The organism is Bradyrhizobium sp. BTAi1 (assembly GCF_000015165.1).
GTDB lineage: Bacteria > Pseudomonadota > Alphaproteobacteria > Rhizobiales > Xanthobacteraceae > Bradyrhizobium > Bradyrhizobium denitrificans.
This window is the reverse complement of the sequence record NC_009485.1, coordinates 1197649-1253681: the sequence shown is the minus strand read 5'-3', so window position 1 is coordinate 1253681 and position 56033 is coordinate 1197649. Positions and strand designations below refer to the sequence as shown.

Genomic DNA, 56033 nt, shown 5'->3' with positions numbered 1-56033 from the left:
GATGAACGACCGCGCCTCCGGCAGTGAGCGGGTGATGTCGCTGGCCTCGTTGGTCGGGTGCACGCCTGAAATCAACAGCCGCCTGCCATAGCCGCCGGCGAGCAGTTCCACGGCGTCCGACACCCGCGACGAGCCGCCGGTCAGAACCACGATTCCGTCCGCCTTGCGCTCGGGCTTGATCTCGGCGCCGCGCAATTGCGACAGGAAGCCGATGAAGCCGACGGCCGCGACGAAAAAGCCGATCGCAAGCGTAGCCACGACGCCCGCGAACGTCCGGCCCACCATCACGATGAGCGGCAGCCTGCGGCTGCTATCGTCGATTTCCGGCCCCATGCGTTGCCCGGCGAATCCTTGCCTCCTGGCGCGCGGCCCCATGCCGTCGCACGATCCCGTCGTTCAAGTCCGGGAGCTCAGGCAGGTTTCGCCGGCCCCCCGATCACGTTCGCTCGCCCTCGATCATGGCAGGCGCTCTGTATCGAGTCCGTGACCGAACTCACCCCTGCCGAAACTTGACCCGACGCAGACGATTTTAGGCGTTTTTCAGGCCAAGTGAAATCCGCAACGCGACGGTTGGGGACAGAAGCGGCCATCAGTCGATGCTCGCCAGCGTCGCGAACAGGGTCCGGCGCGCGGCCCAGCCGGTGACGGCCGCGATCACCACGGCCTGCAGGGCGATCACGACATAGCCGAGCGGGCGCAGAGAGAACGTGCCGAGCAGCGCCGCGAATTGATCGCCCACCGGCGTGCCGGAGAACCAATTCGCGATCGACTCCGAGAACCCGAAGCCGAGCATCGCCAGCCCGCCGCCGATCACCCCGCCCTCCAGCCCGAGCTGGAGGAAATGCCGCAGGAAGTGATTGGCGATATAGCGGTCGCCGGCGCCGACAAAATGCAGGACCTCGACGATCGGCCGGTTCGCGGCCATGGCGCCGCGGGTCGCAAACGACACCGAGATGATGGTGGCGACGATCACCAGCACGAGAATGCCGAAGCCCGCGAACAGGGTCGCTCCGGTCATCGAACGCATGCGCTCGATCCAGGCGCGGTGATCGTCCACGCTGGCCGTCGGAGCGACCTGGCTGACGCGATTGCGCAACGCGGCGAGATCAAAGCTGGTGCCAGGTTGCACCCGCGCGATGATGACGCGGGGGACCGGGAGTTCGTCGAACGACAGGCCGCTGCCGAGCCACGGTTCCAGGAGCTTGCTCGATTCGTCCTTGGTGAACGGCCGCACCTCGACGATGCCGGACTGCGCCCGCATCGCCTCCGTCACCAGCGCGATGTCGCGCTCCAGGTCGCGGCCGGTCTTCGGCCGAACCTGGACGGTGATCTCGCTCGCCACCTCCGACTGCCACTCTGCTGCGGATTCGCTGACCAGCAGCACGGCACCGGTCGTGATCGAAGCCAGGAACGTCATGATCGCGACCACCGCCACGAGCGCGCGGCCGGCGATAGACGCCCGCGGCACGATCGGTGACACGATGCGGGCTTGCGCCGGCAGTTGCGGGCGGTCGTCGCCCAGGTCGACCAGAAGGCCGCGATCGTCCACGCTACTCATAGATGTGCAGCCGTCCCTGATGCAGCACCAGCCGCCGGGCCTCGTATTGGTCCATGAGCGTGATGTCGTGGGTTGCGATGATCACCGCTGTCCCCGAGCGGTTGAGCTCAATGAACAGGCGCAACAACCGCCGGCCCAGCGTCGGATCGACATTGCCGGTCGGCTCGTCGGCGAGCAGGAGTTGCGGCCGCGAGATGACGGCGCGCGCAATGGCCGCGCGCTGCTTCTCGCCGCCCGACAGGATCGGGGGCAGCGCATCCATCCGTTCGCCCAGCCCGACCCATTTCAAGAGGTCGATCACTTCTTTCCGGTAGCTCGACTCGTCGCGCCCCATGACCCGGAACGGCAATGCGACGTTCTCATAGGTCGTCATATGATCGAGCAGCCGGAAGTCCTGCAGCACGATTCCGATCCGCTTGCGCAGATCGGCGATCTCGTCCTTGCTGAGCAGGGAGATGTCGTAGCCGAACAGGTTGACGAGCCCGCGGGTGGGACGCAGCGACAGGAACAGCAGCTTCAGCAGCGAGGTCTTGCCTGCGCCCGAGGGGCCCGTGAGAAACTGGAATGAATGAGCCGGAATCTGGAACGTGAGGTCGCGGAGGATCTCCGGCCCCAGTCCATAGCGCAATCCGACATTTTCGAACCGAACCAAAGCATCAGCTCCGTTCGACAGTGTGCACGGCCCACCCGCCAACAATAAGTCCGGCGGTACGATGACCCGATTGAGCGCCCGTTATGGTTTCCGGTTCGTTAATGGTTTCCATGTACCATTGCGGAGATTGAGTTCCGAAGTTCGTCAACATGGCGGTTCTTGTAGCACGAACTGTCGGAAACAAAGCGGCAATGGCCGCCGGAGATAAAGGCGCGATGTTCATCGTTTGCCCCCATTGTACAACGTCTTACGCCATCGATCTGGCAACCCTGGGTATGGCCGGCCGTAGCGTACGCTGCGCGCGTTGCAAGGAGGTATGGCTGGCGAGGCCCGAGGACGCCGTCGAGGCTCCGGCCCCGGTTCCGGCCATGGCCGACGCCGCCAGCGCGGCTGCTCCCCCGCCCGACCCGGCCGACGAATGGGAGGCGCTGGCGCGTGAGGAGGAGGACGGACAGCCGCCGCAGGTGGACAGTCCGCCCTTGGCTGCCGGCTGGCCGGAAGATGCCGCCGAACAGGCGCAGGCCGAGACAGAGGATGCAGAGCCGGAGACGCAAGGCAAGGCCTCCCGCCTGGCCCGATTTGGCAAGCTCATCAGGCGTCCCACGCTGCCGAATTTCCCCGGCAAGAGGATTTTCGGCCTGCCGGCGCTGACCGCTGCGATGGCGGCGCTCTGCATCGCGCTGGCGGTCTGGCGCGCCGACGTGGTGCGGTTGCTGCCGCAGACGGCGTCGTTCTACAAGCTCGCCGGGCTCGAGGTGAACCTGCGCGGCCTCTCCTTCAAGGACGTGAAGGTGGCGACCGAAACCGTGGACGGCAAGCCGGTGCTGGTGATCGAGGGGGCGATTGTGAGCGTCACCAAGAAGGCGGTCGACCTGCCGCGTCTCCGCTTCAGCGTGCGGGACGCCCAGGGCACCGAGATCTACGCCTGGAATACGCTGCTCGAACAGAGCGCGCTGAAGCCTGGCGAGCGCACGACGTTCAAATCGCGCCTGGCCTCGCCCCCTCCCGAAGGCCGCAATATCGATATACGATTCTTCAACCGGCGCGATCTGGCCGCCGGCAGTGCATGATGGTTCCGGTCTCGCGGGTCTCGCGCGGGACCCATGAGACGGAGATGAAACGACATGTCGCGCGTGCTGATCGCCGACGACGAAGAATCGATGCGGACGCTGGTCGCGCGCGCCATCGCCATGGATGGACATGAGATCGTGACGGCGCAGGACGGGGCCGAGGCGCTCGACATCCTCACGCGCGAGAACGGCGCCTTCGACCTGCTGCTGACCGACATCCAGATGCCCATCATGGATGGCATCGCGCTGGCGCTGTCGGCCGCGCGCGACTATCCCGACCTGGTCATCCTGCTGATGACGGGCTTTGCGCATCAGCGCGAACGCGCTTCCAACCTGCAGGCGATCGCCCATGACGTGATCACCAAGCCGTTTTCGGTCGCCGACATCCGTACCGCGGTCGCCGACGCCCTGGCGTCGAAGGCGGCCAAGGCGTAGCACATGCGCATCGCGCGCCGGAGGCGACGCTTTGGACGGCTCTGGCATGGCGGATCTGCTGACAGCTGCGATCCTCGCTGACGCGCCAATCTCCGCTGTCGTCCCGGCGAAAGCCGCGATCGATAAACACCCATGGTGATCGGGAGGCGCTGCCGGTCCACCATCCTGCGCCATCCCATCTCCCCGTGGTGATGGGTCCCGGCTTGGCGCCCCCCACTGTGCTTGCGCGCGTTGACGGCTTGCCCGGGAAGACATGGGCGTTTGAGGCACGCGCGACGACCCCAGCTGCCGCTTCGCGCCCCTCGCATGGTCGTCGAACGCATATAACCCTCTCGCCTCCGTCATAGCGAGCGCGGCAAAGCAGTCCAGAGTTGTGAGCGGGATTCTGGATTGCTTCGCCGCGCTCGCAATGACGCCTGAGCTGCCATCTCGTTTCCCAACTCATCCAGTGGATATGCGCCCGCATTCCCGCGGCATGTCCATGCCCGAGCTCTGCTAATCTGCGTCGCCCTCACAAGAGTCGAAGGGCGCAGGGAATGCCGGGCGAAGGCCTCGTCCATGGCCCGCCTGCGGAAAGACATGCAGGCGGCAGGTACCACAGGTTCAGCCGACAATCCGGCATTCCCTGCGCGACGGGTTTACGGCTGCTTCGCGATCTCCCCGGTGCGCCGCCCGGCGACACAAGGCCTCACGCTGCGACAAACTGGCTCGACGGGCAGTTGGCGCAAAGCTGTCATGAGCGAACTGCCCGTCGGGCGTATGACCACGCGCTCCGCACTCTGTGTCGCCCCGGGCAAGTCCGGCACGCGCAGCGTTGACGAGCGCCGACCTCAGACACATGCGCCGCGGCAAATGGGGCTGGGCGACATCGAACGGCCATCCTGCCTCGAACATCTCCCGGTGGTTATGAGTCCGGAATCTGCGCGCTTGTCCGGGACGATACCCTCGTTTCACGCACTGAGCGCGCGCATCTCGGCGTAGAGATCGGACTTGCCCTCGAAGCCGATGCCGGGGAGGTCTGGCATGGTGATGTGGCCGTCGATCACCTTGACGCTGTCGGCGAAGCCGCCATAGGGCTGGAACAGGTCCGGGTAGCTCTCATTGCCGCCGAGGCCGAGGCCGGCGGCGATGTTGAGCGACATCTGGTGACCGCCATGCGGGATGCAGCGGGATGGCGACCAGCCATAGGTCCTGAGCACGTCGAGCGTGCGCAGATATTCGCAAAGGCCATAGGACAGCGCGCAGTCGAACTGCAGCCAGTCGCGATCAGGGCGCATGCCGCCATAGCGGATCAGGTTGCGCGCGTCCTGATGGCTGAACAGGTTCTCGCCGGTCGCCATCGGCCCGGGATAGAAGTCGGCGAGCGTCGCCTGCAGATGATAGTCGAGCGGATCGCCGGCCTCTTCGTACCAGAACAGCGGATAGTCGCGCAGCATCTTGGCGTAGGCGATCGCAGTCTCCAGGTCGAAGCGGCCATTCGCATCGACCGCGAGCTGATTGTTCGGACCGATCTCGACGAGCACGGCCTCGATGCGCTGGCGATCCTCGTCGATCGGCGCTCCGCCGATCTTCATCTTCACGACAGTGTAGCCGCGCTCGAGATAGCCGCGCATCTCGCGGCGCAAGGCCGAGAGGTCCTTGCCCGGATAATAATAGCCACCGGCGGCGTAGACGAATACGCGGGGATCAGCTTTGCGGTTATGGCGCTCGGCGAGCAGACGGAACAGCGGCTTGTCGGCGATCTTCGCCACCGCGTCCCAGATCGCCATGTCGAGCGTGCCGACCGCGACCGAGCGCTCGCCATGACCGCCCGGCTTCTCGTTCATCATCATCGCCGCCCAGGCCTTGTCGGGGTCGATGTTGTCTTTCGTTGCATCAAGCAGCGAGGCCGGATCGGCCTCCAGCAGGCGCGCACGAAACCGCTCGCGGATCAGGCCGCCCTGGCCATAGCGGCCATTGGAGTTGAAGCCGTAGCCGACGACGGGGCCGCCGTTGCGCTCGACATTGGTGATGACCGCGACCAGGCTCGACGTCATCTTGGTGAAGTCGATATAGGCGTTGCGGATCGGCGATGAGATCGGCTTCGTCACCTCGCGGACGTCGACGATACGAACGGTCATGGTCATTCTCCTGGTCGTGGTCGCACGCGCCGCGTCAGAGGGAGGCACCTGCGCAGATGGTGATGGTCTGTCCGGTGATCGCGCTCGCCTCCGGGGACAGCAGAAAGGCGGTGAGCGCGGCGACCTCGGCGGGATCGACGAAGCGGCCCATCGGCGGCAGCACCGGCGCGGTGCCGGCGCGGCTGGGATCGCGCAGGAACGGCGTGTCGGTGGCGGCGGGGGCGATCACGTTCACGGTGATCCGGCGCGGCGCGAGCTCGATCGCCCAGGACCGCGCAAGGCCGGTGAGTGCGGCTTTGGTGGCCGCATATTGGCTGCGGCCGGCAGCGCCATTGGCGGTGCGGCTGCCGATCAGCACGATGCGTCCGCCCTCGCCCATATCAGGCGCCAGCGCATTGGCCAGCGCCTCCGCGGCACCGACATGGACTTGCCACATGCCCTCGCCGCTGTCAGGCATGAGCTCGCCGAGCCGGCCGACACGCATGTAGCCGGCGGCATGAACGAGCGCGGTCACCGTGCCGAGGTCCGCAAGCTGCGCGATCAGCGCGTGCGGCTCCGCCAGATCAGCCTGCTGGCCGACGAAGCCGGCATGCGTCCAGTCCGGCAGCGCGCGGTCGATGCCCGTCACATGCCAGCCGCCCGCGAGCAGGCGCTCGGCAATGGCACGGCCGATGCCGGAGCTGGTGCCGGTCACCACCGCGTGGCGCGCGGAACGACGTTCGTGATCCCCTGCCGTCATCCCTTGTACGCAGCCGCCTCGGCCTTGACCTTCACCGCATCGAAATTGTTGATCCTGTCGATCAGCTCGTTGGTGTAGAGCGCAGCATAGTCCTTGATGTCCAGCCCGTTCATCGCCGCTTCGGTGCGGAACTCCTGCTCGTTGATCGCGCCCATCTGGGTGTTGGCATAAGGCGGCGCGTAGAGCTTGATGCGCCGACTGATCGACTGCAGCACAGCCTTGACGGCTTCGTCCTCGCTGGCGCCACGCGGCGCCGTCTCCGGGTACATCTTGAGAAACGCCCTGGCGCCGGCAGCGGGATTGGCGAGCAGGAACTGCGATGCCTTGCACACCGAACGGCCGAAGCCGATCAAGAGATTCCTGTCCTTCTCGAAAGTCTGAGGCATCGCCATGAGGAACTGGCCGCCGACCATCGGGATCGTGGTCGGGCGCTGCAGGTAGCTCATCTCGATGCCGGCGGCCTCGATCTGGCCAAAGCCAGTATCGAAATAGGCGAGTGCATCGATGACGCCACGCTGCAGCGCGACGCCGGCCGGCGTGCCGTTGCCGACCGCCACCCAGCTCACATCCTTGTCCGGATCGAGGCCGAGCGCCTTCAGCACGTTCCTGGTGACCGGATATTCGGTGGCGCCGAAATCGGACACGCCGATCTTCCTGCCCCTCAGATCCGTGTAGCTCTTGAGTGCCGAGCCGGGCGGCACGGCAATGTCCCATTTGTAGGGGTACGTGTACTGATAGAACAGTTTCGCGCCGCTCCATTCGCCCTTGGCGAGCAGCGGCAGCGCCGTCGACGGCACGCCGACGCCGATTGTGACGGAGCCGCGATCGGTCGCGACCTGGACGTTGGCGTTGGTGCCGAGCGCCTGCACGTCGAGCGAAAAGCCCTCCTGCGCGTTGTAGCCGAGCGCCTCGCCGATCACGCAATTGATGACGGTGGCGTTGAGCGCCTTCAGCCCGACGCCGAAGCGAGTCTTCTTCGCGTCCGCTGCCATCAGGCCGGCCGGTGCGCCACTCATCAACAACGCCGCACCGGCGCTGCCCGTCAGGAATGACCTGCGCGAAATCATGTTCGTTCCTCCCGGTTTTTATTTCTTTCGATTGGCGCCCCAATGCACGACCTTGGCCTCGCACCAGCGCACGATGCCGTGCAGCACGATGCCGAGCACGCCGAGAATGATCAGCGCGGCGAACACGCCGGCGACGTCCGACACCGCCTGCGCCTGGGTGATCACGACGCCCATGCCGCGCTGCGCGCCGAGGAATTCGGCGACGATCGCACCGAGCAGCGCATAGACGACGGCCATGTCGAGCCCGGCGAAGATGAAGGGCGCGGCGTTGGGCAGCTTGACGATGCGGTAGGTCTCGAGCCGCGACGCCGACAGCGAGCGCATCAGATCGAGGCGCTCCGGCTCGACCGCGCGCAGCCCCGTGAAACTGTTGATCAATACCGGGAAGAACGACAGCAGCGCCGAGATCGCGATCTTGGAGCCGTCGCCGAAACCGAACCAGATCACGATCAGCGGCGCGATCGCCACCTTGGGAAGGCTCTGCAGCGCGAACGCATAGGGCATCACGAGACGCTCGATCGCCTCGACCTCGGCCATCAGCGAGCCGATCACGAGGCCGAGCCCGACGCCGATGGCGCAGCCGACCGCGGCATTGCTGAGCGTGCTCCACAGCGGCAGATAATAGCCGAGCGGACTGGCGGGGCTGACGGCCAATCCGGACCACAATGCGCGGACCACCGCTTCGGGCTTCGGCAGGATGTAGGATGGGATGTTCAGCAGCTTGACCGCGGCGATCCAGCTCAGGATCAGCACGGCAAGACCGATCCAGGCGATCGGCGAACCGAGACCGAGACGGCGGCTAGGCTTTGTCGGCTTCGGGGTCATGGCGGGCGCGGCGATGTTGGCAAGGTCAGTCATGGCCGTGCTCCTGCGCGTTCAGGAGTCCGCGAACCTCCTTGGCCAGCCGCGCATAGTCCGGGTGCAGGACGATGTCGTCGAAGGTCCTGGGCCGCGGGATCGGGACGTGCAGATCAGCGAGGATGCGGCCGGGGCGCGCCGACATCACGATGACGCGGTCAGCGAGGAAGATGGCTTCCGAAATCGAGTGGGTGATCAGCAGGATGGTCTTGCGGTTCTCCTGCCAGATGCGCTGCAGCTCGAGGTTCAGGCGCTCGCGCGTCAGCGCATCGAGCGCACCGAACGGCTCGTCCATCAAGAGGATCTCGGGATCGCGCGCCAGCGCGCGGCAGATGCCGGCGCGCTGCTGCATGCCGCCGGACAGCTCGTAGGGATATTTGTCGCCGAACTCGCCGAGGCCGGTCACGGCGAGCAGGCGCTCGATGCGGTCGGCCGCGGGCGCATGCTTGCCGCCGACACGCAGCGGCAGCCGCACATTGTCGCGCACCGTCATCCACGGCAGCAGATTGGCCGCCTGGAACACCACGCCGACCTTGCGCGAGGGACCTGCAACCGCCTCGCCGTCGAGCAGCAGGCGGCCGTCGCTATAACCATCCAGCCCCGCGAGCAGCCGCAGCAAGGTGCTCTTGCCGCAGCCGGAGGGACCGACGACGCAGACGAACTCGCCTGGCTTGATGTCGAGCGAGATCCGGCTCAGCGCATGCACCGCCGCGCCCGAGGCCGAGACGTAGGTCTTGGACAGCTGGTCGATCGCGATCAGCACGTCATCCGGCGCGGCAGATGGGCGCCGGGGCGTATTGTCGACATCCATCATCAGCATGAGCGTCGTCCCTGGATTTGTTTTGCTTGTCGTTCGTCATCGCAGGCAGCCGGGCCCGGACGCCTTGTCGTCAAAAGCTCAGGCCGCAGCCTGCACCGTCAGTCCGGCCGCGGCGACTGCGGCGCGGATCGCCGCCATCTCCTCGGCGCTCGGCGCATGCGTCGGCGGGCGCACCGTGGCGTCGCGGATGACGCCGGCGACTTGCATCGCCGCCTTCATCCGGCCATGCGCCTCGCCGGTCGGCTCGCCCGCGCCGTAAACGGCATCCTTCAGCGGATCGATCATGCTCTGCAGCTTCATCGCGAGCTTGAGATCGCCGGCGACGACCGCGGCAAACAGATCGTGGATCAGATCGGGGATCAGCGAGGCGAAGCCGACCAGCGCGCCGTCGACGCCCTGCACCATCGAGGCCAGCAGATATTCGTCGTGGCAGGTGAGCAGCGCCTTGTGCGGCGCCGCAGCGCGGATCGCCTTGAGGTCGCGGGCGTATTTATTCATCTCGCGGGTGCCGATCTTGAACGCCTGCACATGGTCGAGGCGGGCGAGCTCGGCAAGCAGCTCCGAGGAGAACGAGGCGCGGGTCCAGGCCGGATAGACGTGCACAATCAGCGGCAGCTTCGTCGCCTCGCCGATCGCGCTGAAATAGTCGAGGCAATGCTCGCGCTTGAAGCCGAAGCGCAGCCAGTGATGCGGCGGCATGATGTCGAGCGCGGCGGCACCGGCCTCCTTGGCCATCAGCGCGTGCTCGATGCCGTCCTTGATGCCCTCGCAGACGACGGAAGAAATCGTCGGGCAGATGCCAGTGAGCGCCTTGGCGACGATGCGCGTGACCTCGGCGCGCTCCTTGGCGGTGAGGCTGAACACCTCGCCGGTGTGGCCGTTGGTCATGATGCCGACGATGCCGCGGCGCTTGCCGAGCCAGGCGGCGTAGCGCGACAGCTCGGCCTCGTCGATCGAATGGTCGGCATCGAAGGGGACGGCGATCGCCGGTATGATCCCCTTGAAGTTGGTCATGACGCTCATCGCGGGCTCCTCATTGTTCGGATGGTCATCGGTTCGAGACGGTCGCGACGGCGCCGCCCATCGCTTCGAGCGCGCGCGACAGCTGGGCCGCAGCGCGGAGCAAAGGCGCCACGCCCATGCGCTCGAACGCCTCGGCCGATATGCGCATGGTCGGCGCGGCGACGCTGATGGCGGCGAGCGGCACGCCGTCACGATCGATCACGGGCGCGGCGAGCACGCACAGCCCCGGCGCATTCTCCTGATTGGACAGTGCGTAGCCGGCGGCCTTCACCTGACGCAGGCGCTGCAGCAGCGCGTCGAGATCGGTGATCGTGGTCTCGGTCCGCTTGATGCGCGGCTGCGCCTCGAGCACGGCGACCTGCGTCTCCACCGGCAGCAGCGACAGAAGCGCCTGACCGACGGCAGTGGAATAGACCGGCGCGCGGCTGCCGATGCGGACGTCAACCCCGAGCCGGACAAGGCCGGCCTGGATGCGCTCGACATAGACGATGTCGCTGCCGTCGAGCACCGCGAGCGAGGCCGCCTCGTTCATCTCACCAACCAGGCTGCGCAGGATCGGACGCGCCTGATCGCGCAGCTCTGAGCGTGCGATCGCGTTGAAGCCGAGGTCGAGACATTTCAGCGTCAGGCGGAAGCGTCTGGTGTCACCGACCTTCTCGACATAGCCGAGCATCACCAGCGTGTTGAGCAGGCGGAAGGTGGTGCCCTTGTCGAGCGCGGCGCGGCGCGCGACGTCGGCGAGCACGAGCTCCGGCTCCTCGCTGGTGAACGCGTTGAGCACGTGAAAACCCTTGGCCAGCGACTGCACGACGCTTTTGCCAGCCTTGCTGTCCTCGTCCACGGGACGCTCCGACGTTTCCTAAGGGGACCCGCCTTGACGGCGAGCATTCTGATTTGCTAAAGTTCGGATTGCGAACTTAAGTTCGTATATCTAAGCGTCCAGAGCTTCCGCTGTCAAGCCGGCGAAGACGGCTTGCGCGCGCGTGATCGGACGGCTTGAAATCCGCCCACGTCGCATGATCTCTCCCCCAATGGCCGCGCCGTGCGGCTCGTTGCAGGAGTCGCCCCGCGTGAGCGTCGCATTCACCAAGGAAGAGAGCGCCGAGACGGCGGCCGAAACGCAGCTGCCCGACCGGCCGGTGTCGCCGCATCCGAACCTGGTGACCGAAGCGGGCCTGAAGGCGCTCGAGGATCAGCTGCACCAGGCGCAGGCGGCCCATGAGGCGGCGCAGGCCATCGAGGACGTCAACGAGCGCCGCCGCGAATCCGCGCTGCCGTTGCGGGATGCGCGCTATTTCGCAACACGGCTGCGGACCGCGCAGGTGATGCCGCAACCGAGCTCGACCGAGACGATCGCGTTCGGCAGCACCGTGACGTTCGAGCGTGGCGACGGCCGCGTGCAAACCTATCGTATCGTCGGCGAGGACGAGGCCGATCCGAAGCGCGGCATGATTTCCTATGTTTCGCCGGTGGCGCGGCTGTTGATGGGCAAGTCGGTCGGCGACGTCGTCGAAATGTCCGGCCAGACGATCGAGATCACCGCGATCGCGTGATGCGGCCGGTAATGGCGGCGAGAGATCATGCGGACGATCGGGATCATCTCCGACACTCACGGTCTGTTGCGGCCAGAGGCGGAGCAGCGTCTGGCCGGTGTCGCCCACATCATTCACGCTGGCGATATCGGCCGCGCGGAGCTGATCGCGCGGCTTGGCCGGATCGCACCGGTCACCGCGATCCGCGGCAACATCGACACGTCGGACTGGGCAAAGGCGTATCCTGAGACCCGGACGGTGCAGCTGGAAGGCCGCTCCTTCCACGTCGTGCACGACGTCCATGACCTTGAGATCGATCCCGCAACGTCGGGCATCGATGTCGTCATCTCCGGCCATTCGCATCGCGCGCGGGTCGAGACACGCGACGGCGTGCTCTATCTGAATCCGGGCAGCGCCGGACCGCGCCGCTTCAAGCTGCCGATCACGCTGGCGATCCTGGAGGTCTCCGCGGGCGGCCTGTCACCCGTCATTCACGACCTCGGCAGCGGCTGAGACACATGAAAAGGGCGCCCGCAGGCGCCCTTCCCAACGGCCTAGGATGTGCTTGTCAGAAGCAATCATCCAGCGCCATGCCGGGGTCGCTGAACGACGGCCGGCCGGTCTCGACGTGGCCTGCGACGCGGCGATAGAAGCTGTCGTCGCTGTCGCTGGTGACGACGAAATCGTACCACAGTCCCGACTTGCGCAGATGCCAGTACAGCTCCTTCGGGCGCCCCGGCCCGGACACTTTGAGCTCCCACTCCGTGGCGGCACCGCCATGGCTGGGTCCGGGGAAGAAGCTCGGCGCACCGAAGCCGAAGCCCGGCGCATCGAAGTCGGGAGCCGGACGGAAGCCGGGCACCGCGCCGAAGCCCACCGGATGGAAGCCGGGCTGCGGACCGAAGCCGGGGCATTGCGGCTCCAGCGCAGCCGAGATTGCAGCGGTGACCGCGCGCAGCGGCCCGTAGATCTCGTTGGACTGCACCGTGAAGTGCAGGTGACCATGGCCGTCGTTGCGCAGTTGCATGTGCAGGCCGCCATCATGGACGTTGTAGCCGACGAAGATCTCGGGATTGGCGGCGTGCGCCTGCTTCACCTTGCCGAGGTCGCCCTTGAAATGACGGTGGAAGCCGTTCGGGCCGAGCACCCAGAGATCATACAGCCCATCATTGCCGACGCTCCATTCGTCGTCGAGCATCTTGCCGGCCTCGACCGTGTAGCGCCGCGGAATGAGGTCGAGATGCAGCTTGTCGTAGACGTGGAACACCGCTCCGGCGAAGCCGGTGTTGGCGAACAAGAGCTTCACCTTGCCGCCGGCCGGATCGACCTTCGACGTGGCGTGCAGGATGTAGGGCAGCGGGCGCGAATAGCGCACGCCGGTTTCCTGGAACAGCGGCTGCGGCGTGGCGGGCGCGACCGGCGCCGGCAAGGTCTTCTGATGCGCGTCCGACTCCTGCCAATTGCTCTGGTCGGGCAGTTCCGGGAAGCACGGATCGTTGGGGCTGGCGAAGTCGAACGCCGAGGTGAGATCGCCGGACACGGCGCGATGCCACGGGCTGATGGCCTCGACCTTGATGCCGAAGCGCTTCTCCAGGAAGCGGCCGACCGAGGTGTGGTCGAACACCTGCGAGTTGACCCAGCCGCCCTTGCTCCACGGCGACACCACATACATCGGCACGCGCGCCGACAGGCCCCAGGGCCGGATGTTGCCGCTGATCGTATCCGCCGCCGTCAGGACGTTGCCGACGGTGTTGGAGAAATACTCGCCGTCGAGCGGCAAGGTCGCCTTGCCCATCAGCTTGCCGCTCGCGTCGTAGGACGGCACCGCCGGCGCCGGCAGATGATCGAAGAAGCCGTCATTCTCGTCGAAGGTGAGGAAGAAGACGGTCTGGCTCCAGACCTCGGGATTGGCCGTCAGCGCTTCCAGCACCTGGTCGGTGAAATTGCCGGCACGGGTCGGGCTGCCGCCGCCGGGATGCTCGGAATTGGCCTGGGTCGGCAGGATCCACGACACTTGCGGCAGGGTGCCGGCCATCACGTCGGCCTTGAGGCGATCGAGATAGTCCGGACCGCCGGTCAGGCCGTGCACGTAGTTCGGATCGCCGGGCTGGGCGTGGCGGAAACTGGAGAAGGCGAGGCAGCCATGCATCGCGCCGGTCCAGTTGTCGTTCATGTCCTGATAGATGTGCCAGCGGACGCCGGCCTTGTTCAAGAGATCCGGCAGCGTGTCCCAGTTGAAGTCGCTGCCGACATATTTGTAAGTAGCCTGCGGCTGCGGCTGGCCGGCCACCCAATTATGCGGATTCGGCCAGCAACGCAGATTGTTGGGCTCGGCGTCGTTCGTGGTGCAGTTGATGCCCTGAGCGCGCAGCGCCGGGTTGAAGTTGGAGCCGGACCAGAACACGATGCGGTTCGGGTCGGTGCCGGTGGTGATCGAGGCGTGATAGGCGTCGCAGATCGTGAACGCCTCGGCGAGCGCGAACTGGAACGGAATGTCGTCGCGGCCGAAATAGCCCATCGCATAGGGCGTCTTGTACTTCGCCCAATAGCCCATCTTGCCCTGGTTCCAGGCGGCCTGGCTGTCGCCGAAGGAATGCGGCGTGCCGTAGCCGACCAGCGCGTTGGAGGTGGCGGAGTCGCGGTGATAGGGCGGAATCTCGCGGGTGCCGTCGGACTGGAACCACACCGGCTTGCCGCTCTCGAGCGGAATCGGGAAACGATCACCAAAGCCGCGCACACCGCGCAGCGTGCCGAAATAGTGGTCGAAGGAGCGGTTCTCCTGCATCAGGATCACCACATGCTTGACATCCTGGATGGTGCCGGTCCGGCGCCGCGCCGGAATGGCCAATGCCTGACGGATACTGGCGAAGGCAGCCGCCGCCGTGGCGCCTGCGAGAAAATCGCGACGTGTTGTCATGTCGTTTCGGCCCTATGAAATCCCTGGGACAACGGATTCTGGACGACGGGAATGACCGCCCTCCGTTCGAGAACAGCCGAGGTGTAGCAGTGTGACTTGACGTTGCTGTGAAAAATTTATTTAGAAAATGATTCTGGATGAGATTTTCTCAGTCTCCGATAGAACAATGGTGGCATGGAGAGCGAGGCGAGAATGGTGGGGTCGACATTCAATTCAGCACCATCGGTGAACGGCATCCTGTCGCGCATCCGCGAGTTGCTGCCCGAGCTGCCGCCGAAGGCGAGGCAGATCGCCGAGCTGATCGCCGCGCAACCCGAGCCGTTCGTCCACAAGTCGATCACCGAGGTCGCCGAAGCCTGCGATGTCAGCGAGGGCACGATCGTCTCGTTCTGCCGCCGCGTCGGGGTGCGCGGCTTCCAGGAGCTCAAGATCATGCTGGCGCGTGACCTGATCGAGCCGGTCCGCCTGATCCAGGAAGACCTGCATCGGGGCGACGATCCGGCGACGGTGACGGACCACATCTTCGCCGCCCATGCCGCCTCGCTGCAGGAGACGCGCCGCCTGCTGTCGATGGAGGCGCTGGCGGAGGCGACCAGGCTGCTGCGCGAGGCGCAGCGGATCGAGATCTATGGCATCGGCAGCTCGGCGCCGATCGCGCAGGACCTGTCCTATCGGCTGCTGCAGCTCGGGCTCGCGGCCAATGCCATCGTCGATTCCCATGTGCAGGCGGTCAGCGCCGGGATGACCGGGCCCGGTGTCGCGACGGTCACCGTGTCGCATTCCGGCAGCACGGTCGAGACCGTGCTGGCGACGCGGCTGGCGCAGGCCGCCGGCGCTCGGACCATCGGCATCACCCGGCTCGGCAAGTCGCCGCTCGCGGCGCATTGCGAGGTGCTGCTTTATACGGTCGCGAACGAGACCCGCTACCGGCCGGAGGCGATGAGCAGCCGCGTCGCGCAGCTCGCGATCATCGACACGCTGGTCAGCTGCTGCGCCCTGACCGACACCGAGCGCTCGGTCGGGCGGCTGCAGCATGCCGCGCGGATCCTGTCCGAGAAGCGCTACTGACGCCGGCGCAGACCTCCGGCCGCGCGCCGGAGACGGCCTCAATAATCCTTCAGCAGCCGCTCGATGTAATCGAGCTCGACCTGCGGCCGCGACGGATCGGCGAGACGGCGGCGCAACTCCTCGAGAATGCGGCGGACGCGCTGGACGTCGATCTCGCCGGGAATCTTCTGCGAGAAATCGTCGATGTCGCGGGTGTTCGGCAGCGGCCGGCCGAGCGGATCCGTCGGGCTGTTGGCCTGCCGGCCGCGGCCGTCGCGCGCGCCCTGGCCCGGCTGGTCGCCGTCGCCCTGCTGCATCGCATCGGCCAGGCTCTGCGCGCCCTTGCGCAGCGCGTCCAGCGCCTTGCCCTGCGATTCCACCGCGCCATCGGCATTGTTGTCGCCGAGCTGGCTGCCGGCATCGCCCATCGCGCCATCGGCCTCGTCGAGGCCGTCGCCGGCATCCCCCTGGTCGCCTTGATCGCCCGGCTCGCCTTGCTGACCCGGCTGTCCCTTCTGGCCTTGCTGCCCCTTCTGGCCCTTTTCGCCCTTCTGGCCCATGCCGCGCTTGGCGAGCTGCTCCTGCAGCTGCTTGAGGCGGTCGCGCAGCGCCTGCTGATCCTGCTGCAGGTCGCCCATGCTCTGGTCCTGGTCGCCCTGCTGCTGTTTGCCGCGGTTGCGGTCGCGCCGCGAATCCTGGCCCTGCTTGAAGGTCTTGTCGCGGAGCTGCTGCTGCTTGCGGATCATGTCGCCGAGCTCGTTGAGCGCCTGCTCCATGTCGTTGTCGCCGCCCTGGTTGGGCTGCGCCATCTGCAGATTCTCCAGCATCTGCTGCAGCTGTTCGAGCAGCTCGCGCGCGCCCTCTTTGTCGCCCTGCCGCGACAGCCGCTCCATGCGGTCGATCATGTTCTGCAGGTCCTGCTGGCGCAGCATCTTGGTGTTCTGATCGAGCGGCCGCTGCGCCATCTGCGGATTGTTGCGCAGCTGCTCGGCGAGCTGGCGCATGTAATTGTCCATCGCCCGGCGCAGATCCTCGGCGAGCTTCTTGATCTCCTCGTCGCTGGCGCCACGCTCCAAGGCCTGCTTGAGCGCGTCCTGCGCGGCGCGCAGCGCCTTGTCGACATCGGAGATGTTGCCGTCCTCGATGGTGACCGCGAGCGCCCACAGGCTGGCCACGACCTCGCGCAGCGCGTCGTCGGTGCGCGCCGCCTCGAGCTGGCGCGTCACCGAGCGCAGGCCGAGATACTGGCCGGGCTCCGGCGTGAACAGCTCCGGCGCGATCGCCAGCGCGTCGAGCGCCGTGAACACCTCACTGTTGCGGTTGGCGTCGAGCGCCAGGACACGGCGCTGCTCGATCAGCGCCCGCGCCAACGGCTTGGTGAACAGCCGCTCCGGCAGCTTGGTCTCGAACGGCTCGCTCTTGCCCTCATTGCCGGCCTCGTCCTTGGCCGTCAGCGTGATCGCGACGTCGGCGCCGGCATAGGGATCCTCGCTGAGATCCTTGACGGTCTGGCCGACCCCGTTGCGGGTGCGGGCATTCGGCAGCACCAGCGGAAACTCCGGCGGCTGGAACAGCGGCCGCGCTGCCGCCGCATTCGCCGTGCTGTCGGGCGCCTTGCCCTCGGACGCCTTGCCGTCGGCCGGCTTGCTCTCGGCGGGACGCGCGACGATCTGGGCCCGCGCTTCGGTGACGCCGTAATCATCCTCGAGCTTGTAGGACAGTTTCAACGAGCCGCGCGCCTGCCGCTCGGGGTCCTTGGCCATGCTGATCACCGGCGGCCGGTCCGGCGTCGCCGCGAACACCCATTGCGGCTGGCCCGAGGGCGCGCGCACATGGGCGGTGCCGTCGGCCTTGATCGTGAAATGCCGTTCGGTCGCGCCCTTCGGCGCGGCCTCGCCGGCCGCGATCTCGCCGGGCGCGGCCTCGGCGACGCCGCCGCTGGTCACCACGTCGAGATTGCCGCCGCTGGAGCGGATGATGAGCGTGCTGCCGGCCGGCACCACGATCGGACCGTTGGCCGGCACCGCGCCTTCCTTGTTGGCGGCGGAGAGAATGATCGGCGGCTTGGCGGTGTAGAGCGGCGGCTTGATCCAGGCATCGACCCGGATCGTGACCGGCGTCATCACGCCGTTCCAATCGAACGCCGAGGCGATGCGGATCCGGCGTTCATCGCCGGCGGCAAAATAGGTCGCGACCAGCAGCACGATGACCAGCGCGCGCACCGCCCAGGGGTCGTGCAGTGACAGCCGCGGCCGCGGCGTGCCGGCGCGGATGCGCTTGACCGAGGCGAGCGTGCGCTCGCGCTGCGCCTGCCACAGCGCCTGGGCGATCGGATCCCGGCTCGACAGCGTGTCGCTGAGCGCCGTGGCGGGACGGTGGGCGATGCCGGAGCCGCGATCGAGCCGCGTCAGGCCCTCGTCGCGGGTCGGCCAGCGATAGCGCAGCATCGGCAGCGCCGCGCCGACCAGAAGCAGCAGAAACAGCACGATGCCGACGGCGCGGGCGGCGAATGGCAGGCCGAGCCAGAGGCCGGCCCAGGACACGATCAGGAACAGGCCGATCACCGTGAGCAGCCGCGCCAGATGCGGCCAGCCACGCTCCCAGGCGATAGCGAGACGGGCCCGCTTGAGCGCCTGCGTCAGCTTGAGCCGCGCAAGGCCATCGTTGGCCAGCCCATCGGGGGTGCTGCTTGCCGGCCGCGCCGGCTCGGGGGTCTCGCCGCTCAACGATGTCTCCAGGTTGCCCGGACCTAGACGCTAACACAAAGGCGCCGGTGAGGCACCCGTTCCCCAGCCACTTTCATGCCATCCCAGGCCGTCCACACGGGAGTGTGACCGAACGGGTTCCCGGAAAGCTACGGGGGGCGCGCTGGCGGGCCTCATGGTTCGAGACGCGCCGCAAGCGGCGCTCCTCACCATGAGGGTTTGGCCGTGAAGTCGGCGCGGCCCGTCGGCCGTGACTACCTGCCCCTGGTGACGAGCGCGCCGGCTTCGATCTGCATGTGTCACGTTCGGGGTCCAACCTTCGCTCCTCACCCTGAGGAGCCCGCCGCAGGCGGGCATCTCGAAGGGCGAGGCCCAACTGCCGATCACGCGGTTCTTTATTTGTGAGAACCTGCGCGAATGGGTGAGACCGACGTCGCCACCGGAACCGCGCCTGCAGCTTCGATCTCGCATGCACATCCGTTCTCGCGGCGTGGTCTCGCCCGAGCTTTGCGAACAGGTCTCTCCCTCCGGAAACAAGAGGGCGCAGGGAAGGTCGGGAGCTGGCCTCTCCCATGGCCCGCCTGCAGAAAGAAAAGCAGGCGGCAGTCACCACAGGTTCGGCCGACACTTCCGGCCTTCCCTGCGCGATGGTATTACGAATTATACGCGCTCTTCCCGGGGAACGGCTGTCTTGCCCCCGTCGCAGCCGACTCGTCATCGGCCGCTTGGCATCAGCACCGCGATGCCAGAACCACGCGACTTCCTCGTCGCACCGGGATCGTTCGTCCGCGCGAGCAAGCCCACGCTGCGCCCCAATGCGCCCACCGCATCCCGCACCCGACGTCCGTGACGATCGCGAAGCGCCCCCTCAGCGGGACGGGATGCGGGGAGTAGAGCACGATTTCGGATAAAGCGCAATTACTATTTTATTTGAGCGGTCGGATGGGCAAGTTGGGCTTGAAAAGGTTTGTAATTTGGCCGTTCAACCCTGCGCGCAGCCAACAGACTGGGCCCGGACGGATGGCTAGCAAGACCACTTTTGACCCTTCGGACCTACAAAACGGTGCGCCCCACATCGAGCCGGACAGTTCAGCGCACAATAACCAGACCTCCTGGCGCCTCTGCCTAACCGACGGCGTGCGCTTGGATGGTTCGTTCCGGCAATATCTCCGTCACATTAAATAGTTTATTCGTGTTTCGTAGTATAAGGTAACCATCTTACCATGGTTTCATGATCTCAGAGACATCTGATGGGAAATGCAAAAAATTCCGGTCCCGAGGAGACTCTTCAGATCACGATCCCGGTCGTGACCAAAAAGAGTTTGCGGATGAGATCTGCCGTAAGCGGCGACACCATGCGTGTCATCGTTCTGAAGGCGCTTTCAAAGGCCGGCATTCGCGTGCCAGACGACGAATTGCTCGATCGTAGAAAGCCAAAGTAGAGGCAACGCCGTCGTGGGGACAGTAGGAAAGATCGGGCGCAAGCCAAAGAAATCGAAATCGGACGACAAGCTGAAAGTGTCGGCCTGCGACCTGTTCGCAGGTGCCGGCGGTTTTTCATTGGGAGCTCATCTCGCTGGCATCAACGTCGCGGCAGCCATTGAGTGGGACAAGTATGCTTGTCAAACCTATCGAGCGAATCTGATCGATACGGGACTTGCGTCGACTCACCTCTTTGAAGAAGATATTTCGAAGCTCGCCCCTAACAGGGTAAAACTTGTTGCTGGCTTCCATGAAAGACCATGCGACATTTTGCTGGGCGGGCCACCATGCCAGGGTTTTTCGGCGCACCGATTGAATGACGCGGGCGTTGATGATCCCCGAAACACCCTCCTCTTGCGGTACTTCGAATACGTTCGGGTCCTGCGACCGGTTTTCTTTCTAGTTGAAAACGTTCCGGGGTTGTTGTGGCCCAAACACAAGAAATTTCTAAATGCCTTCTACGAATTGGCGGATCGAGCCGACTATGGCGTACTCGAACCGAAAGTGATCAATGCCAGGGACTTCGGCGTTCCGCAAAATCGGCGAAGAGTATTCATCCTCGGCTTTGATCGAAGGCGCGTTGATGAGATGAACACGTGGCCACCGAAAGCAACTCACGTATCTCCGGACGCACTAGGAGAGTTGCCTCACTGGGTGGCCGCTTCAGTGGCTTTCAAGCGGGCTTTGGCTGGCGACCCCAACAATATCCACATGAAGCACTGTCCGGAGCTGGTCGAAACGTTCGCACGCACGCCGGCCAACGGGGGCTCGAGACGTCAATCGGGACGGATTCTTCCATGCCATGAGGACCATTCCGGCCATTCCGATGTTTATGGCCGGATAGATCCTTCAATCCCAGGTCCCACCATGACCACCGCTTGCATCAACCCGTCGAAGGGGCGGTTCGTTCATCCAACGCAGCATCATGGGATTACTTTGCGCCAAGCTGCACGCCTTCAGTCTTTTCCGGATTGGTTTAATTTCGAAGGAGGCATCATGGCCGGCGGAAAGCAGGTCGGCAATGCCGTCCCTGTGGACCTCGCCAAAGCACTCTTGGAACCATTGCGAGATGCAGTCATCAAGCTGCGCAAGGCGGAAAAGCGGATGGACGCAGCATGATCCAAGCGGTTCCATTTCAGACACGCGCACGCACGATCGACCACCTTGGACGGGGCCAAATCGCCGACGCTCCGACCGCAGTCAGCGAACTTTGGAAGAATGCCTACGATGCCTACGCGAAAAACGTAGCTCTCCATATTTTTGGTGGAAGCCCGGAAGTAGCAGCTGTTTTCGATGACGGAATCGGAATGAGCCGCGAGGATGTAATACAACGCTGGCTCGTAATCGGAACAGAGAGCAAGTTTGACAATGCGGATACGACGCCACCCGAGACGTTCGGTCTGCCGCCTCGCCCGCGACAAGGCGAGAAGGGCATTGGGCGTCTCTCCGTTGCCTTTCTTGCACCAGGAACCATCCTCATCACTAAGCGGGCCAACTCCGAATTCGTTGTTGTCGTAGTCGACTGGCGTCTGTTCGAAAATCCCTTTGTCGCGTTGGACGATATCCAGCTTCCCGTCGAAACCTTTCCGAACGCCGACGCATTGGCAAATGGACTACCCACACTCTTGGATACACTTAAGTCCAATCTCGGAAATGCGTCCGACGACCGCGGCAAGCGACTCGCCGATAGCTGGGGACGATTTTCTGATTACGAGAAGGAGAAAGGCTTTTCTTCAACCCTTGAGGCGATCAAGTCGTCATGGGTCAAAATGCCGTTGACAAAGCGGCATCTGGAGGAGTGGCCAGTCTTTTTGGATCTGGTCGACCACGGCACCGCAATGTTCATGATCTCGCTCAACAACGAGTTGGGCGTCTGGGTGCGCCCAGCCGAAACGGGTGAGGAAGTTGAAGCAGTCAAGCGGCGCCTCAAGCAAACACTTACCGCATTTACCGACCCTTACTCGGAAGCGCCTCCACAGTTCGACTATGAAGTCTACCTTCATCGCGGCAACGGCGACGAAAGAGTGATAGGAGCCTCCGAAGTCTTCGGCATCGACGCGCTTCACGATCTTGAGCACTACATTGACGGCCGCTTTGACGAAAAAGGTACATTTACGGGACAGGTCGTTGCATTTGGAAAAGACCTTGGTACGCGGACATTCACACCGGCTCGCGCGCTTCCGACTAAGGGGCGCGATCGTTTAGGACCCTTTACGTTTGCAATTGGGACTTTTGAATTTGACGAGCGCAGGTCTACTCACGACGAGAACCAGCATGCGCATCTTATGGAACAAGCCAAAAACTCTTCCGGTATCTTTGTCTATCGCGACCTCTTGCGCGTCATGCCCTATGGACGTCCGGACGCAGATTTTCTGCAGCTAGAAGAACGCCGAAGCATGCATGCCGGACGCGAATTCTGGGCGCATCGACGAAGCTTTGGCCGTATTGGCTTTACGCGAGCAGATAACCCGGCCCTTAAAGACAAGGCCGGTCGCGAAGGACTGGTCGACAATCGTGCCTTCCGCGAAATGTGCCTTCTGGTTATTGACTTTTTGATGGATGCCGCACGCAAGTATTACGGAACGGATGCGCCTCTCCGAGAAGAGCTGTTGCCGGGCATTATGGAACGCAAAGCGCTTCAGAAAGAAGCTGCTGATAAAGCGCGAGCGCGACGCCGTAGGGGCATGAGGCAGTTTCTGAGGGAGCAATCCTCACCTTTGGAGGATGCTCTCCAACGAGCCGAATCGTTGATGGCGCTTGCAAAGGACACTCTGACGAAGAACGATAAGGTGCAGGCAACCGTCTTGGCGGCCCGGGTGCGCGACATTCGCGCTCTCGGCGAGACCCTGCGGCCACCGACGCCGCCTTCAAGGCTTGGTGATCTTGAGGTCGAATGGCGCACCTATCGTGATAATTATAACGCGTTTCTCGGCAAACTCAAGACGGTCGCAGGACTTGCTGCCGAAGTTGAAACTGCAATGGAGGCAGAAAAGCCAAAAGACGTTTTGGCGTCGCACTACGGTGAGCAACGTGAGATTCTAGTCAATCAGCTCAAAGATTTTTCGGTCTCAATCGACGAGCGACTAAAGCGGCTTCGGTTAAAATGGCAAGACCAACAAAAGGCCGACGAAGCTGAAATAGAGAATCGCATAGGTTACTTGCTTGAAACCAAAGTGAACGCTGCCAATCTTTTGGCGATGTTGAATCTGATCGACACGAACCGAGCTGAATTGTCCGACGTCTTCGCCGCACGATATCAATCATTCATCGGTGCGCTCGATCAATTGATCGAAGGTATCGATCTGCAAGGCGCGGTCGACATTGTTAACGAACGGCAAGAGGAACTTGAAGAGCAGCTTCGGGATATTCGCGCCGTCGCGCAGATTGGGATAACCGTTGAAATCATCGGTCATGAGTTCGAGACGCTGGAATCTGAAGTCAGACGTAACCTGGGAAAACTTCCGTCAGACGTTCGCGAGACCGCGTCATACAAGCAGGCACTTCGCTCGCATCAGGCTCTCGCTGATCGACTCCGGTTTCTCGCGCCCTTGAAGATCGGTGGATATCGTACGCGCGAAACGATATCCGGACAACAGATTGCCGATTACATTTCGGAATTCTTCTCCAAGATGTTCCTGGATCAGCGGATCGATTTTCTGGCTACTGCGGCGTTCAGAAGAATCTCGATTGTGGACATTCCGTCTCGGATCTTCCCGGTTTTCATCAACCTCATCAATAATTCAGTTTATTGGGTCAGCCAGTCGGCGGAGCGCTACATTCGTCTCGATTTCAAGAACGGCCTCACCGTCGTTGCTGATAGCGGCAAAGGCGTCGATCCCGAAGATGTTCCTCGGCTATTCAACATCTTCTTCACCCGTCGCCGTTCGGGTCGGGGCGTCGGCCTCTATCTCAGTCGCGCAAACCTTGCCGTCGCGGGGCATAAGATCAGATATGCAACCAACGCCGATCCCCACATACTCGAGGGCGCGAATTTCATAATTGACTTTAAAGGTGTGCGAACCGATGCCTGACGCTGCATACGAGGCCGTCGTCATAGAAACGTTCGAGAAGAAACCTCTTCGGACCGTGCTAATGATCGACGACGAATTTCCTACTTTTTCCGATCTTGCCGCGGGCGAAAGTAGAGATAATGCGAAGAGGTTTCGCCAGAAGCTTCTTGCGACCGCGATGTATGAAGGATTTAAGCGATCCAACATGATCTGCGATATTGAAAACGGTATTGTGGCAGACCAATCAGAACGGTTGCGGAAGAGCGATCTTGTTGTTCTGGACTATCACCTCGGCCCAGGTGAAAACAACAGCGAGCAGTCCATCAGACTCTTGAGAGACCTAGCTCATTCTAAGCACTTCAACACAGTCGTTGTTTACACCAACGAGCCCAAGCTCGATGACGTTTGGCTCGAAATCATCTCGTGTATCCGCGGCGGATGGTCGCGTCTTCCGGCAAGCCTAACCGATCAACCGGCAGCCGAATGGGAGCGCCTAGTCGAGAAAGAGCTGGTTCCCGAAAGCCACAAAGAGGCTTTGATGCAGTTCGTGGCAAGAGGGAGGATGGGTGATATCGAGCCATCTATTAAGTCCGTTCTCACTGGAGAATTGGAGGAACGGGAGATTGCGACTGACATTCTCGACATCGTTCTTGAGGCGTTGCTTCATCACCAACTGGGAGCGATTGCGCGCGATTACTCTAAGCTGCCGTCTATAGGAGCTACCGGCGGGTTCGCCGGAGGTGTTCGTTGGATTCAATCACAGAATGCATTCATCGCGATTCTTCAAAAGGTCGATTTACCTGAAGACAGATCCGCGCCTGTTGATGAGAAAGATCCAGTCGGCATCATGGCCGGACTGCGAAAAGCGCTGCTCGCATGGCAGCCAAATTTAGTCCAGATCTTAGTCTCTGAAATCCAGAACGTTCTTGAGTTAGACGCACTAGCCACGGCCGATGGTCAATTGCAGAAGTCGGACACTCAAACTGCGCTCTGGTATTACTTGTTGCAATCACTGGGAACGCTCGACCTGGAGAGACCACCTGATGTTAGTGCGCCGATAATCTCAATCATAGATAAAGTTTTGGACGGCATCCGGCAGAGGCTGATTTCGGACGAAGAACTGTTGCGCCATGCGAGCGATGCACTGATCGGAAGCTTGAGAGAAACGGGTTGGACGTCGACCGATTGGCCAACTCCATCGAAACGTCTGTTCGAGGGAGCCAGGAAATTGGCTAGAGCAGATGGCCTCGTCGATCTTCAACAGACAATATTTAGATTGAACACTTTTTTCTCAACGGAGGACTTTGCCCGAGCACATCTAACGACAGGCGCAATATTCAGAAGCGTAGCTACGGATACCTATTGGGTGGTTTCTTCACCCGCCTGCGATTTGGAGGACCGTCAGCCGGGTGCTTATCAAGCATGGGCGCGCTCCATCGATCCTCTGACAGCAGTCGTGGCACTCCGATTGGAGCGGTATCCAAGAGTAGACAGGGCCCTTAAAGATGCGACAACGGGGAAGTACATTTTCCTGGAACAATCTGCCGGAGACCAAAAAGCTTTTAAGATCGTAGATGATGCGGGCGTCCCATCGTATGAGTTCTTTTTCGCCCACAACAGAGGTAGAATTACGCGAAACGGCGCACGGAAAGTCTTTACAGCTAATCGCTTATTCGTAAACGAAGAATCGCCGACCGGGATACTCTCTGCTGAGGAGTTTGAAATTGTTCAACAGCTTAGGGATTTGAATGCCAGCCGGACCCTTCTTGTCGCCGGACAACATTTGTCGCGCATAGGTGTAGATTTCATCAAAATGCCTGCATGATGGATCGGCTTACTTCGTCTCAGCGCAGCGCGGTGATGGCGCGCATCCAGGGGAAGGATACAACGCCTGAAATGCGCGTAAGAACGATCGCCCACGCGATGGGACTTCGTTTTCGTCTGCATCGCGGTGATTTGAAGGGGACACCTGATCTGGTGTTCCCTAAGCACAAGACGGCGTTGTTCGTTCACGGATGCTTCTGGCATCGGCATCCGGGCTGTAAGCGTGCGTCCATGCCTCAAACTCGCGAAGAGTTCTGGCGCAAAAAGCTAGCGCAAAACGTAGCGCGAGATGCGGAAGCGACATTACAGCTTAGCTCGGAAGGTTGGCGTGTTCAAATCATATGGGAATGTGAAACCAAAGACCCGGCCCAGATCCGAAAACGTCTTGAGAAGATGTTCAAAGCGTCCATCGGAAGACGACGCAAAAAGGACAGAAAGTAGAGAAGCCGCATTTCGCAATTGCCCGGCGAGAATTCCGCTGGGCGCATGGGGCCGAACAACGAGCCACGACCGCTGTTCCAGCAATCGCCGCTACGACGGTGTCCGAGACTACGCGAAGGGTTAGGGGTTCGAGATTTGCGAAGCGCGGCAAACAGCTGCCCCCCTCACAGCCAAGGCGCCGGCGTATCCATCGCGATCAGCTGCTCCACCTCGATCCGCGGACGGATCACCGCGGCCTGGTCGCCCTTGACCAGCACCTCGGGCACCAAAGCGCGGGTGTTGTAGGTGCAGGCCTGGACGGCGCCGTAGGCGCCTGATGTCATGATGGCGAGGAGGTCGCCGGGCGCAGGTTCGGGCAGCGTGCGGTCGAGCGCGAGGTAGTCGCCGCTCTCGCAGACCGGGCCGACGACGTCGGCTGTGAACGACGGCGCACCCGGCGCGGGCTGGACCACCGGCAGGATGTCGTGATGGGCCTCGTAGAGCGTCGGGCGGATCAGGTCGTTCATCGCGGCGTCGATGATGACGAAGTTCTTGGCCTCGCCGTGCTTCACATAGATCACATTGGCGACGAGGATGCCGGCATTGCCGACGATCATCCGTCCCGGCTCGAACATCAGGGTGCAGCCGAGATTGTGGCTGACGCGCTTGACCATCGCGGCATAGGCGGGATTACGGTGACACTGCACAAAACTGGAGGCACGCGGGGGACGAGATCCGGAGCGCCGACGAGATCGAGAGCGCCGCAGTGTCAAACGCATCTCACGCGGACGCCAGTTGCGAGATGACGAGGTCGAGCAGCGCCCGCAGCCGGGCGAGCCGGCGCAGATCGCGGTGATAGCCGACATAGGTGTCCCGCCCCGGCGGCTGCTCGCCGATGTCGACAGGCCGCAGGCCCGGCGTCGCGTCGCCGAGCGGCCGCGGCAGCACGGCGAGCCCCGCGCCTTGCGCTGATAGCATGGCCTGAACGTCGCGGTTGTTGCTGCGCATCGCGACCTCGGCCTTCGGCAGTCGCTTCGCCAGCCAGCGCGCATCGGGCATGTCGGCGAAAGCCGTGTCCATGGTGACGACCCTGATCCCCTGGCCATCGCCCTCGACGGCCTGCGGGCCGTCGAGCGGGCCATACACGGCATAGGGGATGTGCAGGAGCCGGCGCGAGATCACCTCCGGCTCGTCGAACGCGCGGATGCGAAACACGAGATCGGCCTCGCGGCGGGGAAGGCTGTAGAGCCGCGCGTCGGTCAAGAGCTCGACACAGACGCGCGGGTGCAACCGGCCGAATTCGGCCAGAACCGGCGTCAGCATCAGGCGGCCGAACCAGTCCGACGACGAGATCCGGAGAAAACCGTCGAGCTGCGCCTGCGCGCCCGCCAGGCGCCGCTCGAACGCGAGCGCCTCCTCCTCCATCCGCTCGGCGTGGGCCAACACCGCCGTGCCCTCGTGGGTCAGCACGAAGCCTTCGGCCGTGCGCTGAAACAGCGTCTGGCTCACGGCCGCTTCGAGCGCCGCCAGGCGGCGTCCCATGGTCGGCTGAGACAGGCCGAGCCGGCGCGCGGCCGCGCCGAGCGTGCCCTCGCGCGCGATGGCGAGGAAGATCCGCAGGTCGCTCCACTCCATGCGAGGCCTTTCGACGACGGGGGCGACGGACACGAGACGCCCATTCAAAACTGAATGGATTACATACGAACTCGATGATGTCCATTCATGGCACGACGGCCGATGATGCCTCCATCACAACAGGAGGTCGCCATGACCATCTCGATGAAGGCTGCCATTCTCCACGAAACCGGCGCGCCGCTCCGCGTCACCGCGATCAGCCGCCCCGCGCCGGGACGCGGCGAGGTCCTCGTCCGCATCGCCGCGGCCGGCACCAACCCGCTCGATACCAAGATCCATGCCGGCCAGGCCGCGCATGCCAGGCAACCGGCTCCCGCCATCCTCGGCCTGGACATGGCCGGCACGGTCGAAGCCACGGGCGAAGGCGTCACCCGGTTTCGTCCGGGCGACGAGGTCTACGGCATGGTCGGCGGAGTCGGCGGCCACCCGGGAACGCTGGCCGAATATGTCAGCGCCGACGCGGATCTGCTCGCGGCCAAGCCGGCGAACCTCAGCATGCGCGAGGCGGCCGTCCTGCCGCTGGTGACGATCACGGCCTGGGAAGGCCTGGTCGATCGCGTCGGCATCCGGCCGGGACAGACGCTGCTCGTCCTGGGCGGCGCCGGCGGTGTCGGTCACATCGTCGTCCAGCTCGGCCTCGCCTTCGGCGCAACGGTTTTCGCAACGGGACGTCCAGAGAGCCGGCCGGTGATCGAGCGCCTGGGCGCTGTTTTCATCGACCGCAACGAACCGATCGCCGACGCCGTCGCGCGCATCACGGCGGGCCGCGGCTTCGACATCGTCTACGACACGGTCGGCGCGCTCGACACCGCCTTCGCCGCGGTCGCGCGGTTCGGCCATGTCACCTCGTCGCTGGGCTGGGGCACCCATCCGCTGGCGCCGCTGTCGTTCAAGGGCGGCACCTATTCCGGCGTCTTCACACTGCTGCCGCTGCTCGACGGCAAGGGACGGCGGCATCACGGCGAGATCCTCGCCCAGGCCGCACAGCTGGTGGAATCCGGCAAGCTCACGCCGCTGCTCGACTCGCGCCGGTTCGCCCTCGAGGACGTCGGTGCGGCCTATGACGCGCTCAAGACGGGCGGCACCGGCAAGATCGCCATCGACATCGCGGCGGCATGAGCCGGCGCGACCCCCGAGCCTCACACGCAACGGCAATATCGAGGAATAGTCCGATGAGAGTCTGGTTCATCACAGGGGCCTCGCGCGGCTTCGGCGCGCTGGTGGCGCAGCGGGCGCTGGACGGAGGCGACGCCGTCGTGGCGACCGCCCGCAATCCGAAGGCGATCGTCGATCGCATCGGGGCACATCCCGACCTCCTGGCCCTCGCGCTCGACGTGACCAGGGAGAGCGAGGCGGTCGCGGCGGCGCAGGCGGCGATCGACCGCTTCGGCAGGATCGACGTGCTCCTCAACAACGCCGGCTTCGGCCTGATGGGCGCGGTCGAGGAAACCAGCCAAGAGGAGATCGAGGCCGTCTTCCGCACCAACGTGTTCGGGCTCCTGGCCGTCACCCGCGCCATTCTGCCCCACATGCGCAAGGCACGGTCCGGCCGCATCCTCAACATCTCGTCGATCGGCGGCTATCGCGGCTCGGCCGGCTTCGGCGTCTATGGCGCGACCAAGTTCGCCGTCGAGGCGTTGTCGGAGGCGATGCGCGCCGAGCTCGAGCCGCTCGGCATCCATGTGACGGCGATCGAGCCGGGCTACTTCCGGACCGACTTCATGGACGCCTCGTCGTTGAAGGTCAGCCGCATCGTGATCCCCGATTACAGCGCGACGGCAGGTCGGGTCCGCGCGAACGCCGGCACCGTCAACGGCGCCCAGCCCGGCGATCCCGACAAGCTCGCGCGGGTGCTCGTCGACTTCGCCGGCGAGCCCGATCCGCCGGTGCGGTTACCACTGGGGGCCGACACCGTCGCGGCGATCGAGGCGAAGCACGCCTCCGACGCCGCCATCATCGCCCGATGGCGCGAGGTCGCGCTCTCGACGGGCTTCTGAGTGGGGACCACGGTGACGGTGCAGCGGATCAAACGCTGAGGAGAGGCGCCGTTTGATCACCCGTTCCGTCTCCCGCTGCTGTGACAATCGCGGCCGACCTCACGGCCAGACCGGCGCCCCCTCCAGCCCCGCGGTCTCCGGCAGCCCGCACATCAGGTTCGCATTCTGCACCGCCTGCCCGGCCGCGCCCTTGCCGAGATTGTCGACGACGCCGAGCGCGATCACCAGGTTGCGCTCGGGGTCGGCGGCGTAGCTGACGAAGGCGAGGTTGGAGCCGGCGGCCCATTTGGTCTGCGGCGGCTTGTCGGTGACGCGGACGAAGGCGCTGCCTTCGTAGAAGCGGCGAGCGGCGTCGAGGCACTGCGCGGTGGTGGCGCGGCCGCGGGCGTAAATGGTGGCGAGAATGCCGCGGGTCATCGGCACCAGATGCGGCGTGAACACGAGGCCTGTGGCGCTGCCGCCGCTGATCCGCGCGATGCTGCGCTCGATCTCGGGCATGTGGACGTGCCTGAGCAGGCCGTAGGGGATCAGGTTCTCGTTGCTCTCGGCGTAGCCGAAGCCTGTGCCGCCGCCGCGGCCGGCGCCGGAGATGCCGGTCTTGGCGTCGATCACGATGGTGTCGGGCGAAATCAGCTTGTCGGCCAGCAGCGGCGCCAGCGGGGTCAGCGCCGCCGCGGGGAAACAGCCGGGATTGGCGATGCGGGTCTTGCTTGCGATCTCCTGGGGCCAGACGTCGGCGAGGCCGTAGGTCCAGCCGTCGGCGTAGCGGTGATCGCCGCCGATGTCGACGATCTTCACGTCATCAGGCACGCGCGCCAGTGCATCTCTCGAGGCGCCGGTGGGGAGCGAGGCGAACAGCACGTCGAGGGACGGCAGGCGCGCGGGGTCCCATTTCTCGATCACGAGATCGGCGAGCTTGGCCGGCACGCCGGGGAATCGCTCCGCCAGCCGCTGGCCGGCGCTGCCCTCGCCCGCGGCGTAGACCAGTTCGAACGAGGGATGCCCCGCGACCAGGCGCATCGCCTCGCCGCCGCCAAAACCGCTGATCCCGACGATGCCGACGCGAATGCTCATGGGGGGTCCTCATGGTGAAGGGAATGCGGAGTTGCGGCGCTGCATGAGACGCGCGACTGAGCTGCGCTTCAGCCGGAGATCGTCACCGCGACGCCGCGGCTTTCGTCTTCGGCTTGGCGCCGGCCGGCTCGGCCGTCAACCGGATTCCCGTCGCGGTGATGATCCGCAGGACGGTCGCGAACTCCGGATTGCCGTTCTCGCCGAGGGTCTTGTAGAGCCCTTGCCGCGTCACGCCGGCGGACTCGGCAACCTGGCTCATGCCCTGCGCCCGGGCGACGAGGTCGAGGGCGTCGCGGACCTCGGCGGGATCACCGTCGGCGAGCACGAGGTTGAGATCCTCCGCTCGGGCGGCCGGCGTACGGAGGTGCTCAGCGGCATCGAATGTCTTGAGCTTGCTGATTTCATCCTCAATCCTCCAATGTCGCCGCGAGGTCCTGGGCCTTTGGCCTGGGTCCGCTTGTCGCCAAGCGACAGACCGGAACACCCCCTCGCATGTGCCGGTGACCCGTGTTATTTTGCGGGTATGACTGATGCAACCACCCGTGCGATGCCTTCCGCGCTGCCGCCGAGCGAAGCCGAGCTTGCCGAATGGCGGGCTTTGAGCCGCGAGGAGCAGCTCGCGCGCTACCGCGAAGTGCTGCAGCATCCCGATTGCCAGCGTATCACCAGCTCGACCATGAGCGATATTCGCGCCGAGGCACAACGGCGCGTCGCGGCTCGCCGCGGCTGAGTTCAAGCTCTCAGCCCGTGCCAAGGCTGATCTGCTTGATATCTACGACTATACGAACAGCACCTTCGGTACGTAACCAAGCCGACGCCTATCACGCGGGCCTTGAGCGCACGTTCGATCTGCTGGCGAATTTTCCGCGGATCGGTGCCAGCGTGAGCGATATCGCGCCCGGGCACCGGAGGTTTCGGTTCCAGGCGCATATCGTGTTCTATACCGAAGATCCAGACGGCGTTGTGATCCGCGTGATCCTGCACCACTCGCGCGAGATCAGGCCCGATCTGTTCGATTGATCGCACTCACAGCCACGGCGCCGGCGTATCCATCGCGATCAGCTGCTCGACCTCGATGCGCGGGCGGATCACGGCGGACTGGTCGCCCTTGACCAGAACCTCCGGTACCAAAGCGCGGGTGTTGTAGGTGCAGGCCTGCACGGCGCCGTAGGCACCTGATGTCATGATGGCGAGGAGGTCGCCCGGCCGGGGCTCGGGCAGCGTGCGGTCGAGCGCGAGGTAGTCGCCGCTTTCGCAGACCGGGCCGACGACGTCGGCCACGAATGCGGGCGCATTCGGCGCGGGCTGGATCACGGGCAGGATATCGTGATGCGCCTCGTAGAGCGTCGGGCGGATCAGATCGTTCATCGCGGCGTCGATGATGACGAAGTTCTTGGCTTCGCCATGCTTCACATAGATCACCTTGGCGACGAGGATGCCAGCATTGCCGACAATCATGCGGCCGGGCTCGAACATCAGCGTGCAGCCGAGATTGTGCGAGACGCGCTTGACCATCGCGGCATAGGCGGCGGGCTCCGGCGGCACCGCGCGGTCCATGTGATAGGGGATGCCGAGGCCGCCGCCGAAATCGACGTGGCTGATCGTGTGGCCGTCGGCGCGCAGCGTCTGCACGAACTCGGCGAGGATGCGGAAGGCAGTCTCCATGGGGCCGAGATCGGTGATCTGGCTGCCGATATGGACGTCGACGCCGGTGACCTCGATGCCCTTCATCTTGGCGGCGCGGGCGTAGACCTTGCGGGCGTGCTCCAAGGGAATGCCGAACTTGTTCTCCGACTTGCCGGTCGAGATCTTGGCGTGCGTGCCGGCATCGACGTCCGGATTGACGCGCACCGAGATGCGGGCGGTGTGGCCAGTCTCATTGGCAAGCCGCGCCAGGAGGTCGAGCTCCGGCTCGGACTCGATATTGAGGCAGTGGATGTCGGCCGCGAGCGCGGCGCGCAGCTCGGCCTCGGTCTTGCCGACGCCGGAGAACACGATCTTGCGCGCGGGGATGCCGGCCGCCAGCGCGCGCTTCAGTTCGCCGCCGGAGACGACGTCGGCGCCGGCGCCGAGCTTGGCCAGGGTGCGCAGCACCGACTGGTTGGAATTGGCCTTCATCGCGTAGCAGATCAGCACGTCCTGGCCGGTGAAGGCCTCGGCGAACACGCGATAGTGCCGCTCCAAAGTGGCGGTGGAGTAGCAGTAGAACGGCGTGCCGACCTGGGCGGCGAGCCCGGCGAGATTGACGGCCTCGGCGTGCAGCACGCCGTCGCGGTAGTCGAAATGGTTCATGGGTCTGGTCCGCGCGCGGGGCTACGAGATGAAGTGATTGTGGCGGCGAATTGCCGGGAAATGGAGCGGATTGTCAATTGACGCGGCCACCCCCTCCCCCTGGAGAGGGAGGGTCGGGGCACGGCGCGTCAGCGGCGTGCGCCGGGGTGAGGTGATGCCGCGAAGGCGGTGGCCGTGGAGAGATCACCCCGCCTCGCGTCTCGCTGCGCTCCACGCAAGGCGACCCTGCCCCTCCAGGGGAGGGTGGCAGCGACGGCGGATCGAGCGGAGTTTGCCCCTATTTGCTGTCCAGCAGCGGGTCGAGGATGAAGGGTTTCTTGGTGCCGCGGGAGGCGGCGGGGCCGGCGTCGGTGCCGTAGCCGGAGTTGAACAGGCCCGGCTTGTTGGCGGTCTCGGTCGCGGTGTCGGCGGGGGCAGCCGACATTTGCGGCGCGGGCGGCGAGTTCGCCGGCAGGTCCAACGGGCCCTTGCGCCCGCAGGCGGCGAGCGACAGGGCGGCGGCCCCGGCCACAAGGAGAGGCCAGGCTTTGGACATCGGACGGCGACTGCGATTCACGTGTGAGATCCCCATGCGGGCTGCACCATACAGAGATTGACCGGACGTGGCGAGTGCCGGGGAGCCACGCCGGTCCGGTCAAATTTCGGACAGCGGCCCTACTTTCGCTGTTTTTCCAGCCGCTTCAGCCAGCCCTTGGCCTGGCTCGCGACGTTCTTCGGCGCGGTGCCGCCGAAGCTGGTGCGGCTCTTCACCGACGACTCCACCGAGAGCACGCCGAGCACGTCGGCCGTGATCTTCGGCTCGACCTGCTGCATCGCCGATAGCGGCAGCTCGTGCAAGGCGACGCCCTGCTTCGACGCCAGCGCCACGATCCGCCCGGTGACGTGATGGGCCTCGCGGAACGGCATCTTCAGCGTGCGCACCAGCCAGTCGGCGAGGTCGGTGGCGGTGGCATAGCCCTCGCCGGCGGCGGCCTTCATGCGGGCCTCGTCCGGCACCAGATCAAGCGCCATGCCGGTCATGGCGCGGATGGCGAGCGACAGCGCGGCAAAAGCCTCCATCGCGCCCTGCTTATCCTCCTGCATGTCCTTCTGATAGGCGAGCGGCAGGCCCTTCATCACGATCAGGAGCGCGTTCAGCGCGCCGATCACCCGGCCGGTCTTGGCGCGCACCAGCTCGGCGGCGTCCGGATTGCGCTTCTGCGGCATGATCGAGGAGCCGGTGGTGAACTTGTCCGACAGCTTGATCAGGCCGACCAAAGGCGAGGTCCAGATCACGATCTCCTCGGCGAAGCGCGACAGATGCACGGCGCAGATCGAGGCGGCGGAGAGCGTTTCCAGCACGAAATCGCGGTCGGAGACGGCGTCGAGCGAATTGGCCATCGGGCGCTCGAAGCCGAGCGCCTCCGCTGTGGCGTGGCGGTCGATCGGGAACGAGGTCCCGGCCAGCGCGGCGGCGCCGAGCGGGGATTCATTGAGCCGCTTGCGGGCGTCGGCAAAGCGGCCGCGGTCGCGGCCGGCCATCTCGACATAGGCCAGCAGATGGTGGCCGAAGGTGACCGGCTGTGCCGTCTGCAGATGGGTGAAGCCGGGCATCACGGTGCCGGCATGGTCGAGCGCGCGAGACGCCAGCGCGTGCTGATAGGCGGCCAGCGCGGCGTCGATGTCGTCGATCGTGTCGCGCACGTACAGGCGGAAATCGGTCGCGACCTGGTCGTTGCGCGAGCGCGCGGTGTGCAGGCGGCCGGCGGCCGGGCCGATCAGCTCGCCGAGCCGGCTCTCGACATTCATGTGAATGTCCTCGAGCGCCCGCTTGAACTCGAACGCCCCCTTGGTGATCTCTGACAGGATCGTGTCTAGACCCTTGCCGATATTTTTCGCATCACTCGCGGTGATGATGCCCTGGGCGGCGAGCATGGCGGCGTGCGCCTTGGAGGCGGCAATATCCTGCGCGTAGAGGTGGCGATCGACGTCAATCGAGACGTTGATGTCCTCCATGATCTCGTCGGGACGCTCCGAGAACCGGCCACCCCACATCTTGTTGCTCATGCCTGCCGCTCTTAAGCCTTGCTGATCGCCAAAGGATGGGACACATCGTGCAGTGCCCCGCAAATTCGCGCCTCTGATAGCCGCAACCGACCCGAGATGACAAACGATAAGCCAGAGCCGTCCCCTGCCCGCCCCGCTGGATCGCGGAAAACGCTGCTGGCCGCAGCCGCCATCACGGTGGTCGCCGTCGCCGGTGTGGCGGCCATGGCGTTTGGCGGGCTGCTGAAGGGCCGTCCGGCGGGCGACCAGGCCTGCGAAGCGGCGGTCGCGACAGCCAAGCGGATCGCGCCGCTGATCAAGGGCGAGGTCGCGGCGCTGACGCCGGCCTCCGCGCCGCTGCGGTTGCCGGATCTCGCTTTCGAGGATGGGACGGGCGCGCCGAAGAAACTGTCCGACTTCCGCGGCAGGACGGTGCTATTGAACCTGTGGGCGACCTGGTGCGTGCCGTGCCGCAAGGAGATGCCGGCGCTGGACGGGCTGCAGGCCAAGCTCGGCAGCGACGCCTTCCAGGTGGTCGCGGTCAACATCGACACCCGCGACCCGGAGAAGCCGAAGGCCTTCCTGACCGAGGCCAAGCTGACGCAGCTGGCCTATTTCAGCGACCAGAAGGCCAAGGTGTTCCAGGACCTGAAGGCGGTGGGCCGCGCCTTGGGCATGCCAACCTCGGTGCTGGTCGACGGCCATGGCTGCGAGATCGCGACCATCGCAGGCCCCGCCGAATGGGACAGCGCCGATGCGGTCAAGCTGATCCAGGCCATCACGGCGAAGGCGGCGGCAGGACTCTGACACTCGGCCTTTTGCGCGAGGCCATTCCCAGGTCGTCATCGCCCAGCTTGTTCCGGCATGACGAGCACCTGATTGGTTGGCTGAATCGAGCTCAGGCGGCGATGTTGAGATTGCCGCCGACGCCGGGGCCGACATTGGCGAGCGACAGCGTCTGCTGCGCACCACCGAGCAGGGTCAGGACGGCATCCTTCTGCGCATTCAGGTTCTGCTTCAGCACGGTCGTGGCGACCTGCTGCTGAGTTGCACTCGCTTGCTGCGCCAGGGCCGCAGCCACCAAGCTCATATCCATACGCTTATACCCTCGTTACGGGCACTCTAACCCGGCAGCCTTAACGAAGCGTATCGATTGGCCTATCCAACGCGGGGTTGTGCGGTCAGCGCGTCGGGACCGGCTTGGGCCCGCGATAATCGTAGAAGCCGCGCTGCGTCTTGCGGCCGAGCCAGCCGGCCTCGACATATTTCACCAGCAGCGGGCACGGCCGGTACTTGGAATCCGCCAGCCCCTCATGCAGCACCTGCATGATCGACAGGCAGGTATCGAGGCCGATGAAATCGGCCAGCTCCAGCGGGCCCATCGGATGATGCGCGCCGAGCTTCATCGCCGCATCGATCGCCTCGACATTGCCGACGCCCTCATACAGCGTGTAGATCGCCTCGTTGATCATCGGCAGCAGGATACGGTTGACGATGAACGCCGGGAAGTCCTCGGACACCGCGATCTGCTTGCCGAGCCGGCCGACGAACTCCTTGGCCGCCTCGAAGGTCGTGTCGTCGGTGGCGATGCCGCGGATGAGCTCAACCAGCTCCATCAGCGGAACCGGATTCATGAAATGAATGCCGATGAAGCGCTCGGGCCGGTCGGTGCAGGCGGCAAGCCGCGTGATCGAGATCGACGAGGTGTTGGAGGCGATCAGCGCCTCCGGCTTCAGGACCGCGCAGAGGTCATGGAAGATCTTGCGCTTGACGTCTTCCTTTTCGATCGCGGTCTCGATGACCAGATCGCAATCGGCGAGGCCGTCGAGGCTGTCGGCGAGCGAGATATGGTTCAGCGCCTTGCTGCGCGCCTCGTCGGAAATGACCTTCTTGGCCACCTGGCGGGTCAGGTTGCCATTGATTGTCGCCATGCCCGATTTCAACCGGTCGGAGGTGACGTCGTTGAGCACCACGTCGAGCCCGGCCAGGGCGGCAACATGCGCGATGCCGTTGCCCATCTGTCCCGCGCCGATCACACCGAGCTTGTTGATCTGAGCCATGTTGTCATCCACCGGAACGGCGCGCCATCTGCGTCCGTCCATGCCCTAGAAGTGAGAACACCGGCCGCCGAGGTCCCATGCGGCCGGTGTCACAAGCGTTACTTACCGAGCTTGCCGAGCGCGTCGGTCAGTTCGGGAACCGCCTGGTAGAGGTCCGCCACCAGGCCATAATCGGCCACCTGGAAGATCGGCGCATCTTCATCCTTGTTGATGGCGACGATCACCTTGGAGTCCTTCATGCCGGCGAGATGCTGGATCGCGCCGGAAATGCCGACGGCCACATACAGCTCCGGAGCCACGACCTTGCCGGTCTGGCCGACCTGCCAATCGTTCGGCGCATAGCCGGCATCGACCGCGGCGCGCGAGGCGCCGACGCCGGCGCCGAGCTTGTCGGCGAGCGGCTCGATGTATTTGGCGAAGTTCTCGCGGCTCTGCATCGCGCGGCCGCCGGAGACGATGATCTTGGCTGAGGTCAGCTCGGGCCGGTCGCTCTTGGCGACCTCCTCGCCGAGGAAGCTCGACAGCGCCGGATCGCCGGCCGCCGCGACGGTCTCGACTGACGCGCTGCCACCCTCGCCGGCAGCGGCGAAGGTCGAGGTGCGCACGGTGATGACCTTCTTGGCGTCCTTCGACTTCACGGTCTGGATCGCGTTGCCGGCATAGATCGGCCGCTCGAACGTGTCGGGCGCGACGACCTTGATGATCTCCGACACCTGCATCACGTCGAGCAGAGCGGCGATGCGCGGCATCACGTTCTTGAAGCGCGAGGTCGCGGGCGCGACGATCGCATCGTAGGTCGCGGCGAGCTTGACGACGAGGTCGGCGAGCGGCTCGGCGAGATCATGCGCATAGGCCGCGTCATCAGCCAGCAGCACCTTCTTGACGCCGGCGAGCTTGGCGGCAGCTTCCGCAGCACCCTTGGCGCCCTGGCCCGCGACCAGCACGTCGACATCGGCGCCGAGGGCTGTGGCCGCCGTCAGCGCCTTGTTGGTCGCGTCCTTGATCCCGGCATTGTCGTGTTCGGCAATCAGCAGCGTGGCCATCAGAGCACCCCCGCCTCGGTCTTGAGTTTGTTGACGAGCTCGGCGACGTCCTTGACCTTGACGCCGGCCTTGCGGCCTGCCGGCTCGGTGGTCTTGAGGATCTCGAGACGCGGCGTGAGATCGACGCCGGTATCGGCGGCGGTCTTCTCGGCGATCGGCTTCTTCTTCGCCTTCATGATGTTCGGCAGCGAGGCGTAGCGCGGCTCATTGAGGCGCAGATCGGTGGTGACGATCGCCGGTCCCTTGAGCTTCACGGTCTGCAGGCCGCCATCGACCTCGCGGGTGACCTTGAAGTCCGAGCCGTCGACCTCGAGCTTGGAGGCGAAGGTCGCCTGCGCCCAGCCGAGCAGCGCCGCCAGCATTTGGCCGGTCTGGTTCGAATCGTCGTCGATCGCCTGCTTGCCGAGGATGATCAGTCCGGGCTGTTCCTCCTGGGCGACCGATTTGAGGATCTTGGCCACCGCCAGCGGTTCCACATTGCCCTCGGCCTTGACCAGGATGCCGCGATCGGCGCCCATCGCCAGCGCCGTGCGGATCGTCTCGGAGGCCTGCGCGGGCCCAATCGAGACCACCACCACCTCGGTCGCCTTGCCGGCTTCCTTCAGCCGCAGCGCTTCCTCAACGGCGATCTCGTCGAACGGATTCATCGACATCTTGACGTTGGCGAGCTCAACGCCCGATCCGTCGCTCTTGACGCGGACCTTGACGTTGTAATCGACCACCCGCTTGACCGGCACCAGAACCTTCATCGATCCTCTTTCGCTCTAATTTGTCCGGGGTTGACCTTTCGGGCGCGGAACCTAAAGCGCCCGTACCCCCCGGTCAACGCGCGAGGGGTGAAAAAAGCAACCTCGCACGCCGCCGGGTTAACGGTTCTGCCCTGGCACCCACAATACGTCACCTGCGCCGTTGCGGTTCGCGGCGCGGCTGGCCACGAACAGGAAATCCGACAGCCGGTTCATATAGCGGATGGCGGCCTCGCTGACGGGCTCGTCCGGCCTCCCTGCGAGTTCCGCGATCATTCGTTCCGCCCTGCGGCAAATGGTACGGGCGACGTGCAGATGCGCCGCCGCCGGAGTTCCGCCCGGGAGCACGAACGAGGTCAAGGGCGAGAGGCGCTCGTTGAGCGCATCGATGTCGCGCTCCAGCCGGTCGACCTGGCTGGCGACGACGCGCAGCCGCTCCGCCTTGCCCTCGCGCTGCGGCACCGCCAGGTCCGCACCGAGGTCGAACAGATCGTTCTGGATCAGCCCCAGCATCGCGTCGATCTCGGGCGCTTCGCCGAGATGGAGCCGGGCGACGCCAATGGCGGCGTTGGTCTCGTCGACGGTTCCATAGGCCGAGACGCGCAGATCATATTTGGGACGGCGCTCACCATTGCCAAGCGCGGTCGTGCCGTCGTCACCGGTGCGCGTGTAGATGCGATTAAGGACTACCATGTTGTTCTCAACGTCCCATCAACGTCCCATGGCCCAGATGGCCGCCATTGCAATGACGACCGCAACGAACTGCAGGATCACCCGCCAGCGCATGAGCTTCTGCGACAAATTCGGCGAACCGCCGCGCGTCATGTTGACGAGGCCGAGGAACAGCACCAAGGCGACTGCGCCGATGGCGATAGGAAGGATGAATTTACCGAGGAGTGAAGCCATTGGGGCTAGATAACACCGCGCGGCTGGGAGCGCCATGGCGGATCGGATGCCGGCTGCTGCAACTTCTGGCTTTTGCGCCCGTATTATTGGATTGTAGAGGACCGGTTGTTTTCGCGGAGTGCAGGGACAGGTGAAGGCGCTTCGCTACATCTTCCACGTGGTCATGGATGCGTTCTACACGTTCCTCGCCGATGACGGCTGGGCGATCGCGAGCCATATCGCGCTGTCCACGCTGATGGCGCTGTTTCCGTTCCTGATCGTCCTGACCTCTCTCGCCGGCTTCCTCGGCTCCAAGGAGCTCGCCGATCAGGCCGCCACCTTGATGCTGGAAACCTGGCCAGCCCAGGTCGCGGATGCGCTGACCGGCGAGATCCACGACGTGTTGACCACGACCCGGACCGACGCGCTGACCATCGGCGCCGTGCTCGCGGTCTACTTTGCCTCGAACGGCGTCGAAGCGTTGCGGGTCGCGCTCAACCGCGCCTATGGCGTCATCGAGCAGCGCCGCTGGTATTGGCTGCGGCTGGAATCGATTGGTTATACGCTGGTCGCGGCCTTCACGGCGCTGGCGATGTCGTTCCTGATCGTGCTGGGCCCGCTGGTGTTAGCCACGGCGCGGCGCTATCTGCCGCTCGCGGTCGAAGCCAATGAGCGCTTCGTCAACCTTTCGCGCTACGGCATCACCATCAGCGCCCTGATCGTCGCCCTGTTCATCCTGCATGCCTGGCTGCCGGCGGGACGCCGCAGCTTCATGCAGATCATGCCGGGCATCGTCTTCACCTTCATCGCCTCGCTGGTGTCGGGCATCGTGTTCGGCCAGTATCTGGCGCGGTTCGCCAACAATTACGTGACGATGTATGCGGGGCTCGCCTCCGTGATCATCGCACTCGTGTTCCTCTATTTCATCGCCGCGATCTTCGTGTATGGCGGCGAACTGAACGCATCGATCATCAAGTCGCGGCTGCCGCGCGGTGTGTCACTTCAAGAAGCGCAGTCGCTAGAGCCCGCGGCGAAACGGGCTTGAGCAGGAACGCATCGGCACCGGCAGCGCGCGAGGCAGCCTCATCCTCGCCGCGGCCGGACACGCCGATGATCGGGATGTCGCCATGCGGGGCGCCGAGGGCGCGGATCCGCGCGACCGTCTCGATGCCGTTGATCCCCGGCAGCACCATGTCCATCAGCACCGCATCGTAGCTTCCTGCCGCGATCCGCTCCGGCGCAGCCTCACCGCGTCCGATGAACTCGGCCTGATGGCCGAGCTCATTGAGGATGGTGTTGAGCACCACGCGACCGAACGGGTTGTCCTCGACCCCGAGGATCCGCAACGGTCGCGCCGGCGCCAAGGTGACGCCGTCCTCGCCTTCACCCATCGTCGTATGCGGGGCCGCGGCGACCAGCAGCGTGACCGTCAGCGTGAACGTCGTGCCGCCCCCCTCATGCGGCGTCACGACCACGTCGCCTCCCATGGCCCGCGCCAGTTGCCGGACCGACGACAGGCCGAGGCCGGCCCCGCCAAAGCGCGAGGCGATGGTGACATTGGCCTGGCTGAACGGCCGGAACAGCCGCTTGATCTCCTGCAGGGTCAGGCCGATGCCGGAGTCCGAGACGCGGAAGGCGACCGCAACCTTGCCTTTGGCGGCGCGCCTCGCCGGCTTGCCGCCGGCCGCCTTGGCCAGGGCGATCTCGAGCGCGACGCCCCCCTGCTCCGTGAACTTCACGGCATTGTCGATCAGGTTTTCCAGCGCCGCGCGCAGCCGTACGGGATCACCGATCACCAGCCCTGGCAGCGCGTCGGACACGTCGACGCGCGCCTCCAACCCCTTGGCGGCAGCGCGCCCCGACAGCGAGTCGCCGGCGGCGCGGGCCAGCACGCGCAGATCGAACAGATCCTCCCGCAGCGACGCGCCGGTGGTCTCGTCCTTGGCGGCGTCCACGAACAAGGTGGCCAGACTCGACAAATGCTCGGCGCCGGCCTTGATCGTATCGACCCAGCGCCGCTCACGCTCGCCGAGTTCGGAGGTGGCGAGCAGATCGCTGATGGCGAGAATGCCAGTGAGTGGCGTCCGGACCTCGTGCGCGAAGACCGCCAAGGCGGCTTCGACGACCCCCGCGGCCGGCGTTGCTGTTGCGGCGGCCTTCAGCACCGGCTTGGCCGATCCAGACTTGGTGGACCCCGACTTGGTGGATCCAGTTTTGGCCACGTTCCGATCGACCCCAGCCATCGCCGTGACCTGAGGAACCCGCTTCTTCAAAGGCCGCGCTTTGGCGCGCTCTTTAGCCGCCGTCGTCTTGCCGGCTGACGCGCGGGACTGTTCTGCCGTGGAGGGCGCCTTTCCGCCGCGCGTCGCGGACGCGCCGGCGGCCCTGGACGCGGCCGGCTTAGCCGATCGGGCCCGACGCCCCGTACTCATCTTCCGAACGCGCTTCATCATGGCCCCTATGACATGAACTCCGGAAACGAAGGGGCACTTCTACTGTCATGTCTCTCGTGCCGCTTTCGATTGAAGCTCCCGATTACCCGCGCTGCTTGTCAGCATGGCACGGTCGTTCCCGGGTGTCACGATCCGCCCGAGGTTGTCCCCGCCGGAAACATGCGAAGAGACCGGACAAAGCAGCCGAAACGGCTACACCAAGCCAATCCTGTGTCGGATTTCCGCCGATGATACGCCTTCCGCGCACAGAGCGCGCAATCCGGTCGCGCGATTGGACTTGGACAGCTTGTGGCCATCGCCATCGCGAATCAGTTGGTGATGGCGATAGAGCGGCGCAGGCAGGCCGAGCAAGGCCTGGAGCAGCCGATGGACGCTGGTGGCTTGAAACAGATCCTGGCCGCGGACGACCTCGGAGACCCCCTGCAGGGCATCGTCGATCACCACGGAAAGGTGATAGCTGGTCGGCGTCTCCTTGCGCGCGAGCACCACGTCCCCCCACGCCTCAGGCCGCGCAATTGTGACGCCGGTCTCTCCGGCCGGCCCGCTGCCGAGCTCGTCCCAGCTCACCTCGCCCACCCGCGCGACCGCAGCCGCCATGTCGAGCCGCAACGCATAAGGCATGCCCCGCGCCATCAGCTCTGCACGCTGAGCATCAGACAGCTGCCTGGCCGCTCCCGGATACAGCGGGGAGCCGTCGGGATCACGCGGCCAGTCGCCGTCGGCGTCCCGTTGCGCCACCAGGCGGGCAATCTCGGCCCGGCTCTCGAAGCTCGGATAGACGAGCCCCATGGCCTGCAGCCGCGCCAGCGCCGCGCGATACTCCGGCAAATGCTCCGACTGCCGCCGCACCGGCAGCTCCCAGGTGATGCCAAGCCAGGCAAGATCCTCGTAGATCGCCTGCTCATAGTCGGGCCGGCAGCGGGTCGGGTCGATGTCCTCGATGCGCAGCAGGAAGCGGCCGCCGGCGTCCTGCGCGCGCTGGAAGTTCAAAAGTGCCGAATAGGCATGGCCGAGATGCAGGTAGCCGTTCGGGCTGGGGGCAAATCGGAAAACGGGTGGCATGTCACATCGTCCTTGCCGGAGTTGAGCAGACGTGATCCGACAATGATCCTTTGTAGGAAGGTTCGATCCGAGATGGATGCGCGGGTCAAGCCCGCGCGCATGACGCTGGAGAAAGTCCCAAGAGCCCATGACCCTGCACCTCGACAGCCAGGATGTCCTCGAGGACGCGGTCCGCACGCTGGTGACGCAGGACAAGCGGCTGGCGCCGATCCTGGCCGCAACCGGCATGCCGGCGCTGCGGCGGCGGGAGCCGGGCTTTGCCGGCATCGCCCACATCGTCTGCGGCCAGCAACTGTCGACCGCGAGCGCGGCGGCGATATGGGGCCGACTGCAGGCGGCGTTCGACCCATTCGATCCCGACGCGATCCGCCGCGCCCGCGCCGACCGGCTGGGACGGCTCGGCCTCTCCGCCGCCAAGATCAAGACGCTCAAGCACATCGCGCGCGAACTCGGCGCCGGGCGGCTCAATCTCGACGTGCTCGCCAATGAGGACGCCGATGCCGCACACGCGACGCTGACCGCCCTGCCCGGCATCGGGCCCTGGACGGCGGACGTGTATCTCTTGTTCTGCCTGGGGCATGGCGATGCCTGGCCGGCCGGCGATCTGGCGGTGCAGGAAGCGGTGAAGGTCGGGCTGGGCCTGGCAACACGCCCGACCGCCAAGCAGATAATGCCGCTGGCGGAAGGCTGGCGACCGCTGCGCGGCGCGGCCGCGCATCTGTGGTGGAGCTATTACCGCGTGCTCAAGAAGCGGGAGGGCATCATCGCGCCGGCCAACTAACAACGCCGGCGCACGCCGTTTGAAACAAAGTTGGGGTTGCAAAATGGTCATGTATAACGGCCAGGATCGGGCATGCGATGCCCATGAACGGCCGAGGTTCCATCATGCAATCGAACGACTTCATCGTCGCACGCCAGGATCTGGAGACTTGCCGGACAATCAGCACGGAACGTCCTGACCGTGACGCGCTGCCGAGCGATGCGCTGCTGGTGAAGGTCGACCGCTTCGCCTTCACCGCCAACAACATCACTTACGCGCTGCTCGGCGAGCAGCTGAAATACTGGCAGCTGTTTCCCGCGCCCGACGGCTTCGGCATCATTCCGGTCTGGGGCTTCGGCGACGTGATCGCGTCCCGCAATCCGGCGGTCGCCGAGGGTGAGCGCTTGTTCGGCTACTTCCCGATGGCGACGCATCTTTGCATCGAAGCCGCCGATATCAGCAAGCGCAGCCTGCGCGACGCGGCCGCGCATCGCCAGGGCGTCGCACCGGTCTACAACGTCTATGCGCGCGTCGGCGGCGATGCGGCCTTCGCCGGTCGGCAAGGCGACCACCAGGCTCTGCTCCGGCCGCTGTTCATGCTGTCGTTCCTGGTCGACGACTTCCTGGCCGAGCAGATGCATTTCGGCGCGACCACCGTGATCCTGTCGTCGGCCTCGAGCAAGACCGCCTTCGGCCTCGCGCACCTCCTGCATACGCAGCGCCGGGGCATCCGCGTGATCGGGCTGACCTCGCCGTCCAACGCCGCCTTCGTCTGCTCGCTCGGCTGCTACGATGAGGTGGTGACCTATGACGCGGTCGACACGCTCGACGCGACAACGCGCGCGGCATTCGTCGACATGGCGGGCCATGCTGGCCTGCGCGCCGCGCTGCATCGGCACTATGGCGACAATCTCGTCTATTCCGGCCGCGTCGGCCTGACGCATCAGGACGGCAGCGACGACGCCACGCCGCTTCCCGGCGCCCGGCCCAGCTGGTTCTTCGCGCCGGACCAGATCAGGAAGCGGGCCAAGGCGTGGGGGCCGGGCGGCGTCGAGACCCGGCTCCGGGCGGCGTGGCGCGACTTTGCCCCGCGGCTCGATGGCTGGCTCACGATCACGGATGCACGCGGGCCGGAGGCTGTGCGGCGGGTCTATCTCGACACATTGAACGGCCGCGTTCCGCCGCACGAGGCGCATATGCTGACGATGGCGGATTGAGCGGATGTCCGCCGCGGGAGAACCGTGTAGCCTTGCGAGACTTCAGCTTTCAGGGGGAGCGCCAGGCGATGTCCGTTCTCGGCACCGGGGACTACATCTATCGCGTCGTGAAGGACTGGGCGAAGCTGCCCGACGGCTGGGCGCTGAGCGACGTCGCTTCCGTTGCCGTCGACAGCAAGGATCGCCTCTACGCCTTCAACCGCGGCGCTCATCCGATGATCGTGTTCGATCGCGACGGCAATTTTCTGACGAGCTGGGGCGAGGGCCTGTTCCGCCGCGCACATGGCCTGTCGATCGACGCCGATGACAATCTGTACTGCACCGATGATGGCGATCATACGGTGCGCAAATGCACCCCCGAGGGCAAGGTGCTGCTGACCATCGGGCTGCCGGAGCGCCCCGCTCCGTTCATGAGCGGCGAGCCGTTCAACCGCTGCACCCACACCGCGCTGTCGCCGTCCGGCGAGATCTACGTGTCCGACGGCTATGGCAACGCGCGGGTCCACAAATACACGCCCGACGGCCGGCTGATCCGCAGCTGGGGCGAGCCGGGCTCGGATCCCGGCCAGTTCAACATCGTTCACAACATCGCGACCGATGCCGACGGTTTCGTCTATGTGGCGGACCGCGAGAACCACCGCATTCAGGTGTTTGACGGCAATGGCCGCTACGAGACGCAGTGGAACAATCTGCACCGGCCCTGCGCGCTGTGCGCCTGCGGGTTCAGGCGCAAGACCTTCATCATTGGTGAGCTCGGTCCGGGCATGCCTGTCAATCTCAACGTTCCTAATCTGGGCCCACGCCTGACGATCACGGATGCGAGCGGAACGCGCATCGCCCGCCTCGGGGGCGAACACGGTCCCGGGCTTGAAACCGGCCGTTTCCTGGCTCCTCACGGCCTGGCGATCGACAGCCGCGGCGACATCTATGTCGGCGAAGTCGGCGTAACCAACTGGAGTACCAGCTTTCCGGACCGCCCGATGCCGGTCGAGGTGCAGACCCACCGCTGTCTGCAGAAGCTGCAGCGGATGCCGGCGTGACCGCGTCGTTTCACGCCCCTCGGCAACGCCGATCTGCAACTGACATGCAATGCAGCGACGGGAGGTTCCGCCACCGTTCCGACCGACTTGGAGATCAGGCTGGGAGCGTGGGAGAAGTGGAGTCAAGCCATTCTTGGGGCTTCACAATCCCGTCACGCTGCATGTAGTATCTGGGGGCATGCTGCTTCGCAGCCGTTATGGAGGCCAGGAGCGTTACTTGAACGCACATGTCTCGCAAGGCGGTTGGCCGGTGTTGGTGCTGAACGCGGACTTCCGGCCGCTGAGTTACTACCCGCTGTCTCTCTGGTCGTGGCAAGACGCGATCAAGGCGGTGTTCCTCGATCGCGTCAACATTGTCGAGTACTACGACAGGGCGATCCGAAGTCCATCCTTTGAGATCCAGCTGCCAAGCGTCGTTTCGCTAAAATCCTTCGTCAAACCGACGACGCATCCGGCCTTCACCCGCTTCAACGTCTTTCTGCGCGACCGCTTCGTCTGCCAATACTGCCACTCCGGCGACGACCTCACCTTCGACCACGTCATTCCGCGCAGCAAGGGTGGCCAGACCACCTGGGAAAACGTCGTCGCCGCCTGCTCGCCCTGTAACCTGAAGAAGGGCAATCTGACGCCGCAGCAGGCCAAGATGTTTCCCAAGCAGGCGCCCTACGCGCCGACCGTCCACCAGCTCCATCGCAACGGCCGGCTGTTTCCGCCGAACTACCTGCACGACAGCTGGCTCGATTATCTGTATTGGGATACCGAGCTCGATCCGTAGCAGCGCGGTTCGTCCGGGTGTCGTACCCTGCGGCGTCTCGGGTTTGCTGCAACGGCGCAGCGCGTGCACGGCGCTGAGGCAAGGCATCGGCCGTTGCCGGATGGCGCGTCGCTCATGCGCAACGTCATCCCCTGATCGCCCGCCGGCACCTCACTCCGTCTCGGAATAGCGCCGCTCGAACTCCCACACGTCCTCGAAGCCGATCAGCCGGTTGAACTCGGCGAAGGAGAACATCGGCACCGCCTCCGTCGTGGTCCCGTGCCGTCGCAGATCGTCATAGGCACGCGTGAGCGCCTCCGCCGTCGCCAGGAAGCCGACCGCCGGAAAGATCGCGACTGCGAAGCCGAGCTGCTTGAGCCGATCGGCCGAAAGCATTGGCGTCCGGCCGCCATTGACCATGTTGGCGAGCAGCGGCTTGTCGATCATGCGGCCGATCTCGGCCATCTCCGCCTCGCTTTCCGGGGATTCAACGAACACGATGTCGGCGCCGGCGTCCGCATAGGCGCGGCCGCGGCTGATCGCCTCGTCGAGCCCCTTGCCCGAGCGGGCATCGGTGCGGGCGATGATCAGGAAATCGGCGGAGCTGCGCGCGTCCGAAGCAACCTTGATCTTGCGGATCATGTCCGCCGTGGGAATGACGCGGCGATGCGGCGTGTGCCCGCATTTCTTCGGAAACTCCTGGTCCTCGAGCTGGATCGCGGTGACCCCGGCTTTCTCGTAGCCGCGCACGGTGTGACGGACATTGAGGAGGCCTCCATAACCGGTATCGGCATCGGCGATCACCGGCGTCTTCGTCATCGCCACGATGCGGGCGATGCGATCGAGCATCTCCGAATAGGTCGCAAGCCCGGCATCAGGCAGGCCGAGCGACGAGGCGACCGTGCCGTAGCCGGTGACGTAGAGCGCTTTGAAGCCCATGCGGTCGGCGATCAATGCCGAGATGAGATCATAGACTCCAGGTGCCGCAATGAAATCGCCTGTTGCGAGCGCCTGCCGCAGGGCTGGGTCCGGCATCGTCGTCCCTCTCGTTCGAGATCCATCCAGTCGCGAGCGTAACAGCCTCGCTTGATGCTTCAACGTCGAAGTGACGACCGGCGCGCGGCCCATCTCATTTGGCGAGGCCGGCGATGTAGGCCAGCGCGTCCTGCTCGCTGACGACATCGGCATACTTCGCGTTCATGTCGAACAGATTGGCCTCATGCGGGCCCTGATGACGATCGCCGCAGGCCTCCCTGACGACGACCGGGATGAACCCGTGGCTGCAGGCATCGACGCAGGATGCCCTCACGCAGCCGCTGGTGGTGAGGCCGGTGATGATCAGGGTGTCGATGCCCCAGCTTGTCAGCGTCGAGGCGAGCGAGGTGCCGAAAAAGGCGCTCGGATATTGTTTGGAGACGACGAGCTCGTCGTCCCGGACGTCGAGGCCGGCGGGCCATGCGCCCAGCGGGCTCCCTGCCAGGAAGTGCCGCAGCGGCTTCGCCTTTTGATAGAAGCGGCCGCCGTTCAAGGCATGCTGATGGTAGACGACATTGGTGTAGATCACCGGAACCCTGGCGGCGCGGGCGGCATTGCGCACCCGGATCGCGGCAGCCAACGCGTCGTCCACATCGGCATAGAGGTCGCAGACCGGCTCGAAATAGGCCTGCACGAAATCGATCAGGATCAGGGCCGGACGGCCGCCGAAGCCGAGGCGGTTTTCATAGACACCCTTGTAGTTGTCGGTGGCGTCGGAGCTCATGAGCAGATCCACTCCTGTATTGCTATCGGGCAGGCGCGGCGGCGAAGCCGCCACGCTTGCCTTTGCATGCAATCGCGAGCCGGCCGCATGCGCGGTCACGCCGCCGGCAACAGCCGCGCGGCGCGGGATGTCATCAGCGGCTGGACATGCTGGCCGAAGCTCTCAATGCCCTGGACGAAATCGTCGAAGGTCAGCATCAAGCCTTTCGTCCCCGGCACGCTGGCGGCTTCGTCGAGCAGCCTGGCCACCGTGGCATAGGAGCCGACAATGGTTCCCATGTTGAAGTTGAGCGCCTGCTCCGGCAGGTTGATGGTCTTGGCGGTCGAGGACCCCGCCGCCGACTGGTCCTTCGAGCCCTGGTCAGCCATCCAGACCAGTGCATCGACATCGGTGCCGTCCTTGTAGGCCTGCCACTTCGCCATGGCCGCCTCGTCGGTCTCGTCCGCGATCACCATGAACAGGACATAGGCGCCGACGTCGCGGCCGGTCTTGGCGACCGCATCGAGCAACTGCTCGTTGAGCTTGACATGGGCGGTCGGCGTGTTGACGCCGGAGGCGAGCACGAAATTATAGTCGGCGTAGGTTGCGGCGAAGGCCATGCCGGTCGGACTCTGCCCCGCCGCCACGATCTCGATCTTGTGCGCCGGCAACGGCTTCATGTGGCAGTCCGTCATCTGGAAGTACTTGCCCTTGAAGTCGGAGGCCCCCGTCCGCCACAGCTCCTGCATCACCTGCACATACTCGGTCGAATAGGCGTAGCGGTAGCCGAAATAGTCGTCGCCGGGCCACAATCCCATCTGCTCATACTCGGCCTTGGCCCAGCCGGAGACGATATTGATGCCGAAGCGGCCGCCGGAGATGGAATCGATGGTGGTTGCCATGCGCGCGACGATCGCCGGCGGCAGGGTCAGCACTGCGGTGGACGCGAACAGCTTGATCCGCGAGGTCACCGCGGCCAGCCCCGCCATCAGCGTGAAGCTTTCCAGATTGTAGTCCCAGAACTCGCTCTTGCCGCCGAACCCACGCAGCTTGATCATCGAAAGGGCGAACTCGAAACCATAATGCTCCGCCCGCTGCACGATCTGCTTGTTGAGCTCGAACGTCGGCTTGTACTGCGGCGAGGCCGTGGAGATCAGCCAGCCATTGTTGCCGATCGGGATGAAGACGCCCAAATCCATTGCGGTCGATCCTTGTGCCAGAAGCCCCGGATCGACGCGAGCAAGGCTGATGCCAAGTCGGTATTATGCAGCCGCGCAGGGTCGCACCGGCTCCGGACAGATGGCGACTGCCCAGCGGACGGTCACATGCCTGCAGCCGCAGCTTCGGGAATGAGCAACCTCAGCGGGTGTCGCGGTCATGCGATCCGCGACGCCGGGAGCCTCAGCCGCTGGTCCGCGCCCGCCATGACCCACCCCGACCGGCTGGGCCGCCGCCGGCCGCAAGGCGGCGTCATCACCGGCCTTCCGGCCCAGGGCTGCCGGGATGGTTCCAGCCCGGTTGCATATTTCATCGCGGATTAACGCCGCCTTAGTCCCCTTTCCGCAAGCTCTTCGACTGCCGCATGGGCCGTCGCCAGGACGGCCTCCGCCATCACCGATTCAGCAGGGCCTTCCGTTCCGCGCATGCCGACCGCACCCAGCGACCCCAAGGCGGCAGCGCTGGCGAAAGCCCAGGCCGCGAGCTCGCTGCAGAACATCTTCCTGACCCTGCTGTCGAACGTGGCGATCGCGACCTCGCTGGCGCTGCTGTTCTATTTCCGTGAAGGCAACACACTGATCTTCTGGTGGCTCGGCGCCGCGATCGCCTTCGCCGTGCTGCGCGCCGGATGGGTCTCGCGGCTCAAATCCTCGGGCCGCATCGCGCAGGATCCGCAGCCCGTGCTGCGCAGCCTGACCGTGATGGCCCTTGCCAGCGGCCTGCTCTGGTCAGTGGTGCCGCTCGCTTTGCCGCTGTTCTCGCACGCACAGAACGTCAACGACGTCGTCTTCATCATGGCCGGCACCACCACCGGCGCGATCATCCAGAGCCTCGCCTATTCGCCGATGGCGATCGCCTTCAGCGCCCCGGTGATGGCTGCGACCATTCTGCGCATGCTGCTCTCCGGCAGCGACGTCGGCTACATCGTCGCGGCCGACGTGGTCTTCCTGACCGTCATGCTGTTCCGCGCGGCGCTGCTCGGCGAACGCAATTTCACCACCAGCCAGAACACCGCGTTCGAGGCCACCGCGCTGGCGGCCTCGCTCGCTGACGCCAACCAGGCCTTGGAGCGGCTGGTGCGGATGGACTCGTTGACCGGGCTGGCCAATCGCAGCCACTTCCGCAGTGTGGCCGGCGCGGCCTGCGCGGCCGGAACCGGGGTCGCGTTCCTGCTGTTCGACGTCGACAACTTCAAGACCATCAACGACACCCGCGGCCACGATGCCGGCGACCGGGTGCTGCAGACATTGGCTGCGCTGCTGTGCTCGGCCTGCGGCGCCGATGATCTGCCGGTGCGATTGGGCGGCGACGAGTTCATCGTGGTGCTGCAGGGTGCGAACGCGGACCGTCGCGCAGTGGCGCTGGGCGAACGACTGATGAGCGCGCTGCTGCGCCCGGTCCTGATTGCGGGCCAGCCCTTGACGGTCAGCTGCTCGATCGGCATCGCGGCCCATGCCGCCGGCGCCATCGATCTGGAGGAACTGTCGGCCAGGGCCGACGCCGCGCTCTATCGCGCCAAGGAGGATGGGCGGGCCTGCATGCGGGTGTTCGACGCGCAGATGCAGTCCGCTTTGACATTGCAGCGCCGCCTTGACTTTGAGCTCGCCGCCGCGCTGGCGCGGCGCGAATTGCATGTCGAGTTTCAGCCGCAGGTCGCAATGGCCACGCAGGAGATCATCGGCTTCGAGGCGCTGCTGCGCTGGAACCACGCCTGCGCGGGACTGATCCCGCCGCCCGACATCGTCTCCGCGGCGATCCGGTTGCGCCTGTCCGCGCAGCTCACGGAGTTCGTCGGCGAGCGGGTCTGCGCCTTCCTGCGCGCGCTCGACCGCAAGAAGGCGCCGCAGATCAGGGTGTCGATCAACGTCTCGCCGCGCGAGTTCCCGATCCACTCGCCGGCCCAGACCCTCAAGACGGTGTCGGAGCGCTACGGGGTCGATCCCAAGCGGATCGAGATCGAGGTCACCGAGGAGGCGATGTTCGACCCGAAGCGCTGCGCCGACGAGCTGAAGCTGATCGATCAATACGGCTTTGCCCTCGCCATCGACGATTTCGGCGTCGGCCATTCCTCGATCGCCAACCTGATGGCGGTCGAGATCGACACCATCAAGATCGACCGCTCCTTCATCCACGGCATCGCCGGCAATCGCAGGGATCAGCAGCTCGTCGCCGCCATCACCGCGGTGGCCCTGCCGCTCGGCCACCGCATCATCGCCGAGGGCGTCGAGAGCGAGGCGGATGCGGAGTGCCTGCGCATGCTCGGCTGCTCCTACGGCCAGGGCTGGCTCTATGGCAAGCCGATGAAGGAGGACGACGCGATCGGCTGGCTGGTGCAGCGTCGAGCCGCTGCTATCGAGCCGCTGCCGCGCAGCGCTTAGTCGGCGACGTGAGGGCCGCACGCGCAGGCCGCGGCCCGTCAATACGTGAAGACAGCATGCGCGAGGATCGGGGCGAACGCGCCGGCCCAGGCCGCGGCGACGACGACAATCAGCCCCGGTATCAGCCGCGCCGCGAATGACCCGCCGCCGCTGGTCCATGCCACGACGATCTTGCTGATGGTGTTCGCCGTCAGCGCCGCGAGCACCGGAATGACCGCTTCGGCGGTGCTGATCTTCCCGGAGGCGACGAGCGTGGCAGCCGCCGCCGCCGGCGCATGCGTGTCGACGAGGCCGGCCACCGCGGCGCTCACCACGAGGCCGGCCTCGCCGAAGGCCTGGCGCAAACCGGCGGAGAGCACGAGCACCACGGAGATCGTCAATGCCAGCAACAAGGCCCCGGGCAGGCTGAAAGCGCGTCCGAGCTCCAGGTCCGCGGAGCCCGTCTGCCGCAGGCCGAGGACAGTGAAGACCGCGCCATAGAGCGCGGCCGCCCCGCCCGCACATAATAGCGGGATCAGCAGCGCCTTGAATGCCGGCACGCTGGTTGCCGCCAGCACCGCAGCGAGCTGCACGATGGTGGCAAGCGTGGACAGCGTTGCGCCCGCCGCGGCGGCTCCGGCCAGCTCAGGCAGCTTCCGCGCGCGGGCGCCCATCGCTCCTATCGTGGCCGTACTGGAGACGAAGCCGGAGGCAAAGCCGGACACTGCGAGTCCGCCGCGGGCGCCGAGCAGGCGCATCGCAACATGCCCGGCCGCCCCGATCGCCATCATCAGCACGACCAGCATCCAGATCGAGCGCAGGTTGAGCGCGCCGAACGGACCGATCGGCTGGTCGGGAAGCAGCGGCAGCACCACCAGGGTGGCCGCGGCAAAGATCAGTCCGTCCTTGAGCTCGCCTTCGCTCAGCACCGAGCGCACGAAGCCGTGCAGCACCGGCCGGGCGGCGAGCAGCACCGTCAGGATCACCGCGACTCCGGCTGCCAAAGCGGCGTGCTCGGTGGCGAGCCCCCCCAGCAGAACCGTCAGGACCAGCGCCGTCTCCGACGTCAGTCCGGGATCATCGCTGCGGGACCGCGAATAGGCGATGGCCGTCAGGACGACGACACCGGCGGTGACGACCGCGAGCAGCATCTTGCCGCCGATCAGCATGCTGATAGCGCCCGCGAGCGACGCGACGGCAAAGGTCCGCAATCCCGCCGGCGATCGTCCCGGCCCCTCGCCCTTCCGTCGTTCCCGCTCGAGTCCGATCAGCAGACCGATGCCGAGCGCGACGACGATTGCGACGAGTTCGCGGCTGGAGCTGAGGGTCATGATCTCGGACATCGACATGGCTCCGGATCGCCCAATTGCAGCGCCGCGTCAATCGGTCCTTCCGGCCAGGGCGCGGACGGAGCCGATGATCAGCATGCATGTCGTCAGGCTGAGCATTGGGCCCGCCGCGGCACGGACCCATCGCCGACCGCCGCCGCGAGCCATCGACTGACTATCGCGAAGATTGTCAGGTCGCCACTGAGATCCTCTATCTCCTCGGCGAGTTCCTGGCGTCGTTCTGACGCCAAGACAATCACGCCGTGTCGCGCCCGCCACAGCCAGCCGCTCTCCTCCACCACCGCAATTGTCAAACCACTCGCGATGTGATTAGTAGCCGCCGGCGTCGAGCATTCCGCTCCGCCGCACAGGAGAGAGACGATGACTGCGATCATCCGTTGCTCCGCCAGGAGCCGTCGGGCCTGATCCTCGCTTAGCCGAGGCCTGGTCCGGCACGCGTGCGTCCGCACGCGCTGACTATCCCTGACAAGATCGTCCTATCTCTCCAAGGTACCCACATGGGCAATTCCCATCGCGTGGACGGCCGTGCGCCGGTCCACGGCTTCTACACATCCAGCTCCTGGATCGAGGGCGCCGCTGTGCGCCAGCTCGAAACAGTCGCTGACATTCCTGGCGTGCGCGCGGTCGCCGGCCTGCCGGACCTGCATCCCGGCAAGTTCGGCCCGGTCGGCTGCGCCATCCTCGCCGACCAGATCCATCCGGCCTTCGTCGGCTCCGACGCCGGCTGCGGCATGGCACTGTATCAGCTCGATCTCGCGTCCCGCCGCATCCGCGTCGACAAGGCGGCCGACCGGCTGCGCGACATCGCAAAGCCCTATGACGGCGATATCGCAAGCGAGCTGATAGCTCACGAGCTGCCATCGTCCGATTTCGATGCCGCGCTCGGCACAATCGGCGGCGGCAATCATTTCTGTGAGCTGCAGGCGGTGGAAGAGGTGTTCGATCCGAGCTGCGGCATCGATCGCGACCGCGCCTATCTGCTGGTGCATTCGGGCTCGCGCGGCCTCGGCCACGCCTTGCTCGAACGGCATGTCGCGGACGGGCTCAAGCCGCTCGCGCCCGACACCGAGGCCGGACAGGCGTATCTGGCAGCACATGATCATGCGCTGCGTTGGGCGTCGTTGAACCGGGCTATCATCGCACGGCGGGCAGCGACGGCCCTGCGCTGCGAGGCCGTCTCCGTCTGCGCGTGCTCGCATAATTGCATCGCGCATCGCGCCGAGGGCATGCTGCACCGGAAGGGTGCGGCACCGTCGGATCAAGGCCTCGTCGTTGTGCCAGGCTCGCGTGGCGCGCTGTCTTATCTGGTCGCACCGCTCGCCACGGCGCCCCAGGAGGCACTGTGGTCGATCGCCCATGGCGCCGGCCGCAAGTTCGACCGGTCGTCGATGATCGGCCGCGTCGGCGCCACCAAGTCGGATCGCGAGCGGCTGTCGCGCAATCCGTTCGGTGGCCGCGTGATCTGCGAGGATCGCGCGCTGCTCGCCGAGGAGGCGCCGGAGGCCTACAAACCGATCGCCGGCGTCATCGCCGATCTCGAAGCGTTCGGGCTTGCGCGCGTCGTCGCCAGCTTCCGGCCGCTGGTCACGGTGAAGAAGATCGCAACGATCCGACCGCGCAAGGAGGACCGCCGATGAGGCGGCTCCTTCTCACGGCGGGGCGCGGTCCCGCCGAGTGCAGGCTCGCGGTCGCGCATGCACTCCAAGCGCTCGCAGCCGAAGCCGATGCAGCGGATTGCGATTGCGCGATCGCTCAAAACGAGGCGGACCGGCTCGGCCCGGCCAGCGCGATCGTCGTGCTCGATGGACCTCTCGCGGACCAGATCGCGCAGCGCTGGACGCAGGGCCCGCTGCTCTGGGTGTGCCGCAGTCCGCTGCGGCCGCATCACGGCCGCAAGAACTGGTTCGTCGGCATCGTCGATCTGCCGCTGCCGCACCAGGTGCCGGACCTCGCGGCCGCCGACGTCAGGTGCGAGAGCTTTCGCGCCGGCGGGCCCGGCGGCCAGCACCAGAACAAGACGGAGAGCGCTGTGCGCGCCATCCACCTGCC

Annotated in this window: 54 protein-coding genes and 1 pseudogene (2 of these 55 only partly in view); 23 read left to right on the top strand and 32 right to left on the bottom strand. The window is 65.2% G+C overall.

The window, feature by feature from the left end; translation table 11 throughout:
• From BBTA_RS05570 to ftsE, 3 genes are all read right to left on the bottom strand, one after another.
• On the bottom strand, positions 1-285 hold the start of the coding sequence (locus BBTA_RS05570) for a YdcF family protein (RefSeq protein ID WP_012041471.1). Its footprint begins 381 nt before the window's first position; the window shows 285 of its 666 coding nt (coding positions 1-285); it begins with the start codon at positions 283-285; its stop codon lies off the left edge, out of view.
• 304 nt (positions 286-589) lie between these two features.
• Positions 590-1558, bottom strand: coding sequence for an ABC transporter permease (locus BBTA_RS05565; RefSeq protein ID WP_041750360.1), 969 nt, complete (start codon positions 1556-1558; stop codon positions 590-592).
• Positions 1551-2210 carry a cell division ATP-binding protein FtsE gene (gene ftsE / locus BBTA_RS05560; RefSeq protein WP_012041469.1) on the bottom strand — a complete coding sequence of 220 codons (660 nt, stop codon included), beginning with the start codon at positions 2208-2210 and terminating at the stop codon, positions 1551-1553. Before ftsE ends, BBTA_RS05565 begins: the two co-directional genes overlap by 8 nt.
• Before the next feature lie 215 nt (positions 2211-2425).
• Between ftsE and BBTA_RS05555 the strand changes: the two genes are divergently transcribed.
• Entirely contained in the window at positions 2426-3280 is an 855-nt protein-coding gene (locus BBTA_RS05555; protein ID WP_083780761.1) for an MJ0042-type zinc finger domain-containing protein, read from the top strand.
• Positions 3281-3334: 54 nt separating this feature from the next.
• The gene (locus tag BBTA_RS05550) at positions 3335-3715 is read left to right on the top strand and encodes a response regulator (RefSeq protein ID WP_012041467.1); all 381 of its coding nucleotides are present in this window, start codon (positions 3335-3337) and stop codon (positions 3713-3715) included.
• A 950-nt stretch (positions 3716-4665) separates the two neighbouring features.
• On the opposite strand, the gene BBTA_RS05545 is transcribed toward BBTA_RS05550, so the two are convergent.
• The 7 genes from BBTA_RS05545 to BBTA_RS05515 all read right to left on the bottom strand — a co-directional run bounded on the left by BBTA_RS05545 (position 4666) and on the right by BBTA_RS05515 (position 11183).
• Positions 4666-5835: a mandelate racemase/muconate lactonizing enzyme family protein gene (locus BBTA_RS05545; RefSeq protein WP_041750358.1), complete on the bottom strand. Its 1170-nt coding sequence runs from the start codon at positions 5833-5835 to the stop codon at positions 4666-4668.
• 34 nt (positions 5836-5869) lie between these two features.
• Complete coding sequence (locus BBTA_RS05540; RefSeq protein WP_041750357.1) at positions 5870-6574, bottom strand: SDR family NAD(P)-dependent oxidoreductase; 705 nt, start codon at positions 6572-6574, stop codon at positions 5870-5872.
• On the bottom strand, positions 6571-7641 hold the full coding sequence (locus BBTA_RS05535; protein WP_012041464.1) for an ABC transporter substrate-binding protein: 1071 nt from the start codon (positions 7639-7641) through the stop codon (positions 6571-6573). The genes BBTA_RS05540 and BBTA_RS05535 overlap by 4 nt, the downstream gene beginning before the upstream one ends.
• Positions 7642-7659: 18 nt before the next feature.
• Positions 7660-8499: an ABC transporter permease gene (locus tag BBTA_RS05530; protein ID WP_012041463.1), complete on the bottom strand. Its 840-nt coding sequence runs from the start codon at positions 8497-8499 to the stop codon at positions 7660-7662.
• Positions 8492-9319 carry an ABC transporter ATP-binding protein gene (locus BBTA_RS05525; protein ID WP_012041462.1) on the bottom strand — a complete coding sequence of 276 codons (828 nt, stop codon included), beginning with the start codon at positions 9317-9319 and terminating at the stop codon, positions 8492-8494. Before BBTA_RS05525 ends, BBTA_RS05530 begins: the two co-directional genes overlap by 8 nt.
• A gap of 78 nt (positions 9320-9397) precedes the next feature.
• Positions 9398-10342: a dihydrodipicolinate synthase family protein gene (locus BBTA_RS05520; RefSeq protein WP_012041461.1), complete on the bottom strand. Its 945-nt coding sequence runs from the start codon at positions 10340-10342 to the stop codon at positions 9398-9400.
• A gap of 25 nt (positions 10343-10367) precedes the next feature.
• The gene (locus BBTA_RS05515) at positions 10368-11183 is read right to left on the bottom strand and encodes an IclR family transcriptional regulator (protein ID WP_012041460.1); all 816 of its coding nucleotides are present in this window, start codon (positions 11181-11183) and stop codon (positions 10368-10370) included.
• Positions 11184-11412: 229 nt separating this feature from the next.
• Between BBTA_RS05515 and greA the strand changes: the two genes are divergently transcribed.
• Both greA and BBTA_RS05505 read left to right on the top strand, forming a co-directional pair.
• Positions 11413-11895: a transcription elongation factor GreA gene (greA, locus tag BBTA_RS05510; protein WP_012041459.1), complete on the top strand. Its 483-nt coding sequence runs from the start codon at positions 11413-11415 to the stop codon at positions 11893-11895.
• A 27-nt stretch (positions 11896-11922) separates the two neighbouring features.
• Positions 11923-12387, top strand: a complete 465-nt coding sequence (locus BBTA_RS05505) for a metallophosphoesterase family protein (RefSeq protein WP_012041458.1) — start codon at positions 11923-11925, stop codon at positions 12385-12387.
• A gap of 55 nt (positions 12388-12442) precedes the next feature.
• Here BBTA_RS05505 and BBTA_RS05500 read toward each other — a convergent pair whose 3' ends face one another.
• The gene (locus BBTA_RS05500; RefSeq protein WP_012041457.1) at positions 12443-14791 is read right to left on the bottom strand and encodes a phosphocholine-specific phospholipase C; all 2349 of its coding nucleotides are present in this window, start codon (positions 14789-14791) and stop codon (positions 12443-12445) included.
• 192 nt (positions 14792-14983) lie between these two features.
• Between BBTA_RS05500 and BBTA_RS05495 the strand changes: the two genes are divergently transcribed.
• Positions 14984-15859, top strand: coding sequence for a MurR/RpiR family transcriptional regulator (locus tag BBTA_RS05495; RefSeq protein ID WP_083780607.1), 876 nt, complete (start codon positions 14984-14986; stop codon positions 15857-15859).
• Positions 15860-15897: 38 nt separating this feature from the next.
• Here the strand turns inward: BBTA_RS05495 and BBTA_RS05490 are convergent, their stop codons facing one another.
• Positions 15898-18564 carry a TIGR02302 family protein gene (locus tag BBTA_RS05490; protein WP_012041455.1) on the bottom strand — a complete coding sequence of 889 codons (2667 nt, stop codon included), beginning with the start codon at positions 18562-18564 and terminating at the stop codon, positions 15898-15900.
• A gap of 1229 nt (positions 18565-19793) precedes the next feature.
• Here BBTA_RS05490 and BBTA_RS39860 point away from each other — a divergent pair.
• Genes BBTA_RS39860 through BBTA_RS38615 form a run of 5 tightly spaced genes read left to right on the top strand, consistent with a single transcriptional unit; the run spans position 19794 to position 26300 of the window.
• Positions 19794-19985, top strand: coding sequence for a hypothetical protein (locus BBTA_RS39860; protein ID WP_148221398.1), 192 nt, complete (start codon positions 19794-19796; stop codon positions 19983-19985).
• Between the two features lie 13 nt (positions 19986-19998).
• Complete coding sequence (locus BBTA_RS05485; protein WP_012041454.1) at positions 19999-21144, top strand: DNA cytosine methyltransferase; 1146 nt, start codon at positions 19999-20001, stop codon at positions 21142-21144.
• Positions 21141-24056, top strand: coding sequence for an ATP-binding protein (locus tag BBTA_RS05480; protein ID WP_012041453.1), 2916 nt, complete (start codon positions 21141-21143; stop codon positions 24054-24056). The genes BBTA_RS05485 and BBTA_RS05480 overlap by 4 nt, the downstream gene beginning before the upstream one ends.
• Positions 24049-25860, top strand: coding sequence for a response regulator receiver domain (locus BBTA_RS05475; protein WP_041750356.1), 1812 nt, complete (start codon positions 24049-24051; stop codon positions 25858-25860). The genes BBTA_RS05480 and BBTA_RS05475 overlap by 8 nt, the downstream gene beginning before the upstream one ends.
• On the top strand, positions 25857-26300 hold the full coding sequence (locus BBTA_RS38615) for a very short patch repair endonuclease (RefSeq protein WP_012041451.1): 444 nt from the start codon (positions 25857-25859) through the stop codon (positions 26298-26300). Before BBTA_RS05475 ends, BBTA_RS38615 begins: the two co-directional genes overlap by 4 nt.
• 164 nt (positions 26301-26464) lie before the next feature.
• On the opposite strand, the pseudogene BBTA_RS05470 reads toward BBTA_RS38615, so the two are convergent.
• Positions 26465-26965: pseudogene (locus BBTA_RS05470) on the bottom strand (diaminopimelate decarboxylase); the annotation flags it as partial.
• Positions 26966-27059: 94 nt separating this feature from the next.
• Positions 27060-27914: a LysR family transcriptional regulator gene (locus tag BBTA_RS05465; RefSeq protein WP_041751260.1), complete on the bottom strand. Its 855-nt coding sequence runs from the start codon at positions 27912-27914 to the stop codon at positions 27060-27062.
• 132 nt (positions 27915-28046) lie between these two features.
• Here BBTA_RS05465 and BBTA_RS05460 point away from each other — a divergent pair, with 132 nt between their 5' ends.
• Complete coding sequence (locus tag BBTA_RS05460) at positions 28047-29033, top strand: zinc-dependent alcohol dehydrogenase family protein (protein ID WP_172241278.1); 987 nt, start codon at positions 28047-28049, stop codon at positions 29031-29033.
• A gap of 53 nt (positions 29034-29086) precedes the next feature.
• Complete coding sequence (locus tag BBTA_RS05455; protein ID WP_041750355.1) at positions 29087-29911, top strand: SDR family NAD(P)-dependent oxidoreductase; 825 nt, start codon at positions 29087-29089, stop codon at positions 29909-29911.
• Between the two features lie 99 nt (positions 29912-30010).
• Here the strand turns inward: BBTA_RS05455 and argC are convergent, their stop codons facing one another.
• Positions 30011-30985, bottom strand: a complete 975-nt coding sequence (argC, locus tag BBTA_RS05450; RefSeq protein ID WP_012041446.1) for an N-acetyl-gamma-glutamyl-phosphate reductase — start codon at positions 30983-30985, stop codon at positions 30011-30013.
• Positions 30986-31067: 82 nt separating this feature from the next.
• Positions 31068-31469 carry an addiction module antidote protein gene (locus BBTA_RS05445; RefSeq protein WP_012041445.1) on the bottom strand — a complete coding sequence of 134 codons (402 nt, stop codon included), beginning with the start codon at positions 31467-31469 and terminating at the stop codon, positions 31068-31070.
• 63 nt (positions 31470-31532) lie between these two features.
• Here BBTA_RS05445 and BBTA_RS05440 point away from each other — a divergent pair, with 63 nt between their 5' ends.
• Positions 31533-31715 (top strand): hypothetical protein, encoded by a 183-nt coding sequence (locus tag BBTA_RS05440; RefSeq protein ID WP_012041444.1) that lies wholly within the window; start codon positions 31533-31535, stop codon positions 31713-31715.
• 17 nt (positions 31716-31732) lie between these two features.
• On the top strand, positions 31733-32005 hold the full coding sequence (locus tag BBTA_RS05435) for a type II toxin-antitoxin system RelE/ParE family toxin (protein ID WP_012041443.1): 273 nt from the start codon (positions 31733-31735) through the stop codon (positions 32003-32005).
• A gap of 6 nt (positions 32006-32011) precedes the next feature.
• On the opposite strand, the gene lysA is transcribed toward BBTA_RS05435, so the two are convergent.
• From lysA to argH, 3 genes are all read right to left on the bottom strand, one after another.
• Positions 32012-33277 (bottom strand): diaminopimelate decarboxylase, encoded by a 1266-nt coding sequence (lysA, locus tag BBTA_RS05430; protein ID WP_012041442.1) that lies wholly within the window; start codon positions 33275-33277, stop codon positions 32012-32014.
• 277 nt (positions 33278-33554) lie between these two features.
• Positions 33555-33848 (bottom strand): lipoprotein, encoded by a 294-nt coding sequence (locus tag BBTA_RS05425; RefSeq protein ID WP_012041441.1) that lies wholly within the window; start codon positions 33846-33848, stop codon positions 33555-33557.
• A gap of 83 nt (positions 33849-33931) precedes the next feature.
• Complete coding sequence (gene argH, locus BBTA_RS05420) at positions 33932-35323, bottom strand: argininosuccinate lyase (protein WP_012041440.1); 1392 nt, start codon at positions 35321-35323, stop codon at positions 33932-33934.
• A 96-nt stretch (positions 35324-35419) separates the two neighbouring features.
• Between argH and BBTA_RS05415 the strand changes: the two genes are divergently transcribed.
• Positions 35420-36109, top strand: a complete 690-nt coding sequence (locus BBTA_RS05415) for a TlpA disulfide reductase family protein (protein WP_012041439.1) — start codon at positions 35420-35422, stop codon at positions 36107-36109.
• A 91-nt stretch (positions 36110-36200) separates the two neighbouring features.
• Here BBTA_RS05415 and BBTA_RS05410 read toward each other — a convergent pair whose 3' ends face one another.
• From BBTA_RS05410 to BBTA_RS05385, 6 genes are all read right to left on the bottom strand, one after another.
• Positions 36201-36398, bottom strand: a complete 198-nt coding sequence (locus tag BBTA_RS05410) for a putative motility protein (protein WP_012041438.1) — start codon at positions 36396-36398, stop codon at positions 36201-36203.
• A gap of 85 nt (positions 36399-36483) precedes the next feature.
• On the bottom strand, positions 36484-37362 hold the full coding sequence (locus BBTA_RS05405) for a 3-hydroxybutyryl-CoA dehydrogenase (protein WP_012041437.1): 879 nt from the start codon (positions 37360-37362) through the stop codon (positions 36484-36486).
• A gap of 98 nt (positions 37363-37460) precedes the next feature.
• On the bottom strand, positions 37461-38405 hold the full coding sequence (locus BBTA_RS05400) for an electron transfer flavoprotein subunit alpha/FixB family protein (RefSeq protein WP_012041436.1): 945 nt from the start codon (positions 38403-38405) through the stop codon (positions 37461-37463).
• Positions 38405-39154, bottom strand: coding sequence for an electron transfer flavoprotein subunit beta/FixA family protein (locus BBTA_RS05395; protein WP_012041435.1), 750 nt, complete (start codon positions 39152-39154; stop codon positions 38405-38407). The genes BBTA_RS05400 and BBTA_RS05395 overlap by 1 nt, the downstream gene beginning before the upstream one ends.
• Before the next feature lie 117 nt (positions 39155-39271).
• On the bottom strand, positions 39272-39844 hold the full coding sequence (locus BBTA_RS05390; protein WP_012041434.1) for a cob(I)yrinic acid a,c-diamide adenosyltransferase: 573 nt from the start codon (positions 39842-39844) through the stop codon (positions 39272-39274).
• An 18-nt stretch (positions 39845-39862) separates the two neighbouring features.
• Complete coding sequence (locus tag BBTA_RS05385) at positions 39863-40057, bottom strand: twin transmembrane helix small protein (RefSeq protein WP_012041433.1); 195 nt, start codon at positions 40055-40057, stop codon at positions 39863-39865.
• A gap of 130 nt (positions 40058-40187) precedes the next feature.
• On the opposite strand from BBTA_RS05385, the gene BBTA_RS05380 reads away from it, so the two are divergent.
• Positions 40188-41081 (top strand): YihY/virulence factor BrkB family protein, encoded by an 894-nt coding sequence (locus BBTA_RS05380; protein WP_041751257.1) that lies wholly within the window; start codon positions 40188-40190, stop codon positions 41079-41081.
• On the opposite strand, the gene BBTA_RS05375 is transcribed toward BBTA_RS05380, so the two are convergent.
• Together BBTA_RS05375 and gluQRS are read right to left on the bottom strand one after the other, a co-directional pair.
• Positions 41008-42279, bottom strand: coding sequence for an ATP-binding protein (locus tag BBTA_RS05375; RefSeq protein ID WP_244424364.1), 1272 nt, complete (start codon positions 42277-42279; stop codon positions 41008-41010). The two genes, BBTA_RS05380 and BBTA_RS05375, sit on opposite strands and share 74 nt — an antisense overlap.
• Before the next feature lie 402 nt (positions 42280-42681).
• Entirely contained in the window at positions 42682-43551 is an 870-nt protein-coding gene (gene gluQRS / locus BBTA_RS05370; RefSeq protein ID WP_012041430.1) for a tRNA glutamyl-Q(34) synthetase GluQRS, read from the bottom strand.
• Positions 43552-43678: 127 nt separating this feature from the next.
• Here gluQRS and BBTA_RS05365 point away from each other — a divergent pair, with 127 nt between their 5' ends.
• The 4 genes from BBTA_RS05365 to BBTA_RS05350 all read left to right on the top strand — a co-directional run bounded on the left by BBTA_RS05365 (position 43679) and on the right by BBTA_RS05350 (position 47343).
• The gene (locus tag BBTA_RS05365) at positions 43679-44332 is read left to right on the top strand and encodes a DNA-3-methyladenine glycosylase (RefSeq protein ID WP_012041429.1); all 654 of its coding nucleotides are present in this window, start codon (positions 43679-43681) and stop codon (positions 44330-44332) included.
• Positions 44333-44436: 104 nt separating this feature from the next.
• Positions 44437-45528, top strand: a complete 1092-nt coding sequence (locus tag BBTA_RS05360; protein ID WP_012041428.1) for a DUF2855 family protein — start codon at positions 44437-44439, stop codon at positions 45526-45528.
• Positions 45529-45596: 68 nt separating this feature from the next.
• Positions 45597-46568, top strand: a complete 972-nt coding sequence (locus tag BBTA_RS05355; protein WP_012041427.1) for a peptidyl-alpha-hydroxyglycine alpha-amidating lyase family protein — start codon at positions 45597-45599, stop codon at positions 46566-46568.
• A 217-nt stretch (positions 46569-46785) separates the two neighbouring features.
• Entirely contained in the window at positions 46786-47343 is a 558-nt protein-coding gene (locus tag BBTA_RS05350; RefSeq protein WP_012029992.1) for an HNH endonuclease, read from the top strand.
• A gap of 150 nt (positions 47344-47493) precedes the next feature.
• Here BBTA_RS05350 and BBTA_RS05345 read toward each other — a convergent pair whose 3' ends face one another.
• The 3 genes from BBTA_RS05345 to rutA all read right to left on the bottom strand — a co-directional run bounded on the left by BBTA_RS05345 (position 47494) and on the right by rutA (position 50259).
• Entirely contained in the window at positions 47494-48357 is an 864-nt protein-coding gene (locus tag BBTA_RS05345; protein WP_012041426.1) for an oxaloacetate decarboxylase, read from the bottom strand.
• Positions 48358-48451: 94 nt separating this feature from the next.
• A complete protein-coding gene (locus tag BBTA_RS05340) occupies positions 48452-49081 on the bottom strand; it encodes an isochorismatase family protein (RefSeq protein WP_041751256.1) in 630 nt (209 codons plus the stop codon).
• 95 nt (positions 49082-49176) lie between these two features.
• Positions 49177-50259 carry a pyrimidine utilization protein A gene (gene rutA, locus BBTA_RS05335; protein ID WP_012041424.1) on the bottom strand — a complete coding sequence of 361 codons (1083 nt, stop codon included), beginning with the start codon at positions 50257-50259 and terminating at the stop codon, positions 49177-49179.
• Positions 50260-50703: 444 nt separating this feature from the next.
• Between rutA and BBTA_RS05325 the strand changes: the two genes are divergently transcribed.
• On the top strand, positions 50704-52656 hold the full coding sequence (locus BBTA_RS05325; RefSeq protein WP_012041423.1) for a bifunctional diguanylate cyclase/phosphodiesterase: 1953 nt from the start codon (positions 50704-50706) through the stop codon (positions 52654-52656).
• Between the two features lie 38 nt (positions 52657-52694).
• On the opposite strand, the gene BBTA_RS05320 is transcribed toward BBTA_RS05325, so the two are convergent.
• Positions 52695-53984 (bottom strand): DUF4010 domain-containing protein, encoded by a 1290-nt coding sequence (locus BBTA_RS05320; RefSeq protein WP_012041422.1) that lies wholly within the window; start codon positions 53982-53984, stop codon positions 52695-52697.
• An 86-nt stretch (positions 53985-54070) separates the two neighbouring features.
• Positions 54071-54358 (bottom strand): hypothetical protein, encoded by a 288-nt coding sequence (locus BBTA_RS05315; RefSeq protein ID WP_041750352.1) that lies wholly within the window; start codon positions 54356-54358, stop codon positions 54071-54073.
• A gap of 123 nt (positions 54359-54481) precedes the next feature.
• On the opposite strand from BBTA_RS05315, the gene BBTA_RS05310 reads away from it, so the two are divergent.
• Both BBTA_RS05310 and prfH read left to right on the top strand, forming a co-directional pair.
• Positions 54482-55621 (top strand): RNA ligase RtcB family protein, encoded by a 1140-nt coding sequence (locus BBTA_RS05310; RefSeq protein WP_012041421.1) that lies wholly within the window; start codon positions 54482-54484, stop codon positions 55619-55621.
• On the top strand, positions 55618-56033 hold the 5' portion of the coding sequence (gene prfH, locus BBTA_RS05305; RefSeq protein WP_012041420.1) for a peptide chain release factor H. The gene runs 208 nt beyond the window's last position; 416 of the gene's 624 nt are visible here — the first part of the coding sequence; its start codon is at positions 55618-55620; its stop codon lies off the right edge, out of view. Before BBTA_RS05310 ends, prfH begins: the two co-directional genes overlap by 4 nt.

Excerpts from the sequence above, each read along its gene's own strand:
- BBTA_RS05525 (WP_012041462.1), bottom strand. The coding sequence starts at position 9,319 with ATGCTGATGATGGATGTCGACAATACGCCCCGGCGCCCATCTGCCGCG.
- BBTA_RS05460 (WP_172241278.1), top strand. The coding sequence starts at position 28,047 with ATGACCATCTCGATGAAGGCTGCCATTCTCCACGAAACCGGCGCGCCG.
- BBTA_RS05475 (WP_041750356.1), top strand. The coding sequence starts at position 24,049 with ATGCCTGACGCTGCATACGAGGCCGTCGTCATAGAAACGTTCGAGAAG.
- BBTA_RS05425 (WP_012041441.1), bottom strand. The coding sequence starts at position 33,848 with ATGGGGATCTCACACGTGAATCGCAGTCGCCGTCCGATGTCCAAAGCC.
- BBTA_RS05535 (WP_012041464.1), bottom strand. The coding sequence starts at position 7,641 with ATGATTTCGCGCAGGTCATTCCTGACGGGCAGCGCCGGTGCGGCGTTG.
- BBTA_RS05325 (WP_012041423.1), top strand. The coding sequence starts at position 50,704 with ATGCCGACCGCACCCAGCGACCCCAAGGCGGCAGCGCTGGCGAAAGCC.
- BBTA_RS05530 (WP_012041463.1), bottom strand. The coding sequence starts at position 8,499 with ATGACTGACCTTGCCAACATCGCCGCGCCCGCCATGACCCCGAAGCCG.
- BBTA_RS05340 (WP_041751256.1), bottom strand. The coding sequence starts at position 49,081 with ATGAGCTCCGACGCCACCGACAACTACAAGGGTGTCTATGAAAACCGC.
- BBTA_RS05400 (WP_012041436.1), bottom strand. The coding sequence starts at position 38,405 with ATGGCCACGCTGCTGATTGCCGAACACGACAATGCCGGGATCAAGGAC.
- BBTA_RS39860 (WP_148221398.1), top strand. The coding sequence starts at position 19,794 with ATGGGAAATGCAAAAAATTCCGGTCCCGAGGAGACTCTTCAGATCACG.
- BBTA_RS05385 (WP_012041433.1), bottom strand. The coding sequence starts at position 40,057 with ATGGCTTCACTCCTCGGTAAATTCATCCTTCCTATCGCCATCGGCGCA.
- rutA (WP_012041424.1), bottom strand. The coding sequence starts at position 50,259 with ATGGATTTGGGCGTCTTCATCCCGATCGGCAACAATGGCTGGCTGATC.
- BBTA_RS05455 (WP_041750355.1), top strand. The coding sequence starts at position 29,087 with ATGAGAGTCTGGTTCATCACAGGGGCCTCGCGCGGCTTCGGCGCGCTG.
- BBTA_RS05550 (WP_012041467.1), top strand. The coding sequence starts at position 3,335 with ATGTCGCGCGTGCTGATCGCCGACGACGAAGAATCGATGCGGACGCTG.
- BBTA_RS05480 (WP_012041453.1), top strand. The coding sequence starts at position 21,141 with ATGATCCAAGCGGTTCCATTTCAGACACGCGCACGCACGATCGACCAC.
- BBTA_RS05415 (WP_012041439.1), top strand. The coding sequence starts at position 35,420 with ATGACAAACGATAAGCCAGAGCCGTCCCCTGCCCGCCCCGCTGGATCG.
- BBTA_RS05345 (WP_012041426.1), bottom strand. The coding sequence starts at position 48,357 with ATGCCGGACCCAGCCCTGCGGCAGGCGCTCGCAACAGGCGATTTCATT.
- argC (WP_012041446.1), bottom strand. The coding sequence starts at position 30,985 with ATGAGCATTCGCGTCGGCATCGTCGGGATCAGCGGTTTTGGCGGCGGC.
- BBTA_RS05540 (WP_041750357.1), bottom strand. The coding sequence starts at position 6,574 with ATGACGGCAGGGGATCACGAACGTCGTTCCGCGCGCCACGCGGTGGTG.
- BBTA_RS05365 (WP_012041429.1), top strand. The coding sequence starts at position 43,679 with ATGACCCTGCACCTCGACAGCCAGGATGTCCTCGAGGACGCGGTCCGC.
- BBTA_RS05555 (WP_083780761.1), top strand. The coding sequence starts at position 2,426 with ATGTTCATCGTTTGCCCCCATTGTACAACGTCTTACGCCATCGATCTG.
- BBTA_RS05465 (WP_041751260.1), bottom strand. The coding sequence starts at position 27,914 with ATGGAGTGGAGCGACCTGCGGATCTTCCTCGCCATCGCGCGCGAGGGC.
- BBTA_RS05440 (WP_012041444.1), top strand. The coding sequence starts at position 31,533 with ATGCCTTCCGCGCTGCCGCCGAGCGAAGCCGAGCTTGCCGAATGGCGG.
- BBTA_RS05310 (WP_012041421.1), top strand. The coding sequence starts at position 54,482 with ATGGGCAATTCCCATCGCGTGGACGGCCGTGCGCCGGTCCACGGCTTC.
- BBTA_RS05545 (WP_041750358.1), bottom strand. The coding sequence starts at position 5,835 with ATGACCGTTCGTATCGTCGACGTCCGCGAGGTGACGAAGCCGATCTCA.
- BBTA_RS05495 (WP_083780607.1), top strand. The coding sequence starts at position 14,984 with ATGGTGGGGTCGACATTCAATTCAGCACCATCGGTGAACGGCATCCTG.
- BBTA_RS05565 (WP_041750360.1), bottom strand. The coding sequence starts at position 1,558 with ATGAGTAGCGTGGACGATCGCGGCCTTCTGGTCGACCTGGGCGACGAC.
- BBTA_RS05505 (WP_012041458.1), top strand. The coding sequence starts at position 11,923 with ATGCGGACGATCGGGATCATCTCCGACACTCACGGTCTGTTGCGGCCA.
- BBTA_RS05375 (WP_244424364.1), bottom strand. The coding sequence starts at position 42,279 with ATGGCTGGGGTCGATCGGAACGTGGCCAAAACTGGATCCACCAAGTCG.
- BBTA_RS05360 (WP_012041428.1), top strand. The coding sequence starts at position 44,437 with ATGCAATCGAACGACTTCATCGTCGCACGCCAGGATCTGGAGACTTGC.
- BBTA_RS05315 (WP_041750352.1), bottom strand. The coding sequence starts at position 54,358 with ATGATCGCAGTCATCGTCTCTCTCCTGTGCGGCGGAGCGGAATGCTCG.
- BBTA_RS05320 (WP_012041422.1), bottom strand. The coding sequence starts at position 53,984 with ATGTCGATGTCCGAGATCATGACCCTCAGCTCCAGCCGCGAACTCGTC.
- BBTA_RS05395 (WP_012041435.1), bottom strand. The coding sequence starts at position 39,154 with ATGAAGGTTCTGGTGCCGGTCAAGCGGGTGGTCGATTACAACGTCAAG.
- BBTA_RS05390 (WP_012041434.1), bottom strand. The coding sequence starts at position 39,844 with ATGGTAGTCCTTAATCGCATCTACACGCGCACCGGTGACGACGGCACG.
- lysA (WP_012041442.1), bottom strand. The coding sequence starts at position 33,277 with ATGAACCATTTCGACTACCGCGACGGCGTGCTGCACGCCGAGGCCGTC.
- argH (WP_012041440.1), bottom strand. The coding sequence starts at position 35,323 with ATGAGCAACAAGATGTGGGGTGGCCGGTTCTCGGAGCGTCCCGACGAG.
- BBTA_RS38615 (WP_012041451.1), top strand. The coding sequence starts at position 25,857 with ATGATGGATCGGCTTACTTCGTCTCAGCGCAGCGCGGTGATGGCGCGC.
- BBTA_RS05355 (WP_012041427.1), top strand. The coding sequence starts at position 45,597 with ATGTCCGTTCTCGGCACCGGGGACTACATCTATCGCGTCGTGAAGGAC.
- BBTA_RS05410 (WP_012041438.1), bottom strand. The coding sequence starts at position 36,398 with ATGGATATGAGCTTGGTGGCTGCGGCCCTGGCGCAGCAAGCGAGTGCA.
- BBTA_RS05520 (WP_012041461.1), bottom strand. The coding sequence starts at position 10,342 with ATGAGCGTCATGACCAACTTCAAGGGGATCATACCGGCGATCGCCGTC.
- gluQRS (WP_012041430.1), bottom strand. The coding sequence starts at position 43,551 with ATGCCACCCGTTTTCCGATTTGCCCCCAGCCCGAACGGCTACCTGCAT.
- BBTA_RS05500 (WP_012041457.1), bottom strand. The coding sequence starts at position 14,791 with ATGACAACACGTCGCGATTTTCTCGCAGGCGCCACGGCGGCGGCTGCC.
- BBTA_RS05405 (WP_012041437.1), bottom strand. The coding sequence starts at position 37,362 with ATGGCTCAGATCAACAAGCTCGGTGTGATCGGCGCGGGACAGATGGGC.